The sequence below is a fragment of the Maricaulis sp. genome, assembly GCF_039978735.1.
Lineage (GTDB): Bacteria > Pseudomonadota > Alphaproteobacteria > Caulobacterales > Maricaulaceae > Maricaulis.
Genome location: NZ_JBDWAS010000014.1, coordinates 1 through 55995, shown reverse-complemented (window position 1 = coordinate 55995; position 55995 = coordinate 1). Strand labels below are relative to the sequence as shown.

General features: G+C 66.2%; 51 protein-coding genes, 2 tRNA genes and 2 rRNA genes (1 of these 55 only partly in view). 27 read left to right on the top strand and 28 right to left on the bottom strand.

The window, feature by feature from the left end:
• From ABJO18_RS03920 to ABJO18_RS03900, 5 genes are all read right to left on the bottom strand, one after another.
• On the bottom strand, nt 1-198 hold the 5' portion of the coding sequence (locus ABJO18_RS03920) for a low molecular weight phosphatase family protein (RefSeq protein WP_348335645.1). Its footprint begins 237 nt before the window's first position; 198 of the gene's 435 nt are visible here — the first part of the coding sequence; it begins with the start codon at nt 196-198; its stop codon lies beyond the left edge, outside the window.
• Nucleotides 195-677, bottom strand: a complete 483-nt coding sequence (locus tag ABJO18_RS03915; RefSeq protein ID WP_348335643.1) for a UPF0262 family protein — start codon at nt 675-677, stop codon at nt 195-197. Before ABJO18_RS03915 ends, ABJO18_RS03920 begins: the two co-directional genes overlap by 4 nt.
• Nucleotides 674-1135, bottom strand: a complete 462-nt coding sequence (locus tag ABJO18_RS03910) for a DUF2948 family protein (RefSeq protein WP_348335641.1) — start codon at nt 1133-1135, stop codon at nt 674-676. Before ABJO18_RS03910 ends, ABJO18_RS03915 begins: the two co-directional genes overlap by 4 nt.
• A gap of 4 nt (nt 1136-1139) precedes the next feature.
• Complete coding sequence (gene murA, locus ABJO18_RS03905; protein WP_348335639.1) at nt 1140-2417, bottom strand: UDP-N-acetylglucosamine 1-carboxyvinyltransferase; 1278 nt, start codon at nt 2415-2417, stop codon at nt 1140-1142.
• 67 nt (nt 2418-2484) lie between these two features.
• On the bottom strand, nt 2485-2706 hold the full coding sequence (locus ABJO18_RS03900) for a hypothetical protein (protein WP_348515738.1): 222 nt from the start codon (nt 2704-2706) through the stop codon (nt 2485-2487).
• A 95-nt stretch (nt 2707-2801) separates the two neighbouring features.
• Here ABJO18_RS03900 and ABJO18_RS03895 point away from each other — a divergent pair.
• The 3 genes from ABJO18_RS03895 (at nt 2802) to pip (ending at nt 4662) form a co-directional block, all read left to right on the top strand.
• Nucleotides 2802-2876: transfer RNA gene (locus ABJO18_RS03895), tRNA-Thr, on the top strand.
• A gap of 127 nt (nt 2877-3003) precedes the next feature.
• Complete coding sequence (locus tag ABJO18_RS03890) at nt 3004-3492, top strand: hypothetical protein (RefSeq protein WP_348335635.1); 489 nt, start codon at nt 3004-3006, stop codon at nt 3490-3492.
• 150 nt (nt 3493-3642) lie between these two features.
• Nucleotides 3643-4662, top strand: a complete 1020-nt coding sequence (pip, locus tag ABJO18_RS03885; RefSeq protein ID WP_348335633.1) for a prolyl aminopeptidase — start codon at nt 3643-3645, stop codon at nt 4660-4662.
• 7 nt (nt 4663-4669) lie between these two features.
• On the opposite strand, the gene ABJO18_RS03880 is transcribed toward pip, so the two are convergent.
• Nucleotides 4670-5401 carry a DUF2793 domain-containing protein gene (locus ABJO18_RS03880; protein ID WP_348335631.1) on the bottom strand — a complete coding sequence of 244 codons (732 nt, stop codon included), beginning with the start codon at nt 5399-5401 and terminating at the stop codon, nt 4670-4672.
• A gap of 160 nt (nt 5402-5561) precedes the next feature.
• Between ABJO18_RS03880 and ABJO18_RS03875 the strand changes: the two genes are divergently transcribed.
• Complete coding sequence (locus ABJO18_RS03875) at nt 5562-6995, top strand: methylmalonyl-CoA mutase family protein (protein ID WP_348335629.1); 1434 nt, start codon at nt 5562-5564, stop codon at nt 6993-6995.
• The gene (scpA, locus tag ABJO18_RS03870; protein WP_348335627.1) at nt 6992-9136 is read left to right on the top strand and encodes a methylmalonyl-CoA mutase; all 2145 of its coding nucleotides are present in this window, start codon (nt 6992-6994) and stop codon (nt 9134-9136) included. Before ABJO18_RS03875 ends, scpA begins: the two co-directional genes overlap by 4 nt.
• Nucleotides 9137-9297: 161 nt before the next feature.
• Here scpA and ABJO18_RS03865 read toward each other — a convergent pair whose 3' ends face one another.
• The 3 genes from ABJO18_RS03865 to ABJO18_RS03855 form a co-directional block, all read right to left on the bottom strand.
• A complete protein-coding gene (locus ABJO18_RS03865) occupies nt 9298-9966 on the bottom strand; it encodes a hypothetical protein (protein ID WP_348335625.1) in 669 nt (222 codons plus the stop codon).
• 121 nt (nt 9967-10087) lie between these two features.
• The gene (locus tag ABJO18_RS03860; protein ID WP_271186059.1) at nt 10088-10486 is read right to left on the bottom strand and encodes a hypothetical protein; all 399 of its coding nucleotides are present in this window, start codon (nt 10484-10486) and stop codon (nt 10088-10090) included.
• Nucleotides 10487-10507: 21 nt separating this feature from the next.
• Nucleotides 10508-10840, bottom strand: a complete 333-nt coding sequence (locus tag ABJO18_RS03855; RefSeq protein WP_348515737.1) for a hypothetical protein — start codon at nt 10838-10840, stop codon at nt 10508-10510.
• 221 nt (nt 10841-11061) lie between these two features.
• On the opposite strand from ABJO18_RS03855, the gene ABJO18_RS03850 reads away from it, so the two are divergent.
• The gene (locus ABJO18_RS03850; RefSeq protein WP_348507247.1) at nt 11062-11334 is read left to right on the top strand and encodes a hypothetical protein; all 273 of its coding nucleotides are present in this window, start codon (nt 11062-11064) and stop codon (nt 11332-11334) included.
• A gap of 76 nt (nt 11335-11410) precedes the next feature.
• Here the strand turns inward: ABJO18_RS03850 and ABJO18_RS03845 are convergent, their stop codons facing one another.
• Nucleotides 11411-11857, bottom strand: a complete 447-nt coding sequence (locus ABJO18_RS03845; RefSeq protein ID WP_348507246.1) for a hypothetical protein — start codon at nt 11855-11857, stop codon at nt 11411-11413.
• 163 nt (nt 11858-12020) lie between these two features.
• Here ABJO18_RS03845 and ABJO18_RS03840 point away from each other — a divergent pair, with 163 nt between their 5' ends.
• Complete coding sequence (locus ABJO18_RS03840; protein ID WP_348507245.1) at nt 12021-12494, top strand: hypothetical protein; 474 nt, start codon at nt 12021-12023, stop codon at nt 12492-12494.
• Between the two features lie 8 nt (nt 12495-12502).
• Here the strand turns inward: ABJO18_RS03840 and ABJO18_RS03835 are convergent, their stop codons facing one another.
• From ABJO18_RS03835 to ABJO18_RS03820, 4 genes are all read right to left on the bottom strand, one after another.
• A complete protein-coding gene (locus ABJO18_RS03835; RefSeq protein WP_348507244.1) occupies nt 12503-12868 on the bottom strand; it encodes an MmcQ/YjbR family DNA-binding protein in 366 nt (121 codons plus the stop codon).
• A 9-nt stretch (nt 12869-12877) separates the two neighbouring features.
• Complete coding sequence (locus ABJO18_RS03830) at nt 12878-13474, bottom strand: proton-conducting membrane transporter (protein WP_348507243.1); 597 nt, start codon at nt 13472-13474, stop codon at nt 12878-12880.
• Between the two features lie 3 nt (nt 13475-13477).
• Entirely contained in the window at nt 13478-14527 is a 1050-nt protein-coding gene (locus ABJO18_RS03825; protein ID WP_348507242.1) for a hypothetical protein, read from the bottom strand.
• 212 nt (nt 14528-14739) lie between these two features.
• The gene (locus ABJO18_RS03820) at nt 14740-17289 is read right to left on the bottom strand and encodes a TonB-dependent receptor (protein ID WP_348507241.1); all 2550 of its coding nucleotides are present in this window, start codon (nt 17287-17289) and stop codon (nt 14740-14742) included.
• A gap of 273 nt (nt 17290-17562) precedes the next feature.
• On the opposite strand from ABJO18_RS03820, the gene ABJO18_RS03815 reads away from it, so the two are divergent.
• Entirely contained in the window at nt 17563-19635 is a 2073-nt protein-coding gene (locus ABJO18_RS03815; protein ID WP_348507240.1) for a S9 family peptidase, read from the top strand.
• A 196-nt stretch (nt 19636-19831) separates the two neighbouring features.
• Here ABJO18_RS03815 and ABJO18_RS03810 read toward each other — a convergent pair whose 3' ends face one another.
• Nucleotides 19832-20461 carry a glutathione S-transferase family protein gene (locus ABJO18_RS03810; protein WP_348507239.1) on the bottom strand — a complete coding sequence of 210 codons (630 nt, stop codon included), beginning with the start codon at nt 20459-20461 and terminating at the stop codon, nt 19832-19834.
• 24 nt (nt 20462-20485) lie between these two features.
• On the bottom strand, nt 20486-22240 hold the full coding sequence (locus tag ABJO18_RS03805; protein WP_348507238.1) for an amidase: 1755 nt from the start codon (nt 22238-22240) through the stop codon (nt 20486-20488).
• Between the two features lie 182 nt (nt 22241-22422).
• Here ABJO18_RS03805 and ABJO18_RS03800 point away from each other — a divergent pair, with 182 nt between their 5' ends.
• From ABJO18_RS03800 to ABJO18_RS03785, 4 genes are all read left to right on the top strand, one after another.
• Nucleotides 22423-23367 (top strand): hypothetical protein, encoded by a 945-nt coding sequence (locus tag ABJO18_RS03800; protein WP_348507237.1) that lies wholly within the window; start codon nt 22423-22425, stop codon nt 23365-23367.
• A gap of 53 nt (nt 23368-23420) precedes the next feature.
• A complete protein-coding gene (locus ABJO18_RS03795; RefSeq protein WP_348507236.1) occupies nt 23421-24209 on the top strand; it encodes a hypothetical protein in 789 nt (262 codons plus the stop codon).
• 139 nt (nt 24210-24348) lie between these two features.
• Nucleotides 24349-24675 (top strand): hypothetical protein, encoded by a 327-nt coding sequence (locus ABJO18_RS03790; protein ID WP_348507235.1) that lies wholly within the window; start codon nt 24349-24351, stop codon nt 24673-24675.
• Between the two features lie 71 nt (nt 24676-24746).
• Nucleotides 24747-25418 (top strand): glutathione S-transferase, encoded by a 672-nt coding sequence (locus tag ABJO18_RS03785; protein WP_348507234.1) that lies wholly within the window; start codon nt 24747-24749, stop codon nt 25416-25418.
• Nucleotides 25419-25481: 63 nt separating this feature from the next.
• Here the strand turns inward: ABJO18_RS03785 and ABJO18_RS03780 are convergent, their stop codons facing one another.
• The gene (locus tag ABJO18_RS03780; protein ID WP_348507233.1) at nt 25482-26894 is read right to left on the bottom strand and encodes a M20/M25/M40 family metallo-hydrolase; all 1413 of its coding nucleotides are present in this window, start codon (nt 26892-26894) and stop codon (nt 25482-25484) included.
• 101 nt (nt 26895-26995) lie between these two features.
• On the opposite strand from ABJO18_RS03780, the gene ABJO18_RS03775 reads away from it, so the two are divergent.
• Nucleotides 26996-27940: a pirin family protein gene (locus ABJO18_RS03775; protein WP_348507232.1), complete on the top strand. Its 945-nt coding sequence runs from the start codon at nt 26996-26998 to the stop codon at nt 27938-27940.
• 2 nt (nt 27941-27942) lie between these two features.
• Here the strand turns inward: ABJO18_RS03775 and ABJO18_RS03770 are convergent, their stop codons facing one another.
• On the bottom strand, nt 27943-28974 hold the full coding sequence (locus ABJO18_RS03770; protein WP_348507231.1) for a DUF2891 domain-containing protein: 1032 nt from the start codon (nt 28972-28974) through the stop codon (nt 27943-27945).
• Nucleotides 28975-29351: 377 nt separating this feature from the next.
• Between ABJO18_RS03770 and ABJO18_RS03765 the strand changes: the two genes are divergently transcribed.
• From ABJO18_RS03765 to thrC, 5 genes are all read left to right on the top strand, one after another.
• Complete coding sequence (locus ABJO18_RS03765) at nt 29352-30977, top strand: phosphoenolpyruvate carboxykinase (protein ID WP_348507230.1); 1626 nt, start codon at nt 29352-29354, stop codon at nt 30975-30977.
• Nucleotides 30978-31316: 339 nt separating this feature from the next.
• Nucleotides 31317-31469: a hypothetical protein gene (locus ABJO18_RS03760; protein WP_271186038.1), complete on the top strand. Its 153-nt coding sequence runs from the start codon at nt 31317-31319 to the stop codon at nt 31467-31469.
• A 122-nt stretch (nt 31470-31591) separates the two neighbouring features.
• Nucleotides 31592-33382: a homoserine dehydrogenase gene (locus ABJO18_RS03755; protein ID WP_348507229.1), complete on the top strand. Its 1791-nt coding sequence runs from the start codon at nt 31592-31594 to the stop codon at nt 33380-33382.
• On the top strand, nt 33379-34326 hold the full coding sequence (locus tag ABJO18_RS03750) for a homoserine kinase (protein ID WP_348507228.1): 948 nt from the start codon (nt 33379-33381) through the stop codon (nt 34324-34326). Before ABJO18_RS03755 ends, ABJO18_RS03750 begins: the two co-directional genes overlap by 4 nt.
• Before the next feature lie 8 nt (nt 34327-34334).
• Nucleotides 34335-35627, top strand: coding sequence for a threonine synthase (thrC, locus tag ABJO18_RS03745; RefSeq protein WP_348507227.1), 1293 nt, complete (start codon nt 34335-34337; stop codon nt 35625-35627).
• 10 nt (nt 35628-35637) lie between these two features.
• Here thrC and ABJO18_RS03740 read toward each other — a convergent pair whose 3' ends face one another.
• A complete protein-coding gene (locus ABJO18_RS03740; protein ID WP_348507226.1) occupies nt 35638-35997 on the bottom strand; it encodes a hypothetical protein in 360 nt (119 codons plus the stop codon).
• A 177-nt stretch (nt 35998-36174) separates the two neighbouring features.
• Between ABJO18_RS03740 and ABJO18_RS03735 the strand changes: the two genes are divergently transcribed.
• Both ABJO18_RS03735 and ABJO18_RS03730 read left to right on the top strand, forming a co-directional pair.
• Nucleotides 36175-38061, top strand: a complete 1887-nt coding sequence (locus ABJO18_RS03735; RefSeq protein ID WP_348507225.1) for an ATP-binding protein — start codon at nt 36175-36177, stop codon at nt 38059-38061.
• Nucleotides 38058-38723: a response regulator transcription factor gene (locus tag ABJO18_RS03730; RefSeq protein ID WP_348507224.1), complete on the top strand. Its 666-nt coding sequence runs from the start codon at nt 38058-38060 to the stop codon at nt 38721-38723. The genes ABJO18_RS03735 and ABJO18_RS03730 overlap by 4 nt, the downstream gene beginning before the upstream one ends.
• A 5-nt stretch (nt 38724-38728) precedes the next feature.
• On the opposite strand, the gene ABJO18_RS03725 is transcribed toward ABJO18_RS03730, so the two are convergent.
• The gene (locus ABJO18_RS03725; RefSeq protein WP_348507223.1) at nt 38729-39247 is read right to left on the bottom strand and encodes a curlin-associated protein; all 519 of its coding nucleotides are present in this window, start codon (nt 39245-39247) and stop codon (nt 38729-38731) included.
• A 206-nt stretch (nt 39248-39453) separates the two neighbouring features.
• On the opposite strand from ABJO18_RS03725, the gene ABJO18_RS03720 reads away from it, so the two are divergent.
• Nucleotides 39454-40770, top strand: coding sequence for a S41 family peptidase (locus ABJO18_RS03720; RefSeq protein ID WP_348507222.1), 1317 nt, complete (start codon nt 39454-39456; stop codon nt 40768-40770).
• Here ABJO18_RS03720 and ABJO18_RS03715 read toward each other — a convergent pair.
• On the bottom strand, nt 40752-40934 hold the full coding sequence (locus ABJO18_RS03715) for a hypothetical protein (protein ID WP_348507221.1): 183 nt from the start codon (nt 40932-40934) through the stop codon (nt 40752-40754). The two genes, ABJO18_RS03720 and ABJO18_RS03715, sit on opposite strands and share 19 nt — an antisense overlap.
• A gap of 16 nt (nt 40935-40950) precedes the next feature.
• Nucleotides 40951-41496 carry a methylated-DNA--[protein]-cysteine S-methyltransferase gene (locus tag ABJO18_RS03710; RefSeq protein ID WP_348507249.1) on the bottom strand — a complete coding sequence of 182 codons (546 nt, stop codon included), beginning with the start codon at nt 41494-41496 and terminating at the stop codon, nt 40951-40953.
• Nucleotides 41497-41666: 170 nt separating this feature from the next.
• Here ABJO18_RS03710 and ABJO18_RS03705 point away from each other — a divergent pair, with 170 nt between their 5' ends.
• Together ABJO18_RS03705 and ABJO18_RS03700 are read left to right on the top strand one after the other, a co-directional pair.
• Nucleotides 41667-43133, top strand: coding sequence for an AlkA N-terminal domain-containing protein (locus tag ABJO18_RS03705; RefSeq protein ID WP_348507220.1), 1467 nt, complete (start codon nt 41667-41669; stop codon nt 43131-43133).
• Nucleotides 43134-43509: 376 nt separating this feature from the next.
• Nucleotides 43510-46182 carry a zinc-dependent metalloprotease gene (locus tag ABJO18_RS03700; protein ID WP_348507219.1) on the top strand — a complete coding sequence of 891 codons (2673 nt, stop codon included), beginning with the start codon at nt 43510-43512 and terminating at the stop codon, nt 46180-46182.
• Between the two features lie 85 nt (nt 46183-46267).
• Here ABJO18_RS03700 and ABJO18_RS03695 read toward each other — a convergent pair whose 3' ends face one another.
• A complete protein-coding gene (locus ABJO18_RS03695; RefSeq protein ID WP_348515736.1) occupies nt 46268-49462 on the bottom strand; it encodes a multidrug efflux RND transporter permease subunit in 3195 nt (1064 codons plus the stop codon).
• Between the two features lie 35 nt (nt 49463-49497).
• Entirely contained in the window at nt 49498-50688 is a 1191-nt protein-coding gene (locus ABJO18_RS03690; protein WP_348507217.1) for an efflux RND transporter periplasmic adaptor subunit, read from the bottom strand.
• Between the two features lie 133 nt (nt 50689-50821).
• On the opposite strand from ABJO18_RS03690, the gene ABJO18_RS03685 reads away from it, so the two are divergent.
• The gene (locus ABJO18_RS03685; protein WP_348507216.1) at nt 50822-51403 is read left to right on the top strand and encodes a TetR family transcriptional regulator; all 582 of its coding nucleotides are present in this window, start codon (nt 50822-50824) and stop codon (nt 51401-51403) included.
• Nucleotides 51404-51596: 193 nt separating this feature from the next.
• Nucleotides 51597-51842, top strand: a complete 246-nt coding sequence (locus tag ABJO18_RS03680) for a hypothetical protein (protein ID WP_348507215.1) — start codon at nt 51597-51599, stop codon at nt 51840-51842.
• Nucleotides 51843-51930: 88 nt separating this feature from the next.
• Here ABJO18_RS03680 and ABJO18_RS03675 read toward each other — a convergent pair.
• A tRNA-Met gene (locus ABJO18_RS03675) sits at nt 51931-52007 on the bottom strand.
• Nucleotides 52008-52128: 121 nt separating this feature from the next.
• On the opposite strand from ABJO18_RS03675, the gene ABJO18_RS03670 reads away from it, so the two are divergent.
• The gene (locus ABJO18_RS03670) at nt 52129-53364 is read left to right on the top strand and encodes a 2OG-Fe(II) oxygenase (protein WP_348507214.1); all 1236 of its coding nucleotides are present in this window, start codon (nt 52129-52131) and stop codon (nt 53362-53364) included.
• Nucleotides 53365-53384: 20 nt separating this feature from the next.
• Here the strand turns inward: ABJO18_RS03670 and ABJO18_RS03665 are convergent, their stop codons facing one another.
• Nucleotides 53385-54500, bottom strand: coding sequence for an alpha/beta hydrolase (locus ABJO18_RS03665; RefSeq protein ID WP_348507213.1), 1116 nt, complete (start codon nt 54498-54500; stop codon nt 53385-53387).
• Nucleotides 54501-54696: 196 nt separating this feature from the next.
• Between ABJO18_RS03665 and ABJO18_RS03660 the strand changes: the two genes are divergently transcribed.
• Nucleotides 54697-55140 (top strand): GNAT family N-acetyltransferase, encoded by a 444-nt coding sequence (locus ABJO18_RS03660; RefSeq protein WP_348507212.1) that lies wholly within the window; start codon nt 54697-54699, stop codon nt 55138-55140.
• Nucleotides 55141-55318: 178 nt separating this feature from the next.
• On the opposite strand, the gene rrf is transcribed toward ABJO18_RS03660, so the two are convergent.
• Both rrf and ABJO18_RS03650 read right to left on the bottom strand, forming a co-directional pair.
• A 5S ribosomal RNA gene (rrf, locus tag ABJO18_RS03655) occupies nt 55319-55433 on the bottom strand.
• Nucleotides 55434-55529: 96 nt separating this feature from the next.
• Nucleotides 55530-55995: ribosomal RNA gene (locus tag ABJO18_RS03650) — 23S ribosomal RNA — on the bottom strand; the annotation flags it as partial.

Here is a 55995-nt window from a genome sequence, read left to right as displayed (position 1 = left end):
GATCGGCGAAAAGTCCTCCAGGTCGACGCCTTCCTCCAGCATCACTGCCACCATGAACGGGTCGGCAAAGGCCGCCGGGATCACGCCACAGGAGCGCGCCGAGACATCGTCGCCGAAACGTTTGCGCCACAGCGCCTCGCCCATCGGCGAACGGATGGCATTGCGTCCGCAGACGAACAGAACCGAAGGCGTCGTCATGAGGCGGCCCGCCGGTGCAGGGCGCAGATCAGGGTGAAGAGCCGCCGGGCGGTGTCGAAGTCCACCTCGATCTTGCCGCTCAGCCGCTCGCGCAGCAGCGTCGAGCCTTCGTTGTGCACACCGCGGCGGCCCATGTCGATCGCCTCGATCTGGGCCAAAGGCGCATCGCGTACGGCCTCGTAATAGCTCTCGCAGATCAGGAAATAGTCCTTGATGATGCGGCGCAGCGGCCCCAGTGCGAAGACAAAGGCTCGCACGGGCGTATCGTCATCCTGGCGCACATCGAAGACCAGACGGTCATCCTCGATTGCCAGGCGCAGAGCGAAAGGGCCGTCGGCATCGCCGGACGGGCGAAAGCTGTTGGCTTCGAGAAGATCGGCAATGGCGACACGCCGCTCATGATCGGCATTGACATCGCCCGGCCCCATGCTGGCGGCATCGAGATCGATCCTGACAATCCGGTCCGGCGCTTCACTCATTGCCTGCTCGCCCCTTCTTCCGGCCCGTCTTCATGCACCGGCCGGCCGCCGGTTGCGCGCCAGGGCGCGGTCAGGTCGGCCATCACCACATCCAGGCATTCCACATCAAGCCGCACCTCGCCGCCACCGGAAAACACCAGCACGACGGTGCCAGCCGGCGTTTCGGCCGGTTCGAAGGCGATGGAGAGCAGATTGACCACGGCGTCACTGGCGCCCTGGCGGATATTCTGCGAGCGCGCCGCAGCGACGCGGCCGATCTGCAGACCGCTGCGTACACGGCGATCGCGCCGGCCCGCTTCCCAGCAGAAACGGTTGAAGGCAATAGTGAATGCCTTCTCGCGGCGCGAGAACTGGAAATCGCCCAGCTGCGCCACGGCATCCTGCAAGGCTGCCGATATCGGTTCGAGATCCGCCGCGTCGAATGCCACCAGACGCAGGGGCCGGTCGTCTCGCTTCAAGGTCTCAGGACTCCGCCGGTTCAGACTGACGTTCGATCCGCGCGCCACAGCCGGACAGCTTGGCCTCCAGGCGCTCGAACCCACGATCAAGGTGATAGACCCGATTGACCACGGTTTCACCCTCGGCGGCAAGTCCGGCAATGACCAGGCTGACCGAAGCGCGCAGGTCCGTCGCCATGACGGGAGCGCCTTTCAGGCGTGGCACACCGCGCACGACGGCCTCATTTCCGTTGACGCTGATATCCGCACCGAGACGGGTAAGCTCCGGGGCGTGCATGAAACGGTTCTCGAAAATCGTCTCGCGGATCACCGATGTGCCCTCGGCCGTCGTCATCAGCGCCATGAATTGCGCCTGGGCGTCCGTCGGGAAGCCCGGATAGGGCTGGGTCTCGATATCGACGCCCTTCACGCGGGCGCCATTGCGCTCGACCCGCACGCCGCCTTCGACCGGCTGGACCGTCACGCCGGCCTCGTTCATCGCATTCCACAGCGCCTTGTTGTGCGCCCACACAGCGCCGTCGAGCACGACATCGCCACCGGCCGCGGCAACCGCCAGCGCATAGGTCGCGGTCTCGATCCGGTCGCCGACAACAGCGTGGGTGACACCGTTCAGGCGTTCGCGGCCCTGGATGCGGATGGTCGATGTACCCGCGCCCTCGACCTCGGCCCCCATCGCGGTGAGACAGGCCGCCAGATCGGCGATTTCCGGCTCGCGCGCGGCATTCTCGATCACGGTCTCGCCGCGGGCCAAGGCTGCCGCAAGCATGGTGTGTTCGGTCGCACCGACCGAGGCAAAGGGCAGATCCACCTCGCCGCCGACCAGGCCGCCCGCAGGCGCCTTGGCGTCGACATAGCCTTCTTCCAGCGTGATCTGTGCCCCCAGCGTCTCCAGCGCTTTCAGGTGCAGATCGACCGGACGCGCCCCAATGGCACAGCCGCCGGGCAGCGAGACGCGGGCCCGGCCTTCACGCGCGACCAGCGGTCCGAGCACGTTGAAAGTGGCGCGCATTTTCCGCACCAGATCATAAGGCGCGAATGTGTCGGTGATCTCGGCCGCGTGCAGCTGCATCTGGGCGCCGGGCCCCTCCTCCACACGCAGTCCCAGGCGCGCCAGCAAATGTCCCATGAAGCGGGAATCGGCCAGGCGCGGCATATTGGTGAGAATCAGCGGCTCGTCGGTCAGCAGCGCGGCGGCCATGAGTTTGAGGGCGGAATTCTTGGCGCCGCTGATGGCGATTCGGCCGTTGAGCCGGGCGCCACCCTGGATGACGATACGGTCCATGCTTACTCCCCGGTACAGATTGAGCGGATAGTGCGAGCCGGCATGCAGCCCGGCGAAGCGGGCGGCATTATGACGGCTTTCCGGGCTTTTCCGGGGCCGTTTCCGCAGCTGTAGGTGTTTCCGGTGCAGTCACGTCTTCCGCCGGCTTCGCCGCAGCCTTGCGGCGGCGCAGATTGGCCCGCAGGGCCTCGGCCAGACGGGCCTCGCGGGACCCCGGTTCGGGCTTGCCGGACTTGCGCGGGGCGGACGGACCGCCGTTCTGGGATGGTGTCTTCATGTAATTGGTCATGTCGAACGCTGCACATCGCGTCAAGACACTCTTGGCCTCGCTCCTCCCTTGGGTTATACGCCCGTCTCTCGATCGCCGACAGGCGAACCCGGTGCGCCGCTATAGCTCAGGGGTAGAGCGTTCCCTTGGTAAGGGAGAGGTCGAGTGTTCAATTCACTCTAGCGGCACCATTTCTTTCATTTCCATCCGACACGCCCGCTCAGGGGCAGCGTTCTGTGTTGTCCGGTACCGCGATATGGACGCCGCGCGGCCACGGCGATAACGTCCGCCGCCGAATATCGGGGGACGGTCCGGGGAATGCTGGGTTCAGATCTTTTTCGTGCTGCGGGCCTGCTGGCCGCAACAGCAGCCGGCGCGGCTGCGCTGGCGGGATTTGCGCCGGAACTGCGTGCGGCCGGCGTGCTGCCCGCGCCGGCCGAACGCGAGGCGCTGGTCTACACGGTGATCGAGATGACCGAGCGCTTCGACACGCGGCGCGCCTGCCCGCTCGATCTGGACATTGCGCGGCAGAAGATCGAGCGGCAGATCGGCCGGCTGGGCTTCCAGCCCGTCTACAGCCCGATCGCCGGCGGGCCGGACGTGCTGACCCATGAATTCCTGGCAGAGCGCGACGTCAGCCCCCAGGCCGGTGCACAAGCCTGCGCCTGGCAGGTCGCCGCCTTGCTGAACGGCCGCGTGACCCCCGCCAGCCGCGATATCGACGGTCAGCCCCTGTCGGCGGTCGACCGGCTGACGCCGCAGCTGGCGCAACTACTTGCCGATGACGGCCCGGCGCCGTCATCCTGACTGCAGCGCCCATTGGAACCCATTGCGATCTGGCCGGTTACTGCTCACGCGCGGGCGGAGCCGGTGCCGTCCCGGATCGCCCTCCGGCCCCGCTCCGGCTTCGCCCGCCATGCGCTTGACGTCAGCCCGGCATAACGCACCATTGAGGCGATGACCGAATATTTTCCCTCGCTCCCGCCCCGCCGCGCAGACGACCTGCCCGTCTCCGATGGTCACACGCTCTATTTCGAGGAATGCGGAAACCCGGACGGGCTGCCGCTTGTCTTCCTGCACGGCGGGCCGGGGTCTGGCGCATCGGCCAAATACCGGCGCATGTTCGATCCGGACGTGTTCAACCTCATCCTGTTCGACCAGCGCGGCTGCGGGCGCTCGACGCCGCATCTGTCGATCGAGGCGAACACGACGGCGCACCTGATCGAGGATATCGAGCGGCTGCGCGAGCATCTCGGCTTCGAACGCTGGATGGTGTTCGGCCCCTCCTGGGGGTCCACCCTCGCCTTGGCCTATGCCGAAGCCTTCCCGGAGCGGGTGAGCGGACTGGTGGTGGAGGGTATTTTCCTCGCCCAGCCATCCGATCTCGACTGGATGCACGGCCCCGACGGCGCCCGTAATGTCTTCCCCGATGCCTGGGCAGATTTCGCCGCGCCGGCTCCGGAGCGGGCCCGCAAGTCGCCGCGCGCCATGATGGAATGGTGTTTCGAACAGATGCAGGCCGAGATCGCCAACGGTCTGACGCTGCTGCGCCGACTGGACGACACGAGTGTCAGCCTGGAGGAGATTCGCCAGTCCACACTGTACCGCTGGACCGAGTATGAGGACCGCCTCTCCTATCTCGACAATCCGCCCGAAGCGGTGCTGTCGGGCCTGCGGGCCCGCGGCGCAGAATTCGTGGCCGCCCACTCGCTGATCGAGGTCCACTACTTCCGCAATGGATGTTTCCTCGAGCCGGACCAGCTGATCCGCAATGCGCGGCAGCTCTCCAACATCCCCATGCACATCCTGCATTCGCGCTATGACATGGTGTGTCCGGCCAGCGCCGCCTTCCGACTGGCCCGCGCCTGCCCCCATGCCGGCTTCGACCTGGTCACCGTCAACGGCCACGCCATGACCGAGACCACTCAGCCCATCCTCAACCGCATCATGGCGCGCATGGCATCCGTGGTAGAATAGCGGCACGTCAAACCGCAGGCGCCACCGGCCGCCAGGCGTGGATGGCGATGGCGACGCTGCCGCCGGTGAAGTCGCCGCCATTCGCGGTCAGCTCGACCGGCGTGTCGGCATAGAAGGCTGTGGGCCCGATCACACCGATATTGCTGGCGCCGGGCGACACCCCCAGCGAACCGCCGAATTTCGACGCCTCGCCCGCTATCCCGCAATCGAAGGAGGCCGCGCCGGTGATCGCGCTGCGCGTGGTCACCGAGACCGCGAACACGACGGAACGCGCCGGGATGACCACGCTGCTGGCAACGCTGGCACCGGAAAGCCCGGTCAATATGTCCTCGATCAGTACGGCCTCGGTGGCCGCGCCGCCCTCGCCGGCCGTCAGGATGGTGTTCGCCGCCGCGGCGATCCAGGTTTCGCGGCCGGCATCGAACGCCACGCTGCGTGCCTCGTCGCGCACATGCACCCGCCAGCCGTCCGCCGGCACAATCCCTGTCCAGAAACCGTCACGCCAGATTGCCAGCGTGCCTGCTGCCATCGCCGCCCAGTCATCGCCGCTGGCGCCGGCCGGCACGATCCAGACATCGCCCTCGCCGGGCGCTTCGGGCTGGACGGTCAGTGTGCGGCTTTCCACACAGGCCTGGGTCAGGGCATCGAGCCGCAGCAGCGCCTCGTTCACGGTGACATGTTTTTGCGCCTGGGCCGGCATGACCAGCGGCAGGGACAGGTTGGGGGTGGTTTCGCTCATACGGATGCTCTCCCGGTTTGCCCCGTCATTGTGCAGCCCGTTTGGCGTGCGGGGATTTCCCCATGCACTGTCCACGCACCGCACCGCCTCTTGACGCACGGGCCGTGCGCGCCTTTTCTCCGCGCCAGAACAAAAACACACGCTTCGAGGACAATCGCGCATGACCGACGATATCCGCGCCCTGGCCGGGGGATTTCCGGCCTTGAGCCCACAGGATTGGCGGCCCCTCGCCGAGAAGGCGTTGCGGGGCGCGGACTTCGAGGAGACGCTGTCGCGCACCACGGTCGACGGCATCGATCGCGGACCGGTCTTCTTCGACCGGCCGGCGGGCGCACACGCTGTCGACACGGCCCCACGCGATATCCATCTGCCCTGGGGCATGCGCCAGACCCTGGTCGAGGCCACGCCGGAAGCGGCCAATGCCGCAGCGCTGTCCGATCTGATGGGCGGTGTGTCCGAGCTGGAATTGCGGCTCGATCCGGAAGGCCGCTTCGGTCTCAAGGCCAATGATGTCGACCTGATGGATGCGGCCCTGAAAGGCGTCGACCTTACCCTCGCCCCGGTCCATCTGGACAGTCTGGGCGGTCAGGGCCACCACGCCCATGTATTCCTGACCCTGATGGCCCGCCGCCGGGTGGATGGCGAGCAGATCGAGGGCGGGCTGGGCATCTCCCCGGTGGAACGCGCTGCACGCCAGGGCGTGGTGCTGGACGATCAGTGCTTTCCCAAGGCGATCGAGATCGCACAGCTGGCCCATGCCGCCTTCCCCAATCTGAAGATCTTCCGCGCCGATGCCGCGCTGGCCTTCGAAGCCGGCGGCAGCGAGGTACAGGAACTGGCGATGATGGCCGCCTCGGCCGCGGCCTATATCCGCCTTGCACTCAAGGCCGGGCTGGATGCCGATGCTGCCGCACGTTCGGTCGAGGCGCGCCTGGTGGCCGATACCGATATCCACCTCACCATCGCCAAGCTGCGCGCGGCGCGGCGCCTCTTTGCCCGCATCGCGGAGAGCTTCGGCGCGTCGGACAATGCCCGCCGTCTCAGTCTGCATGCCACCACGGCGCGCCGCATGCTGTCGGCCAGGGATCCCTGGACCAATCTCATCCGCAATGCTTGCGCCGGCTTTGCCGCAGCCGCCGGCGGTGCCGACGCGATCACCGTGCGTCCGCTGACCGAGGCGATCGGCCGGCCGACGCCCTTTGCCCGCCGCGTCGCGCGCAATCTGCACATCCTGCTGGCTGAGGAGAGCCATCTGGGCAAGGTCAGCGATCCGGCCGCCGGGTCCTATCTGCACGAAAGCCTCGCCGACGCGCTGGCGCAGAAGGCCTGGGCCCTGTTCCAGGAGATCGAGGGCAAGGGCGGGCTCGCCTCGGCGCTGTCCTCGGAATGGCTCCAGTCGGAAGTCGCCAAATCCCGCCGGGCCCATCTCAACCGCTATGAAGCCGGCAGCGACCAGATCCTGGGCGTGACGCAATATGTCGACCCGGACCCGCGCGCGGTCGAGACCGACGGCGACTGGCCCGATGACGACCTGCCCGCCCGCGCCCTCGCCCCGATCCGCTTTGCCGCCCAGTTCGAGGAGGCCGCCCAATGACCCGTCCCGGCCCCGACTTCACCCGGATCGATCTTGGCGACGCGCAGAATCCCGGCAGCGGATCGCGCGAACCCTGGGAAACCGCCGAAGGCATTGCCGTTAAGTCGCAATACCGGGCGGAGGATGCCGCCGGGATCGATTTCACCGGCTCCATCCCGGGTGCAGCGCCCTTTGTGCGCGGTCCCTATCCGACCATGTTCCTGCAGCGCCCCTGGACGATCCGGCAATATGCCGGCTTCTCCACGGCCGAGGATTCCAACGCCTTCTACCGCCGCAATCTGGCCGCCGGCCAGAAAGGCCTCTCCGTCGCCTTCGATCTGGCTACCCACCGCGGCTATGACAGCGACCATCCGCGCGTCTCCGGCGATGTCGGCATGGCCGGCGTGGCGATCGACTCGATCTACGACACGCGCACCCTGTTCGACGGCATCCCGCTGGACGAGATGTCGGTCTCGATGACGATGAATGGCGCGGTGCTGCCGGTGATGGCGCTCTACATCGTCGCCGCCGAGGAACAGGGCGTGAGCCCGGACAAGCTCTCGGGGACGATCCAGAACGACATCCTCAAGGAGTTCATGGTCCGCAACACCTATATCTACCCGCCGCGCCCCTCGATGCGGATCATCTCCGACATCTTCGAATACACCTCGACCCACATGCCGCGCTTCAACTCGATCTCCATCTCCGGCTATCACATGCAGGAGGCCGGGGCGCCGGCGGATCTGGAACTGGCCTACACGATCGCCGACGGTCTGGAATACATCGCCACCGGTATCGAGGCCGGCCTCGACGTCGACGCCTTCGCGCCGCGCCTCTCCTTCTTCTTCGGCATCGGAATGAATGTCTTCATGGAGATCGCCAAGCTGCGCGCCGCGCGCCTCCTGTGGGCCAGGCTGGTGAAGGAGCGTTTCTCGCCCAAGTCCGACAAGTCGATCTGCCTGCGCACGCACTGCCAGACCTCGGGCTGGTCGCTGGCTGCCCAGGATGTGTTCAACAATGTCGGCCGCACGGCACTGGAAGCCATTGCCGCCGTCGACGGTCACACCCAGTCGCTGCACACCAATTCGCTGGACGAGGCGCTGGCCCTGCCGACCGATTTCTCGGCCCGCATCGCCCGCAACACCCAGCTTCTGATGGCCGGCGAGGCCCACCTCTGTGACGCTATCGATCCCTGGGGCGGCAGCCATTACATCGAACGGCTCACCCACGATCTCGCCGCACGCGCACTGGACCATATCGCCGAAGTCGACGAACTGGGCGGCATGGCCAAGGCGATCGAGGCCGGCATTCCCAAACTGCGGATCGAGGAAGCCGCCGCGCGCACCCAGGCGCTGATCGACAGCGGCCGCCAGACCATCACCGGCGTCAACAAGTTCCGCCTGGACGAGGAAGAGGACGTGCCCGTCCTCAAGGTCGACAACTACATGGTCCGCAAGCAGCAGATCGAGAAGCTGGAGCGCCTGCGCGCCGAACGCGATCCGGCCGCCGTCGAGGCCGCCCTCACCGCGCTGGCCGAGGGCGCCCGCACCGGCGAGGGCAATCTGCTCGCCCTCTCGGTCGATGCCGCCCGCGCCAAAGCCACGGTCGGCGAGATCTCCGACGCGATGGAGACCGCCTTCAACCGCCATGTCGCCAAGATCAAGGGCGTGACCGGCGTCTATGGCGCAGCGGCGGGTGAAGACGACAAGGTGAAGCGCGCCCTCGCCCTCGCCGAAGCCTTTGCCAAACGCCATGGCAGGAAGCCGAAAATCCTGATCGCCAAGCTCGGCCAAGACGGCCATGACCGCGGCCAGAAAGTCGTCGCCTCGGCCTATGCCGATCTGGGCTGGGACGTGGTGATCGGCCCGCTCTTCCAGACACCGGACGAAGCTGCCGAACTCGCCGTGTCGGAAAATGTCGACGCCGCCGCCGCTTCATCGCTCGCCGCCGGCCACCTCACCCTGGTGCCGGAACTGCGCGACGCGCTGCGTGACAAGGGCCGCGAGGACATCCTGGTCATCGTCGGCGGCGTCATCCCGCCGGATGACGAACCCGTGCTGCGCCAGATGGGCGCCGCCGCCGTCTTCCCCCCCGGCACCGTGATCGCGGACTCGGCCCTCGTCATGCTGGAACGCATGGGGATGGAGGAGGAAGAGGCTTAGCGCGCACCTTCATCCTTCCCCTTGATGGGGAAGGTGTCCGGCGAAGCCGGACGGAAGGGGTGAAACCCGGTGGTGGCACGTTGTCAGAGACCTCGCCCCCACCCACTCCACCGCGCATTCGCGCGGTCCCCCTCGCCCATCAAGGGCGAGGATGGCGCGTTTCAGATCACCAGCCCGTGCAGGGCCAGCCAGGCGAAGCCGAAATAGAGAGCAGACAAGACGGCGGTCATGCCGGCGCCGGTGAGGAAATAGGGTTTCAGGGTCGGCCAGGAGAGCCCGTGGGCGATAGCCGCGACCTCGCGCGCGATCTCCTCGACCAGCCGGTCGCGCTTCTGGCCGGCCAGCGCCAGCAGGAGATCGTCATGCCAGAGCTGCGGCTGCTGGGCGCTTTCCGCCAGCACTTCGTCGAAGGTCTGGGCGGCGATGATCTCGGCGACGGTCAGGCGCGGCCGCCAGCCATGCTTGCGCAGCTCGCTGGCGGCAAAGCTCAGCGTCGGCCAGAGCATGTAGAGATCGCGGATCAGATAGGCCGTCAGCAGCGCCAGCAACATCGCGCCATAGAGCCAGCCCTGCAGCACGCCGAACCGTTCCAGCGCCAGCACCAGCAGTAACAGGCCGGCCTTGACGACCAGCGCGATGGAAAAACGGCGCAGATGGTCGATCACGAAGCTGCGCGCCTGGGTGCGGATGCGTTCGCGCACCTCCGCACCGGCGCGCTGGACCAGCGCCGCCTTCTTCTTCTCGACCTGGCCGGCCAGCAGTTTGCGCCCGATGAAGACGCCACCGGACACCGCCGACACGACCAGCGTGGCGATCCTGAATACGCTCATCGTCCCTACCGTCTGCGGGCCGCGCATGGGCGGCCCTGTCATGCCCTGATCGCGTGATTCTGGCGCCAACTGGCGGCGAAATCACGGCAAGGCCTGACGAGTAGATAGAAATTGCGGCCGTTCAGAGCAAACCGGCGATGACACGCTGCACACCCCGGGAGGCGTTTTCCGGATCCCGTGCCACGACATAGCCGGCAGCCAGCGCGATCGCGACAGCGCTGAGCGGGTGTTTCTTGACGATGTGCTGGACGGTGTCGAAGGGCAGGTCGGCCAGGGTTTCCGCCGCCAGGCTTTCGGCCTGTTGCGCTTCGGCCTCTGCCGGCTTGTAGGGCAAAAGGAAGAAATAGAGGCACAGGCAGGACAGGCCGATCAACACAGCCCCGACGCTCACCGTCGCCCAGGCCAGTCCGAGGACCGGCGTCAGCACGACGACCAGCGCGTAGGCCATGGACAGTGCCCCGGCAAAGCCGAACAGGGCGCCGCCCACGGCGGCCAGCAATCTGAGCTTGGCCTTTTCCATGACGCGCTCCCTCTCGCAGCCCTAGCGGCGCGACGAGACGTAGGAGAGGAGCGCGCCGACGCCCATCGCGATACCGATGGCGGCCAGCGGGTTCTCGCGCACCTTGTCCTCGACCGTGGTGCGCGCCTCGTCGACGCCCTGCTGGGCGCGGTCGGACCATTCCTTCGAGCGCTCGATACCCTCGCGCGACTTTGCGGAGGCATAGCTGCCCGTATCCGAAAGCAGTTTCGACAGATCGCCGCGCAGCGCCTTCAGGTCATTGCGCAGTTCGTCGATATCGGAATCCACGGACTTGGCGGCATCCTTGGCGTTCTGCTGGCCCGCCGCGATCTTGGCCTCGGTCTTGGTCGGCATTGTGCATGCTCCTTCGGCTGCTTCCGGTTCGGGTTCCCCTTTGCAACACCTGCCGCGGACAATCGTTCCATCATTCCGCGCATTCATGCAGATCGCCGCTCCCCGGTCGCAAACGGGCGGGTCCGGGCGGAACACTTGCCCGGTTTCACACGTTGTCCTTGCAGTTGGCCGGCTGTGTACCGCCTCTCCGCGTGTCGAGCCGGCGCCCCCGGGAGCCGCCCATGCCGCTAAAGCGAATATTCAGGACTGCCCATCGCCCCGCCAAACGCGCGGCCGGCTATGCCCTGATCGGGCTTGGCGGCATCCTCGCGGTCACTCCCCTGCCCGCCGGCATCCTGCTGGCCGGTGCCGGGGCGGCAATCCTGATGCCGCTCGATTCCGGATTTCGCCGCTGCGTCCGCGAACGCCGGCGGAACTGGAAATGGCTCGACGGCACGCTCAACCGGATCGGACATGCCGTACCCGGTTCCCTGGGCCGCTATCTCATCCGGTGAGCCTGCCATGCGCCGCCAATCCGAAGCGAAGCGGGCGGTCCGGAACCGCCCGCCCCGATGTGGCAGCCGGACCGGTCTAGCTTTCGATCAGGCAGTTGGTGGTGTCGTCGAGCGTGGTCATCACGCGCGATTCAGGATGGTCGTAGCCCATCGAGATCTGGAACAGGACGCGGAAGACATGCGCCTCTTCCAGCGCCGGCGGCACGCCGTCGGACATGAAGGCGTAGATGCCCTGGATACCGAGCGGATAAAGATCGACCTCAGAGCCCTGCACGGTCGATGTTGCCGACATCATCATCGATTGTGGATTGATCCGGTATTCGGTGGTGACGCTCTGGCCGATCCAGTCGCCATAGGCGGACTGGCAATCGGCGTCGCGCGACGGGTCCGGCTGGCCCGTCTGGTTCATCGCCGAGATCGACTGCAATTCCAGCGTGACATCACCGCTATGGTCGTCCGCCATCGCCGGCCCGGCGAACAGCGCCGCGGCAAGACCTGCACTCGCAATCAAGTGTCGTTTCATCGTCAGCCCCTTTTCCATTTACGGGAGAATCCCCGCCTGAAATATCTACAGGTTGTACAGTCGCTCGACAATCCGCCCGGAGCGAAATTGCCGTCGGTTCATCGCAGCGTCAGCCTGGATGTGTCACAGTGAGAACCGGAACAGCAAAACGAGGTTATCCGACATGCGCTCCCTCATCTGCCTGATTGCGCTTGCATCCGTGGCAGCCTGCGCCTCGACGCCGACCGCCTATCAGCCGATGGCCGGGGGTGATCGCGGCTATTCGGAAATGCGCATCGAACAGGACCGCTATCGCATCCGCTTTGCCGCCGGCAGCGATGCCTCCTTCCAGCTGGCCGAAGACTATGCCCTGCGCCGGGCGGCCGAGATCACCCTGCGCGATGGTGGCGACTGGTTCCTCGTGGTCGGACGCGCCCGCGACGGCAATGACCGTGATCCGGTCGGTGTCGGCGGCTCGGTCGGCCAGACCTGGGGATCCGGCGGTTTCCGCGCCTCCGGCGTCGGCATAGGCCTGCGCTTTGACGGCAGCGCCGGCGAGAAGGAAGTGATGCTGGAAATCGTCGTGCGCTCTGGCGAACGGCCGCAGGATCCGCAGGCCTATGATGCCCGCGCAATCCTGGACTTCGCACCACGCTAGTCGCGCGCCTATTCCGTCAGCAGGCCCAGCTCGCGCTGTTTCTTCTTGCTCAGACCGGACGCGACCAGCTCGTGCGACTTGGCGATATAGGCCTGAAGATCGCTGTCCGGCAGGCCGGGCGTGTCATAGTGCTGGATCCAGCTCATCCCGCGCGAGGCGAGATAGGGCGCCGGGCGCAAGCCAGGCTGTTCCTGCAGGATTTCGAAGGAGAGCGGTGTGACCTTGAAGGTGATGCCCGGATAATCCCGCTGGCCCCAGCCACCGATGGCGAACACCTTGCCGCCGACCTTCCAGACATTCGCATTGCCCCACTGCACGACATGCGTCGTGGCAGGCAGTGAGGCGCAATAGGCGTTGAACTCGTCTTCGGTCATGGCCGGGCCTCAGCCGGCAAGATCGCGCGCCTGGCCGACCCAGCTGTCGCGCTCGATCCGGCCGCGGCCATTGATACGGTCATCCCAGACTTCCACATCGGTTTCGCTCCAGGCGGCGATCTGGGCAAAGGTGGTGACGCCGCCAGCCTTGAGCGCAGCTTCGGCCTTGGGGCCCAGCCCCTTGATCCGGGTCAGATCATCCTCACCGGATGCCGTGGCCGGCTTCGCCGGAGCGTCTGCTGCCGCTGCAGGTTTTGCGGCCGCCGCCGATTTCGGAGCAGCTGCCGGCTTGGCTTTCGCCTTGGGCTTGGTCTTCGGCTTCGGCGCAGCTTCTGCGGCCGGCTCGGGCTCGGCGACCTCGGGCGTCGCGGGCGCCGCCGGTGCGACCTGGGGCGCGGCCTCGGCAGACGGTGCGCTGCGGGCCGACGCCTCGCCGAGACGGCGGGCGAGATTCTCGTTCTCCTGACGCAGGCGGGCATTGTCGGCCTGGGCCTTGTCGGCGTCGATGCTGCGCGCATCGCCGCTCCAGACCAGATAGCCCACCAGGAGGCCCAGTCCGGAGAAGATCACCAGCAGAACACCCATTTGCCAGATCAGCCAGAACATGCGTCAGTCCTCATGCGTCGAGATGGTGAATGATATCGCCGCATCCTGGTCCTGCACCAGTTCGACGGAAATGCGCGGGGTCTCGGCGCCGCCGGCATCGACCAGCCGGCTCACCTCGGCCATGCGTGCCTGGTCCAGGCCGGCCTGCACGGCTTCGCGCAGCACGCCGACGGTCAGGACCGCATCGGCCGGACAGGCGGCAAAGGCCCGGGCCACCCGGCGCAACGCAACGACCGTCAGCGGGCTCGGCGCCGCACCGGCCCGGTCGAAACGCAAATTCTCGGTACCCTGGGCCGCGCGGACGATGGCGGCACAGCCGTTGACATCGGCAATGCGGCTCACGGTCGGTGCGCCCGCCGGCATGACGATCCAGGCAGCCTCATAGGGTTCGGGCATGCTGGACAGCGCAGAGGCGACCGATTGCGCGATCTGCGGATTGGCGGCCTCGCCGACCAGCGCACCGGTTTCCGACTGCAGCACGACTGCACCGCGATCAAGGCGGGCCAGCTGTCCGAGCAGACGCTGGGCCGCGGCTTCCCAGTCCGGCGCGGCACCGCCACCCGGAACCAGGGTGAGATCGGTGTCGGCGCCATTGGCAAAGGTCGTTTCGGCGAAGGATGCGATAGCCTCGCGGGCCGCCGCGTCGGTGGCATCGCCGCGAATCAGCACCCGGCCATTCACCGCCATGTCGGCGCGGAAAACGAAACCGTGCCGCAGGCGCGCCTCGACCGTCTCGTCCGTCACAGTGGTGACCCCGCCGGCCACTCGGCCGCCGGACCAGGTCGACGCCATCACAGTCGCCAGGGCATCGTCACGCGCCGTACCGCTGGGCGCAGCGCCGCTCAGAATGGCGTGCTGTCCATCGAAGCGGACCGACGCCCAGTCGTGCCCACGCAGGCTCAAAGCCTGCTCTGCATTGGCCGTCAGCCGGTCCTCGAGCGCACGGATCGAAAACGGACCGACGCTCATTGCGAGGGCCGACACGGCAACCAGCCCGGCGATCGCTCCGAGGAGGATCCGGCGCTGTCTCGGTGTCGTGGCGAAATTCGTCATTGCGTGAAAAACCGTCCCGCGGAGCATACAACCGACAGATATCGGCGGTTTCAGGGCAAGCCTGCACCGGAATTACCATTAAAAATTCGGCATCTCCAGAGGGCAAACCCCAGATTGGGCACTCGATTGCCGCAACGCACAAACGCAGCGGCGAAAAAGAAGAGGGCCGCAGCACCGGCTGCGGCCCTCCCCTGTTCGGATTGCGCAGCCTGTTAGCGGCGGACGCGCAGGGTCACGCCATAGGTCCGCGGACGGCCCAGGAAGGCGTTGAAGGAACCGGACTGGAACGGCGCATCGAAGCCGACCTGGATGTAGTCCTCGTCGGTGATGTTCTGGCTCCACAGTTCCAGGTTCCAGCTGTCGTCGACCGCGCCGATACCGACACGGGCGTTGAACAGGGCATAACCGTCCTGGATCTTTTCCGGGTCGAGGTCGGAACCGGTATTCTGCTCCGACATCCAGCGGCCGTCGAGGTGGGCCAGCCAGCCCATGCCGTTCTCGAACGTGCCTTCATAGGTGATCGCGCCGGAGGCATACCATTCCGGAGCGAGCGAGAAATTCTGGCCCGACAGACGGTCCACGTCCGGCGTACCGGTGGCCGGGAACTCGTCATAGGTGGCGTCGGCATAGGTGACACCGCCCTGCAGGGTCAGACCGTCGATCTCGCGCGGCAACCACATGAGTTCCAGCTCGGCCCCCTGGGTGGAGGCACCCGGGATCGACGTCACGAAGAAGCCGATGCCGTTGAACGTGTTCAGCTGGTAGTTCTCGAACTCGGAAGAGAAGAGGTAGAAGTTGGCCAGCACGCTGTCATTGGCCCACTCGGTCTTGATACCGATTTCGAAGCTGTCGACCGTCTCCGCGTCGAAGGAAGCCGGATAGAGCTCCGGATTGGCCAAGACTGCGGTGAAGTTGACCGGATCGCTGCCCGCCTGGGTGAAGCGGTCGAGGTTGAAACCGCCCGCCTTGTAGCCGCGCGAATACGTGCCGTACATCAGCAGGTCTTCGTTGAAGCGGTGCGACAGCGAGATCAGGCCGGACATTTCCTCTTCCTCGAGCGACTGCGTGTGGTCGATCATGGAGTAGACGTCACGGCTCTGCGGCAAGCACGAGAAGGTGCCGAACTGGGCCAGTGTCGCAGCCGGCGTGTTGGTCGCACCGGACAGGGCCCCCAGCATTGCCTGGGCGGTCGGCGTGGAGAAGTCGAGCGCCGGGCCGAAAGCGTGTTCCCAGACCGCGCAGGCCGGGCTGTCGCTGTCGCTCCAGTCAAACGTCGCCGTCTTCTCGGTCGAGGTGTAACGCAGACCGAAGGTCAGGTCCGTCGCGTCCGTCATGTGCCACGTATTGTGGGTGAAGAAGGACAGGGCCTCGGCTTCCTGGTTGTAGTAGTCGCCGCCGGAATTCCACGCACCGGCCGGAATGGCCTGGCCCGGAGCCAGCGGGGTGAAGCCCGGGATCGGGTTGTTGAAGGCCGCCGAAATCGCCGCCACGCCGTTGGCGAGGTCAGCCACGGTCGTTGCCGAAGCACCGCCGGAGGCCAGCAGCGACAGGAAGGGCTCGAAGGCCGCGCCGACGACGATGCTGTCGCGGCGTTCCAGGGTCTCGTCGGAGAAATAGGTGCCGACCATCCAGTCGAAATTCTCGGTCGCACCGGACAGGCGCGCCTCAAAGGTCGTCACGCCGACGTCGACCGTATTGTCTTCCGGCAGGCGGTAGACGATATCGGCGCCGGTGAAGTCGACGTCCTGGCCGCTGGTGATACCGAAGGAACGATCAGAGGCGATCACGGTCAGGTCGAAATTCTCGAACGCCCAGTTCAGCTCGCCGGAGAAACCATAGTCCTCGATCTGCTGCAGCGTGGTGCGGTTCGCCTGGACGACGCGGCTGAACGGATCTTCCTGGCCCGGCAGCGGACGGCCGCCCGGCTGCAGGGCATTGATGATGCCGGCCGTCGGACCGGAAACGATCGCCGCACCGACACAGCAATCCTCGTCACGGTCGGTATAGTCGGCGCTGAGCAGCAGGTTCACATCGTCGGAGATGTCGAACAGGAGCTGGCCGTTGATCGTGTAGAAATCCTGGTTGGCATCCTCGGTCTCGCTGCGCGGACCGTTGAAGGTCTGGACCGACTGGAAGCCGTCGCGCGCGCGGCGGGCGACATAGATGCGGCCGGCCACATTCTCGGAGAGGCCGCCGGTCATGCCGCCGGCAATGCCCCAGCCATCGGCTTCGCCGCCGGACAGGGTGGCTTCGGCATGAGCACCGAACTCGTATTCCGGACGCTTGGTGACGACGTTGATGATACCGGCGGAGGTGTTGGCGCCGAACAGCGTGCCCTGCGGGCCGCGCAGCACTTCGATCCGCTCGATTTCGCCGAGATCACCGAAGCCGACACCGTTACGGGCGCGCGGTACGCCGTTGATGACGACACCGACGGAGGATTCCAGACCGGGGTTGTCACCCACGGTACCGATGCCGCGGATACGGGCGGTCGTCTGGAACTCGTTCGAGGTCGAGGTGACGTTCAGGCCCGGCGCGATTACGGCGAGGTCTTTCAGGTCGCGAACGCCGGCATTGGAAAGGAGTTCCTCGCTGTACGCCGTAACGGCGACCGGAACGTCCTGGATGCCTTCTTCGCGTTTCTGGGCCGTGACGGTGATGACGTCGACCGTGCGGCCTTCATTCTGGGCCGCGGCGTGACCGGCCGTCAGCGCAGCCGCCGAGGCGGCGGCGAACAGAATCGTGCGCTTGGTGAGTGACATGCTTTAACTACCTCCCGTATCGGCGGTCATTGCCGCCGTTTTGTTTTGAACGCGGACGAGCCGACGCCATCCGGTTCTTCTCCGAACACTTTTCGATATACCGGGTCGGCCCGGGCTGAAAAGGCGCGAAGGCCGCCTGCTGACCGGCAGGACGCTTTGCGTGTCGGTTTTCCACCGCCATGTTGCAGGACTGTCACATCACAACCCGCAGCGGCGCCATTGCTGGCGCCTCGAAGGCGGGTTTAGATGGCCGGGTATCCGAGGAGACTGCGTGTGATCAAAACGACAAGCTGTGTTCTGGCCCTCATGGCCATTTCCCTTCCCGCCTCAGCCCAGGCCATCCGGCCCCTGTCCCAGGAAGACGTGTTCCGCCTGGAAGCCGCCGCCGACCCGCAGATCGCTCCGGATGGCGGTATGGTCGCCTATGTCCGCCGCAGCAATGACATCGCCACCGACCGCACCCGCAGCGCGATCTGGGTCGTCAACGCCGATGGCAGTGGTCACCGCCAGCTCCTGCCCGGCGAAGGCGAGACCGGCAGTCCGCGCTGGTCGCCGGACGGCGCGCAGCTGGCCTATGTCCGCACGCACGACGAGACCACGACGCTGGAAGTCCTGACACTCGCTGACGGCGCCTCGCGCACCCTGACGACACTCCCTGCCGGTCAGTCCGGCCTGGCCTGGTCGCCGGACGGCACACAGCTGGCCTGGGCCGCCTTCCGGCCCGCTGCAGGCCCTGCCGCCGCAGACCTGCCCGAACGCACCGAAGACATGGACTGGGCAGCCGGCGCGCAGGTCGAGGAACGCCTCTCCTTCCGCTTCGACGGGGCCGGCGAACTGCCCATGGGCCGTCAGCAGCTCTTCGTCATCGATCTGGCCGGCGGCGAGCCGCGGCAGCTGACCGATGACGAAGCCGGCGCCGGCGGCGATTTCGCCTGGTCGGCCGATGGCCGCGCGCTCTATTTCTCCGCCGACCGCCGCCCCGACAATGGCGCCCTCGCCCCGGACAGCGAACTGCACCGGATCGACCTGGCCACCGGCGAGATCGAGACGCTGACCGGACGCACCGGTCCGGACACCACGCCGCGCCCCTCGCCCGACGGCACGCAGCTGGCCTGGCTGGGCTATGACGATCACCGGATGGGCTATCACAATGTCGAGCTATACGTCGCCGGTCCGGACGGAACCGGGCCGCGTTCAGTGACTGCAGAGCTCGACCGGTCGGTCTCGGCGCCGCAATGGAGCGCCGACGGCCGCATGATCTATTTCCTGTACGATGATTCCGGCCAGACTCGCCTTGCGCGGACCAATCTGGAGGGCCATATCGAGGTCGGGCTCGACGACCTCACCCCGCCGACCTTCGGCCGCCCCTACACCGGCGGCAGTTTCACTGTGTCGGCGAATGGGCGTGTGGCCGCGACCGTTGGGTCATCCATACGTCCCCCGGACGTCATCCTTATGTCACCGCTAGGTGATACGAGCGTGCTCACTTCACTCAACGAAGATGTCCTTGCGGAAATCGATCTCGCCCCGGCCGAGGAAATCCACTGGGCCTCGCCGCATAACGGTCTCGATATCGAGGGATGGGTGCTCTACCCGCCCGGTTTCGACCCGGCACGCGAATGGCCGATGATCCTGGAAATCCATGGCGGCCCCTTCTCCGCCTACGGCCCCACCTTCTCGGCAGAATTGCGGCTGATGGCGGCGGCGGGCTATGTCGTGGTCTACACAAATCCGCGCGGCTCAACGAGCTATGGCTACGACTTCGCCAACCTGATCCACCACGACTATCCCGGTCATGATTATGACGACCTGATGGGCGCGGTGGACCACATGATCGGCCGCGGCTTCATCGACGAGGACCGGCTGTTCGTGACCGGCGGTTCCGGCGGCGGCGTGCTGACGGCCTGGATCATCGGCAATACCGACCGCTTCGCTGCGGCCGCCGTCGTGAAGCCGGTGATCAACTGGACCAGCTTCGTGCTCTATTCCGACCTGCCGCAATTCTTCTACCGCTACTGGTTCGCCAGCGCGCCGTGGGAGGATCCGGAGGAATACTGGCGCCGCTCGCCGCTCTCGCTCGTCGGCAATGTCGAGACGCCGACGCTGATGATGGTCGGCGGTGCCGATCTGCGCACACCGCGGGCCGAGACGGAACAATACTATTCCGCCCTCCACCTCAACGGCGTGCCGACCCGGCTGGTGGTGATCCCGGACAGCTATCACGGCATCTCGAACTCGCGCCCCAGCCGCCTGCTCACCAAGGTCGCGGAAATCCTGCGCTGGTTCGAGGAGTACGATCCGGCGACACAGTCTGGCGGTGCACAGCCGGAAGCCGCCGGAGAATAGGCTTCCGGCATTTGTCATCCCGGATGGATGCCCGGCCTTGGGCCGGGCGGAAGTCCGGGACCCATAGTCACGGTCTTCATCCGGTTGGCACGAACAGCGAGCCTGCTTTCGGCCGACATCGGTGCGTATGGGTCCCGGCTCTGCGCCCCGCCTGCGCGGGGCATTCGGCCGGGATGACAGTGCTGGATGACGAAAGCTAAGCCTCCGCGCTTGGCCGGGCGCCGACGATGGCACGCCACTGGGCGAGATGGGTGAGCGTGTCGGCCGGCTTCAGCTTGATCCAGCCGGCAAAGTCCACGAACACAAAGGCCGCGATATCCGCCGCACTGAAACGCTCGCCGGCGAGATAGGGCACCTCCGCCAGACGCGCGTCCAGCACCTGGAAGAAGGCTTCGGCGCGGGCCCTGCCGCGCTCGACCAGTTCGGGCACCTGGGCATAGCGGTCCGGGCCGGTGATCGAGGAATCCTTGAAGAATTCCGAGCGGTTGCGCAGGGCCTCGGCAACGCCGAGCAGCCCCTCGCCCTCGGCCCGCGACATCCATTCGGCCACCAGAGCCTTCTCGACCGGTGTCGTGCCCATAAGCGGCGGATCGGGAAAGACTTCTTCCAGATAGCGCGCGATCGAGGTGTTATCGCTGAGCACCGTGCCGTCATCGAGGACCAGGGCCGGTACCGTGCAGCGTGGATTGACGGCCCGGTAGGCGGGTTCGAACTGGGCCTTCACACCCAGATCGACCTGCTCGGTTTCGATCTCGACGCCCTTTTCAGCCATGAAGATGCGGGCGCGGCGCGGACTGGGCGCCGCGCGATAATCATAGAATTTCATCGGTTTATCCTGACTGCCTGCTCGCTATGCAAACCCGGACGGGCGTTCGCTGGCGACACCCAGCCGCGCCTCGATCGCACGCCCCAGCGCAATGATATTGCCTTCCTCGAAGAGGGGCGCCCACAGGCTGGTGGTCTGGGGCACACGGAACTCGGCCGCGCCGGCATCCTCCTGCGCGCCGCCGAAAATCGTCCGGGTGCGCTGCTGGGAATAACCGGAGCGGAAAGCCAGCTGCGGATGGCCGGTATAATTGGTGATCAGCAGCATTCCGCCGGCAAAGTTCGGACCGATCACCGCGTCCAGCCCGTCGAAGGCCGCATGGACGTCCTGCATCACCTGACGCCGGAAGCGGTCGATATTCACATAGTCGACGGCCGAGATGAAACGGGCCCGCCGCCAGGTATTCGGCCAGGCCTGCGGCGCCTGCCAGACGAGGCTGTCATCGCTGTTGTCCAGGGTGAGATGTTCGAAGGCCGCAGCCGACTCCACCTCGACACTCGCCAGCAGCGCATCATAGGGCCGGTCCGGCAGCGCGAATTCGACAAGCTCGACACCCGCATCGCGGGCGGCCTGCAGCGCCGCCCGGTCGGCATCGGTGCCGTTTTCGAACCAGGCCGGGTTCCAGCCGACCCGCATGCCGCGCACATCGCGGGCAGCGTCCGCCTCGAACCCCGCCTCCAGCGAGCCGGGGTCCAGCGGGTCGGCGCCGTTGATCACCGACAGGATCAGCGCGGTGTCTTCCACGGAGCGCGCAATCGGTCCGATCTTGTCGAGCGACCAGCACAGCGCCATGGCGCCGGAACGCGATACCCGGCCGAAGGACGGGCGCAGTCCCGTCGTGCCGCATCGATGCGAGGGCGAAACGATCGAGCCGAGCGTTTCCGTGCCGATACCGAAAGCCACCAGTCCCGCCGCCGTCGCCGAGGCCGATCCGGCACTGGAGCCGGAAGACCCTTCCTGCGGGTTCCACGGATTGCGGGTCTGCCCGCCGAACCAGCGGTCGCCATAGGCCAGCGCACCATTGGTCGTCTTGCCCAGCAGGACGGCCCCCGCCTCGCGCAGCATTACGGCGATACGGGCATCCTGTTCGGCGACACGCTCGCGATAGGGCGTGGCGCCCCAGGTCGCCGCCACACCGGCCACATCGATGATATCCTTCATGCCGTAGGGGATGCCGTGCAACGGCCCCAGAAGACGCCCGTCCGCAAGTGCGCGATCGCACTGATCGGCCTCGGCGCGCGCGATCTCCGGCGTCACGGTGACGAAACAGTGCAGCGTGCCGTTATAGCGGGCGATCCGGTCGAGATAGATCTCGGTCAGCCGGCGCGCGGACAGCGCCCCGGAGCGTATCCACCCGGCCTGCTGCCAGACCGGTGCGAAGGCGATATCGGCATCATTGGCCGGCAATGGCCCGGCCCCATGCCCGGACAGGCTGACCGCGTTTGACTGGGAACGGTAGGCAACACCCGGCAGACGCGGATCGAACATGCAGGACGGCGCCAGCGTGTTCGGTTTTTCGACAGCCCGCTGCTGCGAGGTTCTCGCGATCCAGTCGTCGAGACCGGCCACAACCTGCTCACGCTCGGCGTCCGTATAGCGGATATCGAACAACGCCTCGGCGCAGTGCAGCGTATCGGTCGAGACGGCCGGCGCGGCAGCATCTGCTGCGGCGGAGGCCGCGTCCTGGCGCGCCAGTGCCGGACCGGCGGCCCCGGCGGCAACGACGGCGACCGCCCCTCCCTTGAGCAGCTCGCGCCGCGTCGAAACCTTGTCGGACATTGCTCCCTCCCCGGATTTTCTGACGAAGAGCGTGGGCGCCAACCCACCGGAATTCAATACACAAGCGGCAGAGAAAGACCGGACGACCCACAAATCGCCGCATTCCGCCCCATTTCGGTTCACAATTGGCCGTTAACCATGGTTGAAACGCCAATGCGGCGCGCGCCAACCGGGGGGAGGCCATGCCCTTAGACCAGATGGAAAACACCGTGCTCGACCGAAGCGATTTCGGCAGTAGCCAGGACTATTCAACCGAAGCGACCGAGATGCGCGAGACCCGCGCACCGGCCGCGATGATCCAGTTGTCGCGTGCCCGGGCCATCGCCCGCGCCCGTCATGCCGACCTGTTGAAATTCCGCCGCACCTGGGGCGGCGCGATCAACGACCCGGCCGAGGACGGCAAGGCTGACGAGGCCCGTCCGGCGGTGAAGCCGATCGACCGGGCGGCGGTCTATCCCAAATCCCACATCCTGCACTTCTCCGTGCTGGCAACCCTGGTGCTGTTTGAAGGCCTGGCGAATGCCTATTTCTTCTCGAAGGGCTCGGACCTCGGTCTGCTGGGCGGCTGGCTGCAGGCCATCACCGTCTCCTTCACCAATGTGATCGCGGCCTTCTTCCTGATCGGCTTCATCGGCCTGCGTCACATGTCGAACCGCAACAAGCCGATTATCGCCGCGCTCGCCGCGGTCGGTGTCGGTGTCACGGTTGCCGCGCTGGGCCTTTTGAACCTCACCGCAGCCCATTTCCGCGACCTGCTGGAACTGAATGCGGCCACGCTTGCGCTGGGCGGTGCCGAAACCACGGGCACGGTGCTGACGCCGGTTCTGGATGCGCGGGCCAACCCGTTCAACCTGCAGACCCTGGAAGCCCTGCTGCTGTTCATTCTCGGCTCCACCTTCGCCGCCATCGCGGCCTACAAGGGCCGCACCTTCGACGATGCCATCCCCGGCTATGGCGGGGTTTCCCGCCGGCTGGATGCAGCGTCGCGCGATCTGGAAAAGGCACTGGAAACAGGCTGGAAGGACGCGAAGAAGCTGTCGGCTCCCGAGCTGGAAGAGCTTGTCGAGGCCAAGGCCCTCCTGGATGAAATCTGCCAGGATCTGGCCGGACCGGGCCACCAGCGTTAAGACAGACGGGCCGGTGCGGGGCTGCACCGGTTCGACCTGCGACGGGAGGGGGCATGTCCGGACGCGATCTCATCGGGCTTTTCAACCTGATCATCATCGCCGGCGTTGTCGGCGCCATCAGCTATGCCGCCTTCGTTCTGAAGCCGGCGGAGTATGACAGCCAGACACTGTGCCTGGTCGACGAGACGCCGCCTCACCGCGTTGTCGTGATCGACAAGACCGATCTTTATTCAACCGCCCAGGCGGACGCGATCGGCGCTGTGATCCTGGGCGAGCGCAATGCGCTGGCGGTCGGCGAACGCTTCTCGCTCTACGAGCTCAACGAAAGCGGCGAGCTTCGCAACACCAACCGCTTCTCCCTGTGCAATCCGGGCGCCGGCGAGCAGGTCAATCCGCTCTATCGCAATCCCGAACGCGTGCAGGCCCGCTACAATGCGCTGTTCGCCGAACCGCTGCAGCGAGCGCTGGCCGATCTCGTCCTGCCCAAGGACGCCCCCTCAAGCCCGATCATCGAAGCACTCGCCCGCCTCGGCCAGGATCCGGCCTTCGACCGGACCGTGCCCCAGCGGCGCATCGTGCTCGTCTCCGACATGCTGCAGAATTCGGACGTTTTCTCGGTCTATGGCCGGCGCCGGGGCAGTTTCGAACAGCGCGTTCCGCCGGCCCGCGCCGTCGCGGATATCATCCGCGAGACCTATGGCGACAGCCTGCGCGGCACCGAGCTGGAAATCCGCCTGATCCCGCGCGAGACGTGGGAAGCCGAACAGCGCGGCGAGCTGCAGGCCTATTGGAGCGAGATTTTCCGACAGCTCGGCGTTCGCGCCTACTGGCTGGACATCTAGCGCCGCCCATCCTCTCCCTGACCGCAGTTTTCCACATCCCCGAACCGGGATGCATAGGATATGCATTTCCCTGACTCGCGACGCGCACCACAATATCTGGTATCGAAAATGACACGATGCGCTAGAGATGGGGCTCACCATGTCCATTCAGCCCGCCCGCAACGCGACCGGAACACGCGCTCTGGACCGTGAGGCGCGCCGCCTGCTCGATCGCGACATGCTCACCTTCTGCGCCCGCCAGCCGCAGCTTGCGGAGCTGGCCTTCACACTCGCCGACCATGGTCACACCCATGTCGGCCATGTGGCCAGCCTGACCTTCTTCACAATTCTCGATCTTGCCGGCGGCGACCGTGCGCTGGCTGAAGAATTGCAGCACCGGCTTCGCCATGCCGGTCTCGATACCGGTCTTTCCCTGCCCGACTGGCAGCCGCCGACGGGCGATGTGATCGAACCGATGCTCGATTAAGGTTTTGCATTGCCGCACCGCACAGGCGCTCTATCTTCGCGGGAAGTGACGAAACCCGCGGGACGATAGCCATGATCACGGTGCACCACCTCAACAATTCGCGCTCGCAGCGCATTCTCTGGCTGCTGGAGGAAATCGGGCAGACCTATGAAATCCGCAAGTATGAGCGCGACGCGCAGACCATGCGCGCGCCGGCGCCCCTCAAGGAGGTTCACCCGCTGGGCAAGTCGCCGGTGATTTCCGATGGCGACCGCGTCATCGCCGAGTCCGGTGCGATCACGGAGTATCTGGTCGATACATACGGTGCCGCCCTCAAGCCGGAAGCCGGCAGCGACGATCACCGGCGCTATGTCTACTGGCTGCACTTCGCCGAAGGCTCGGCCATGCCGCCCCTGCTGGTGAAACTCGTGGTCGACCAGATCGCCAAGGCGAAAATGCCCTTCTTCGCCAAACTGATCGCGCGCTCGATCGTGACCCGGCTCAATGACGGTTTCGTCCAGCCCGAGATCGACAATATCTTCGGCTATATCGAGACCGAACTGTCCGGGCGTGACTGGTTCGCCGGCGACATTTTCTCGGCCGCCGACATCCAGATGAGTTTCCCGCTGGAAGCGGCGGCAGCCCGTGGCGGTATCGGCAAGGCCTATCCAGCCATCCAGGCCTGGCTGGAACGCATCCACAATCGCCCCGCCTATGTGCGCGCTCTGGAACGCGGCGGCGAATACGGGATCGTCGGGCGCTGATGTCATGAAAAGGCGGGAGCCACGCTCCCGCCTTTTCCCTGTCAGACTGCTTGCGGTCAGAGCCTACTGGCTTGCCGTTTCGTCCGGCGTTTCGCGAAAATCGACATCCGTCTCCGCCGCCAGGTAAACCAGAGCGGCATAGGCGGCGACATTCTGGGCCAGCTCGTCCGGATCGATCTTGTCCAGCGTGTCGTCCGGCGTGTGGTGCAGGTCGAAATAATCCTCGCCATTCTGCTCAAGGCGCACGGTCGGCACGCCTTGCATGGCCAGCGGGATGATGTCCGGGCCGCCGCCGGGCTCGTTCGAGCCGCCGCGGATAATCCCCAGCGGTGCGATAACCCGGCCCACCTCGTCGATCACCGGCGTGCCGGCGTCCGAGACGTTCGAGGACAGGCGCCAGATGGTCCGGGCACCGAAATCCGACTCGGTTGCCAGCACGTGGTTGGCCACCTCATCGGCATGCTGTTCGGCATAAGCACGCGCGCCCAGCAGACCGACTTCCTCGGCCCCGAACATCACCACGCGGATCGTGCGGCGCGGCCGTTGCGGCAGGTCGGCGATCAGCTTGGCGGCCGCGACAGTGATCGCGACACCGGCCCCGTCGTCGACAGCCCCCGTGCCCAGATCCCAGCTGTCGAGGTGACCGCCGATCAGCACGATCTCTTCCGGGTTTTCGCGCCCGACAATGTCCAGCACCACATTGCCGCTGGTCACTTCACCGTGCCAGCCGGCAACGGAATTCACCGTCAGGCTGATGGCCTCGCCATTATTGTGGAGGCGGCGCAGATGGTCGGCATCGGGATTGGAGACCGCGATCACCGGGATGTCGGCCCAGCTGCCGTCCAGATCGCTCATCATGCCGGTGTGCGGGAAGCGGTGGCTGTCCGAGCCGACCGAGCGGACGACCAGGGCCGAGGCGCCGGCGCGCTCGGCATGCTGCCAGCCGATGCGGCGGCGCTGATTGGCCGGGCCATAGCCGGCCCCGACCTGGCTGCGGACCATGATGTCGCCATCGATGAAGGCAATGCGGCCTTCCAGCGAACCGTCTTCGGCGGCCACCAGGTCGTCGACGGTGCGGAAATACACGATCTCGGACTGAACGGAGCCAGCCCCCGAACCACCCAGCGCCGTACCGTGCAGCTCCATCTCGTAGGGCGCGGTCATGGTGATGGACAGGCTGTCGCGATCCCAGAAGGGCATGGTGAAGCCTTCGACCTCGACGCGGTCGAAACCCAGTTCCTGCCCCAGCGCCGCGCCCCAGGCACGTGCACGCTCCTCGGCTTCGGAGCCCGCAAGGCGCGGCCCGATTTCCGTCGTCAGCGACTCGACAATGTCATAGGCCAGATCGCTTTCGAGCGCGGTCTCCATCAGCGTGCGCGCCGTGGCGGCCGCTTCCGGTGAAATGTCCTGGCGCTCCTGACCGATTGTTTCCGCTGTGAGAAACATGGTCATTCCAAGGGCGACAATTGCTTTCATCCTTACCTCCCCACACATTCGGTGCGTCACTATGAAACGCTTTGCCCCCGGCGCAAGGGCCGGGGCTGTGAAAGCCGTCACCAACAGATGGGAGCGAAACGATGGACAACAAGATCGAACGAACCATTCAGGGCCGCACGCGCGACCTGGGCGGGTTTGAAGTCCGCCGTGTCCTGCCCTATGCGCGCCGCCGCATGGTGGGGCCCTTCATCTTTTTCGACCAGATGGGCCCGGCCGACTTCGCGCCGGGCCAGGGCATCGATGTGCGCCCTCACCCCCACATCGCCCTGGCCACCGTGACCTATCTGTTCGACGGCGCCATGCAGCACAAGGACAGTCTCGGCGTCGACCTGACGATCCGCCCCGGCGATGTGAACTGGATGACGGCCGGCCGCGGCGTGGTGCATTCCGAACGCACACCGGACGAGGAACGGGCTGCCGGGCACCGCCTCTACGGCATCCAGACCTGGGTCGCCCTGCCCTCGGACAAGGAAGGGATCGAGCCGGCCTTCCATCACCACAAGGCCGAGACCCTGCCGCGCTTCGAGCGCGACGGCGGCGATTTCCGGCTGATCCTCGGCACGGCGTGGGGGCACCGGTCTCCCGTCGAGGTGTTCTCGCCCATCGTCTACCTGCACGGCGAATTGCGGGCGGGCGCCTCGACCAAGCTCAATCTCGAGCATGACGACGTGGCAGTCTATCTCGTGGAAGGCGCTGTGACCGTCGACGGCCAGGCGCTCGAACCGGGTGAAATGGCCGTGATCGAACCGGGCACGGCGCCGGAGCTGGGCGCGCAATCGCCCAGCCGCATCATGATCTGTGGCGGCGCCCCCCTGGGCGGCCGGCACATCTACTGGAATTTCGTTGCCAGCGACGAAGCCGATATCGACGCGGCCAAGCGTGACTGGGTCGCGGCGGCCGAAGCCGGTTTCCCGGCCGGGGGACGCTTCATCCTGCCGCCGGACGAACAGGAACACATCCCCCTGCCCGACGACATCAAGCGCGAAGAGCCGGTCAAACCGACCCCGGACTGCCCGACCAGCTGATCTCAGCCATCCTCGCCGGCGGACGGCACGGCGCGCCATCCCGGTGCGTCGAGCGCGCGGCCCGTCACGTAGTAGGTCGCAAAGCTCGCGAGCCAGTGTCCGCCGGCATAATCCTCACCCGTCACCGAGGCGATACCCGCCTCGCCATGGCGCTGCGCGCTGGCCCGCAGGGCTGCGATACGCGGATCGCCCGGCGGCAGGGCATGGGCGATCGCATCGAGATTCCAGGCGCGCGACAGGTTCACGCCGTCCAGGTGGACCAGCTTGCCATCGGTCGGATCGACGACCCGTCCGGGTTCCAGCCAGTCGGCGGACCCGTCCTCCGGGATGCCCGGCAGGAAACTGCCCAGCCAGTTCGCGAACTCGGCCTGCGGCATCACGCGCCGCATGAGATCCGCCTCCATCAGGCAGGGAGACAGGAAGTCCTCGCCGGACGGTTCATAGGCGATCGGACAGTCGCGGTCCTCGATATGGAATTCGCGCGCCTTGTCGACGATCAGCCTTTCCAGCGCGACATCACCGGTCGCCCGCGCCCAGTCCAGCGCCAGCGCGAAGCCGAAGGCCGACTGGTTGTGCGTGCCGATCCGGATCGGATAGAGCAGATTGGGCAGCCAGGCCTTGTACCGGTCGGCCACCGCCGTCTCGAGCGGCGCCAGCGCCGCCAGCCAGCGTTCGGCCCGCGGATCGTCCCATTCGCGCAGTTCCAGACCAAGCTGCAGCAGCCAGGCCAGACCATAGGGCCGCTCGAACGAGCCGCGCCCCTCGCCGCCGAAATAGGCCACTTCGCCGGCAATATTCCCCGGCGTCAGATTGGCATCGAGTGCCGCTGTCGCGCGGTCGGCCAGCTCACCGTCTCCGGCCTCGCGCAACAGCCGGACCAGCAGCCAGTGGCCGTGGACTGCCGAATGCCAGTCATAGCAACCATAGAAAGCCGGATAGAGTTGCCGCGGGGTCAGCGCGTCCTCGCCGGATTGCAGCACATGCGAGATCTTGTTGGGATATTCGCGCTGCACGCAATCCAGCGCCAGTTGCATGAAGCGGACATTGCGCTCAGACGACGCAGGCGTTTCCTGTGCAAAAGCAGACGAGGCAGAAAAAACCGAAGCAATTGCGGCACATGCCAGGAGTTTTTGCGATACCATTTCGTTCCCCATCCTTCACTTTCAATTTCCGGCGTGACCGAAGGGCTTTTCTGCCCCCGGACGATCTGCTACCGCCGGAATACCAAAACCGTTCGACCCGTGTGGCAAGCGTCTTGCTCCCGGGATCGGCGATAACAGGGTGCGCGAACAGTCCCGTTTCACACAAGCGCCCGCAAACAGGTGAGTGGCTCACCGGCGCCCGGCCCGACACGGTCCGGACCGGAACCATGAAGAGCGAGCAGACTGACCACACTGGGGAAGCAGGAAACATGTCGAACTCCGATACGCGTGATGGCGGGCTCAAAGCCCTTGGCGTCAATGCCGGCCGCGTAAATCTGAACTGGAACGAGGCCCGTCTCTATGAGGAGGCTGTGCGCCGTGGCGAGGGTGAAGTCGCCGAGGGCGGCCCGCTGGTCGTGAAGACCGGCACCCATACCGGCCGCTCCGCCAAGGACAAGTTCACCGTCCGCGATGCGGAGACCGAGAACCAGGTCTGGTGGGATACCAATGCGTCCATCACGCCCGAACAGTTCGACACGCTGTGGCAGGACTTCAAGGCGCACATGGACGGCAAGGAAGTCTTCGTCCAGCAATTGTTCGGCGGCGCCGATCTCGATCACCGCCTGCCGGTGCGCGTCGTCAACGAGCTGGCCTGGCACTCCCTCTTCATCCGCCACCTGCTGCGCCGTCCGGAACCGGCCGAGCTGGACGGGTTCGAAGCCGAGTTCACCATCGTCAACCTGCCCAGCTTCCAGGCCGACCCCGCGCGCCATGGCTGCCGCTCGGAAACGGTGATCGCGGTCGATTTCGCGCGCAAGCTGGTCCTGATCGGCGGCACGTCCTATGCCGGCGAGACGAAGAAATCGGTCTTCACCATCCTCAACTACCTGCTGCCCAAGAAGAAGATCATGCCGATGCACTGCTCGGTGAATGTCGGCAGCCAGGACGATGCCGCGATCTTCTTCGGCCTGTCCGGCACCGGCAAGACCACGCTGTCGGCCGATGCCAGCCGCACGCTGATCGGCGATGACGAGCACGGCTGGTCGGAGAACGGCCTCTTCAATTTCGAGGGCGGCTGCTACGCCAAGATGATCCGCCTGTCGGCCGAAGCCGAGCCGGAGATCCATGCCACCACGAAGATGTGGGGCACGGTGCTGGAAAACGTCGTGATGGATCCGGAAACGCGCCAGCTCGATCTGGACGATGACAGCCTGGCCGAGAACAGCCGCGGCGCCTATCCGATGCACGCCATTCCGAACGCGTCGGCGACCGGCCGCTGCGGACATCCGAAAAACCTGGTCATGCTGACCTGCGACGCGTTCGGCGTGCTGCCGCCGATCGCCAAGCTGACCCCGGCCCAGGCGATGTATCACTTCCTGTCCGGCTATACCGCCAAGGTGGCCGGCACGGAAAAGGGCGTCACCGAGCCGACCGCGACCTTCTCGGCCTGTTTCGGCGCGCCCTTCATGCCGCGCCACCCGGCCGATTACGGCGCCCTGCTGCGCGAGCTGATCGCCGAACACGATGTCGATTGCTGGCTGGTCAATACCGGCTGGACCGGCGGCGCCTATGGCACCGGCCACCGCATGCCTATCAGGGCGACGCGCGGCCTGCTCAATGCCGCACTGGACGGCTCGCTGAACAATGCCGCCTTCCGTGAGGACAAGCTGTTCGGCTTCATGGTGCCGATCGCGGTTCCCGGTGTCGATGAGGCCATCCTTGACCCACGCGCGACCTGGTCCGACCCGGCCGCCTATGACGCCCAGGCCGCCAAGCTGGTGACCATGTTCGTCGAGAACTTCACCAAGTTCGAGGACAATGTGGCGGCCTATGTCCGCGCCGCCGCGCCCAAGCTGCCGGCGCGTGAAAAGACGCTGGAAACCGCGGCCGAATAGGTCTTCCGCCTTCCGGATTGAAGGACCCCGGCTGCCATCAGCCGGGGTCTTTTTGTGTCTGCCCCCCGGAAGAACCGGCACAGGCCTGCCGATTGATGACGTTCACATTCCGATACCCAGAACGGGATTTTTCAGGACAATCTTCGGCAAAGCTGTCGGTGCAGAAATTTTATTCCGGATTTCACCAGGGCTGGCGCACCAGGTTTCAGCCAAAAAATTGCGTCAGTTCGGTGAAAAAGCACCTCCAGAGCAAAATTTGTTTGACCCGCCGGAGCAAATGAGCCTTCCTAGGGTGACTTCGCAAGCGCAGCACGCCGCTGCCGCAGGGATGGACCCGTCATGACGCTCGACGCCATGAACATCGCCGGCCTTCAGACCCAGACCGTCACCGGTCTGTCCGGTCGCGGCGGCGCCATGCCCGGCGGCCTCGGTACCACCACGACCACCATTATGACCACCTCCTGGACACGGGGGGCGGCCGGCGTGCGTTAGCGGACCAGAAAACCGCAACACACCGACCCCGCTCCCCGGCCCCGGCGAGCGGGTTTTTTTGTGCCCGAAATTCACTCTTCACCCATCAGCCAGACCCGAAAAGACCCAAAGGACCCAGACCCATGCCCCTCGACCTCGATGCCCGAAAACCGCTGAAGCTTTGCGTTCTCAAATTCGGAAGCTCCGTCCTCCAGAAGCCCGACGACTATGTCCGCGCCGCTCACGAAATCTATCGCCACACGCGTGCCGGCGAGAAGGTTGTCGCGGTCGTGTCGGCCCTGGAAGGTGAAACCGACGCCCTGTTTGCCGTCGGTGGCGATGTCGGTCAGGGGTCCAGCGACGGCCTGATGGCCCGGCTGGTCCGGTGCGGCGAGCTGAAGTCTGCAGCGCTGATGGGTCTGGCGCTGGAGCGAACCGGCATTCCCTCTGCCGTGCTCGATCCGCATGAAATGGGTCTGATGGCCGATGGCGAACCGCTCGACGCGAATCTCACGGGTCTCGATTCCGACCGCGTCCTGGCGCATTTCGAAAGCGCCGACGTGATCGTCGCGCCGGGCTTCTTCGGGGAAGGTGTTGCAGGGCCGGTCACGCTGGGTCGTGGCGGGACGGATCTGACGGCGGTCGAGTTCGCGCACTGGCTCGATGCCGACCGGGTCCGGCTGATCAAGGATGTCGACGGGGTCTACACGGATGATCCGGCCAGGGTTGCCGATGCCGAACGCCTCGACCAGCTGGACTATGACGAGGCGGTCCGCGTGAGCCGGGGTCTCGTTCAGGAAAAGGCGATCTTCCGGGCGCGCGACAACCAGGTCGTGATCGAGGTCGCCGCTCTGGGGCGTCCCTATGCGACGCGCATTGCCGGACGCGTGCAGCAACGCCCGGGCCCGGTTCCGGCCGCGCGCAAGCTGAAAGTCGCCGTGCTGGGCCATGGCGCCGTCGGTGCCGGCGTGTGCTCCCATCTGCTTGCCCATCCCGGCCGGTTCGAGCTCGCTCCGGTTCTCGTACGCGACCCGGCCAAGCATGCAGCCGCCTGCGATCGGCCGCTCGAATTCACCGACGACCCGGCCGTCGCCCTCGCCGGAACGCCGGACATTGTGGTGGAAACGCTGGGCGGTACGGATACGGCCCGCGCGCTGAGCCAGACCGTGCTGCGCGACGGCAGCCATCTTGTCACCGCCAACAAGGCCGTGGTGGCCCTCGATATCGACCGCCTCAACGACCTCGCCCGCCAGCAGGGACGGCAGCTGCGCTATTCGGCGGCTATCGGCGGCGGCGTTCCGATCCTGGAACTGGTCGACCTGCTCGGCCGCAATGGCGAAATCCTCGCCGTGGAAGGCGTGATGAACGGCACGTGCAATTTCATCTTCGACCAGCTCAAACAGGGCACACGTCTCGCCGACGCCGTCAGCGAAGCCCAGCGACTGGGCTTTGCCGAGGCCGACCCCAGCACCGATCTCGACGGTCATGATGCCGCCGACAAGCTGGTCCTGCTGGCCCACCACGCCTTCGGCGTCACGCTGCACCCCAGCCAGATCGAGAAGGAAAGCCTGAACGATCTCGACGGCAACCGGATCCGCGCCGTCAACGAGAAGGGCATGGTGTTCAAACAGATCGCCCGCTGCGAAGCGACCCCGGACGGACGCGTCGAGGCACGCGTCGAAATCGTCGCCCTGGAGCCGGATCACCCGCTGGCCGGACTGGTCAATGAAGGCAATGGCTTCCTCGTGAAGCTGCCGCAGAAGACGGTTTCCCTGCGCGGCAAGGGCGCCGGCCGCTGGCCGACGGCGGAAGCGGTCTTTGCCGATATCATGGACATCCAGCGCTCCTATCTCACCGGCGAGGCCGAGGCGTCGCCCGTACCGGAGAATCCGCTTAGCCATATCCGCCGAATGTCGACGGGACAGGTGGCATGACGACAGCAAATCCGGCGGCCCGCGCCAGCGCGCCCGCCAGTGTGGGGAATGTCGGGGTCGGCTTCGACGTGCTCGGCCTCGCCTTCGACGCCGTGCGTGACGAAGTCTGCGCGACACGGGAAGACCAGCCCGGTGTGCGGCTCGGCTCGGTTTCGGGCCTGGTCGACAGCCTGCCGGCCGAACCGGAGCGCAATTGTGCCCTCGCCGCAGCCGCGGCCGTGCTTGATGCCGCGAAGGCCGATTTCGGCCTGCGGATCGATGTGCACAAGGGCGTGCCGCTGAGTGCCGGCATGGGCGGTTCCGCCGCCTCGGCCGTCGCGGCTGCCGGCGCCGCCAATGCACTGCTCGACAAGCCCTTTTCCGACATCGAACTCCTGCCCCTGGCCATGGAAGGCGAGAAGGTCTCCGCCGACCCGCCGCCCTGGGACAATGTCATGGCGGCGCTGCTGGGCGGCCTCGTCCTGGCGGCCCGTCTCGACCCGCCCCTGATCCGGCGCCTGCCCCTGCCCGAGGGGATCGCCTGCGTGGTCTTCCACCCCCAGCGCAAGATCGAGACCCAGGCTGCACGCGAACTCCTCTCGCCGCAGATCTCCAAGGACATTGCCGTCGAGCATTCGCGCAACATGGCCAGCTTCGTGGCCGGTTGCGCCAGCGGCGATCTCGACCTCGTGGCCAGCGGCCTGCGCGATATCTTCATCGAACCGCAACGGGCCAGCCTGCTGCCCGAACTGGCACCGGTCCAGGCCGCCGCGCTTGAAGCCGGCGCGCTGGGCTGCTCCTTCTCCGGCTCCGGCCCGTCCGTCTTCGCCTGGACCCGGGTGGCCGACCTCGACGCCACGCGTACAGCCATGGCCGCAGCCTTTGCTGCAGCCGGATGTCCGGCAACCGCCTATGATGCCCCGCTGAATTCCCCCGGGCTCCGGATCGAACCCCAAAAGGGATAGTGCCGCTCATGCTGTTTCACTCCACCCGCGGCAACGCGCCTGCCGTCACCGCCGACATCGCGCTCAAGGCCGGCGCGGCACCCGATGGCGGCCTCTACCTGCCTGAAAGCCTGCCTGCCTTCGCCACCGGCGACTTCGCCGACACGCCGGGGCTCGGCGATCTGGGCGCACGCCTGCTCGCCCCCTTCTTCGAGGGCTCGCCGCTGGCGGGCGCCATACCGGACATCTGCCGCGATGCGTTCGACTTTCCGGCGCCCTGCGTCACCCCGCAATCGAGCGATAATGGGCCGGCCGTGCTCGAACTGTTTCATGGCCCGACCGGCGCCTTCAAGGATTTCGGTGCCCGTTTTCTGTTCCGCAGTTTCAGCGCCCTGGGCCAGAATACCGACGCTCCGGTCACGGTTCTGGTCGCCACCTCGGGCGATACAGGCGGGGCCGTCGGCTGTGCGGCCGAAGGCGTGCCCGGCGTGCGTGCCGTCATCCTGTTTCCAAAAGGCCGCATCTCGGCCTTCCAGGAACACCAGCTGTGCTGCTGGAAGCCGCCCGTATCGGCACTCCGCGCGGCCGGCGATTTCGACGCCTGCCAGGCCCTGGTCAAGGCGGCCTTTGCCGATGCCGGCCTGACCGCAAAGCATGCCCTGACCTCGGCCAACTCGATCAGCATCGGCCGCCTGCTGCCGCAAATGGTCTACTGGTCCCGCGCCGCGCTCGACATGGAAGCCGAGACCGGGATGAAGCCCGGCCTCGTCATCCCCACAGGCAATCTGGGCAATGCCTTTGCTGCCATCCTGGCACGGGCCTGCGGCCTGCCGATCGGTCCGATCGTGCTGGCCACCAACGCCAACACCACCCTGTCCGACTGGTTCTCCTCGGGCCGCTATTCAGCGCGCGCATCGATTGCGACCATTGCCAATGCGATGGACGTCGGCGCGCCGAGCAATTTCGAGCGCCTGGACGGGTTCGACGGTGGCCAGATCGCCGGCGTGGAATGCATCGGCGACGACACGATCCGTGCCCGCCTGCGGACGACGTTCAAGGACAGCGGCTATATTGCCTGCCCGCACACGGCGACCGGTCTGGAAGCCCATGCACGCCTGCCCGAAGCCGAGCGCAAGGCCCGGCCCTGGATTGTCGCCGCAACCGCCCACCCCGGAAAATTCGCCGATATCGTCGAACCGGTCATCGGCCGGAAGGTCGACCTGCCGCCGGCCCTGTCCGGGGTTCTCGAGCGCGAGGTGCGGGTCAGCGATATCGTACCGGAACTGGCGGCTCTCACCGCAAGTCTGGACGCCGGAAGCTGATTGTCGTCGGCTAGCGCCCGTCGACAACGGTGTGGCGGACCAGCCGGCCGGCAGGAACCCGCGTGCGGAAGCGGGCTTCATTATAGGCCAGCCCCGCATCCACATCCCAGCAACCGGCCGAAACCGTGAAGCGGTAGGAGCGTCCCGGCGGCACCGTTACACCGGACGGCAGACGGTTGAGGCCATAGCTTGCGGCCGAACAGTTGGAGATGAGGATTGCGGTAAAGGTCCGGCTCGACCCGTTGACGATCTCCAGAACGCCGGTCGGCTCGCCCGGACGCACCAGCGGACCGCCGGTAACGAGCGAGGCGCAAGCGGTCAGGCTCGCGGCGACACCGATGGTCGCAATGATTTGCAGAATGCGTTTCATGTCCCCTCCTGTGCCCCGCCGCCAGACCTGGCAGAGCGTTTGCCGGTGGATTTCACGAAGTTATCGAAGTGTAATCGGCAGCGGCCATCCCCTGATCGGGGGAGCGGCCAAGGGGCGGCCTGCCGTTATAAGCGTGAGACGACACGCCGGAGGAAGCCGGGGGAAGACGTTAGACGCATGCCTACGAGCCGCACTCGCCTGACACCGAATACGCGACTGGCCGCATTGCTTGTGGCCGGGCTCGCGGCGAGCCTCGTTGTGATCTGGGCCGCCATGAGACCGGCGATTCCCGGCGATCCGCTCCGGCCGGTGACCGATCTTTCCCATGTGTTCTGGATCCAGATCGTGATCGGATTCGGATCGCTCGCCGTGTCGGGCTGGGTCTGGGCCCTGAGACCCCGGGACACCGCAACGCGGCTCTTCGTGCTCAGCGGCATCGCGACCATGTGTTTCACATACGCACCGGCGCCGTTGCGCGAGTCGATGGCGCCCGTGCCCGACACGGTTTTCCTGGCGCTGATCGGCCTGAACGGCGTTGGCGCCTCGATGTTCGGCATCGCCATGACGGCACTGTTCATCTGCTATCCCGGCCGCCTGCCCTACCGGCGCGTTCTCGCCGTCGGCAGTGCGTCATTCTTCGGTCTGTGGACCGTGATCGGCATAGCTGGCGCGCTGCAGGGCCGGACGGAGCCGATCTACAACATCCATCTTCTCACAACGGTCGAGATGCTGACGATCTGCCTCGCCGTCGCGGCCCAGATCGCCGTGACCGGCCGCGATCCCAAGGCGCGCGCCGTGGCAATCTGGTTCGGTCTCGCCGTGCTGTTCGGTGCCGGCGGCTTCATCACGTTGACCGCAATCCCCGGCGTGCTGGGGATCCCGGCGCCCATGGATTCACACTACTCCTTCGCCTTCTTTCTTCTGATCTATATCGGCGTCGCCGCGGGGCTGCAGCGCTTCCGCCTGTTCGAACTGGGCGACTGGGCCTATCGCATCCTGTTCTACGCGGCCGGTGCCATTGTGCTGGTCGCCATCGACGCCGTTCTGGTCTCGCTGATCGCGATCGACCCCGGCCCGGCCTTCGGCGTGTCGCTACTGGCGACAGCACTGATCTACCTGCCGCTGCGCGATGTGATCGGCCGCCGCATCCTGCCCCGGCCCGGCCTGAAGCAGGACGAGCTTTTCCTCGCCGTGGTCGACACGGCCTTCGGCGCATCGGGACGCAGCCGGCACCACCGCTGGCGCAGCCTGCTCGACCGGCTGTTTGCCCCGCTGGAGATCGCCGAGGCCGACAGCGGGGTCGACCAGCCCGAAATCCGCGAGGACGGCGTTGAAATGCGGCTGCCGTCAACGCCGGGACATCCCGCCCTCATCCTGCGCCATCCCTGGCGGGGCCGCGCCCTGTTCTCGCCCGCGCATCTCGCCACCGCACGCCAGCTGATCGAGCTGATGGCCTATGCCGAAGAAAGCCGCCGGTCATACGACCGGGGCGTCGCCGAGGAGCGCAGCCGCATTGCGCGCGACATGCACGACAATATCGGCGCCCAGCTGCTCGGCGCGTTGCACTCCAGCGATCATGACCGCAAGGATCTGATGATCCGCGAAACGCTGACCGACCTGCGCGACATCATCAACAATGCCGCCACTCCTGGGCTCGACCTCGACGAAACCCTCGCAGACCTGCGTGTTGAAACAGCCGAACGCCTCGGCGCCGTCGGGATCGAGCTCATCTGGGAAAACGACATCGGCGAAACGCCGGATCTGTCGACCTCGGCCACCCATGCGCTGCGGTCCATCATCCGCGAGGCCGTCAGCAACACGATCCGCCATTCAGGCGCCTCGCGCCTGTCGGTTCAACTGGGCCGCGAAACCGGCAGGGCGCACCTCGTTATTGCCGACAATGGCCACGGCTTTGACCGCAAGAGCGTCCGCGCCGGCAATGGTCTCTCCAACATTGAAAGCCGGAGCGAGACTCTGGGAGGACGAATGACATGCGACAGCTCGCCCGACGGGACACGGATCGAGATCCGCTTTCCGCTGAAACAGCCCGGAGTGCCGGCATGAAACGTATCCTGATCGTCGAGGATGTCGCCCAGACCCGGCGCTGGCTGTGCGAGATAGCCGAGAACGCCTTTCCCGGCTGCTCCATCGAGGAGGCGGCCAGCATGCGCGGCGGCCTGGCCGCAGCGGCTGCCAGTGCGGATTTCGACCTCGCCCTGATCGATCTCGGCCTGCCCGACGGTTCGGGACTGGAGGTGCTGCGCAGCCTGAAACTTGTCTGCCCCGACGCCGTGCCCATCGTCACGACCGTGATGGGCGATGACGCGCATATCGTCGCTGCGCTGTCGGCCGGCGCGGAAGGCTATCTGCTCAAGGAAAATCCGGCCGATCTGCTCACCGCGCAGCTGAAACGCCTGGCCGACGGGACGCCGGCGCTGTCGCCCTCGATCGCCCGGCGCATCATGGAACATTTCCGCTATACCGGCCCGGCGGCCGATCCGGAGGAAGAGCTCACGGCGCGGGAAAAGGAAGTGCTCGGACTGATCGGACGCGGTCATCGCAATGTCGATGTGGCGGCCAGTCTCGATCTCGCCGAGAGCACGGTGGCCAGCCACATCAAGTCGATCTATCGCAAGCTGGGCATCTCTTCACGCGCCGAGGCGTCCTGGCACGCGACCCGGATGGGGCTCACCCTCAACAAGCCGGGCGAGCCCTCGGGCCGCTGATCCGGTCAGTCCCAGCCGAACTGCACGACGATGTCGGCATTTCCGTCACCGATCTGGTGATAGGTCGTGTGCTGGCCGCTGCCGATCTGAAGCACGCCGAGGATATTGCCATTGCCCTCTTGCACGGTGTGCGCGGTGTGACCTTCGCCCACCTGTGCGACACCGACCAGATTGCCATTGCCGGACTGATAGACCGACCCGGTCAGGTTGTCGCCGAACTGGCGGGTCAGCGCGCGATTGGCGAGGCCCGCCTGCAGCACATCCTGCCAGTTGTCATAACCCTGCTGGCGGATATCGAGCCGGTTGCGATAGCCGTCCTGGCGGGCTGCGGCCGCGTTCTGGTCGCCACGCTGGGCGATCCGGGCCCGGTTGCGCCAGCCGTCGAAGCGGCCCTCCACCATATTCCCATAGCCGGACTGTTCCACGCTGACGCGCGAGCGCGATTGGGCATCGACCTCGCCTGCGGCGAAAGCGATCGAGGCCAGAGCGGCCCCGGCGAGCATCATCTTCGAGAAGGTCATCATCCTGTCTCCCTGTCGGGGGCCGGCTCCATGCGGCGGCCTTTCATGCACACCGGTCTAGCAAGCCGAGGCTGAGCGCAGTCTGAGGCGATGGTTCATCTCAAAGTCACCCTGCGTGACACCGGGCTTACCCTCGTGTGACCCCGAATTAAGTTGTCCGGGAAGGATCGGCGCCCCCTATTTGGCCGCAACAAACAGGGAGGGATTTCATGAAGACATTTGCGCTTGCCGGCACGGCTCTGATGCTGGCCAGTCTCGGCAACGGGCTGGCCGAGGCGCGTGACGAGGACGCGATCAACGCGCTCGCGGATGTTATCGAAGCGAATTATTACGACGAGGCCCGCGCCCGCGAGATCGCCGAAGCCCTGCGCAGCGAAGCGGCTGCAGGCGCCTTCGGTGAAGATACATCCCCTGACGCGCTCGCGTCTGCGCTTACCGGCCGGCTGCACGCCGAGGACCGGCACTTCTCCGTCCGCTATATCGGTCCGGAACGGGCTGCGGAAATCATCGCACGCCGCGAAGCTGCCGAGGCCGGTGAGGCCCCGGAACGTCCTGCCGACCCCTGGGCCGGCCTGCGGCGCGAGAATTTCGGCTTTGCCGATATCGACATCCTGCCGGGCAATATCGGCTATATCGACCTGCGCCAGTTTGCGCCGATCCAGCCGGCGGAAAGCACGGCCCGCGCCGCACTCGAATTCATCGCCAATACCGATGCCGTGATCTTCGACCTGCGCCAGAATGTCGGCGGCGCGCCCTCGATGGTGCAATACCTGATCAGCCACTTCCTCGACCCCGAGGAGCCGGTGGTGATCAACACCTTCGTCGCGCGCGACCTGCCCTATCCCGACCAGTTGTGGTCGCTGCCGGTCCATCCGGCCGGCAACCGCCCCGACGTGCCCCTGATCGTCCTGACCTCGGGCAATACCGGATCGGCCGGCGAGGCCTTCCCCTACCACCTGAAAGCCATGGAGCGCGCCACCATTATCGGTGAGACCACCCACGGCGCCGGCAATCCGGGTTCGACCTTCTTCACGCCGGAAGGCTATGCGGTTTTCATCTCCACCGGCTCGGCCCGAAACCCGATCACCGGGACCAATTGGGAAGGCACCGGCGTCACGCCGGACATAGCCGTTCCGGCCGGTGACGCACTGGAGACAGCGCTCGACCGTCTCTATGAGACGCTGCTGGCCTCCCATGACGCCGACAGTGCGGGGCATCAGGACGTGGAATGGGCGCGCGAACTGCTGGCCGCTCAGCGCGAACCCGTTGCCGTCGCGTCGCGCCAGCTGCGCCGCTATGCGGGCACTTACGGCAATCGCCACTTCGACACCGCTGACGGCACGCTCGTCTATACGCGTGAAGGCGGCTCGCCGGTGGAATTGCTGCCCGTCGGGAACCATCGCTTCGCCATCCCCGGCAATAACAGCTATCGCTTCGTCTTCACGCCGGACGAGGCCGGAAATGTCGGCCAGCTGGAAATGCAGATCGCCGGTTCGGGCAGCCGCAACTACCCGCGTTCCCGGTAGAGCGTGATCAGGTGAAGTGGGGACCGGTTCACCGGTTCGATCACGCGACCGCTCAAATCGAGCGCGATCAGGTGAAGTGGGAACCGGTTCAGCGGTTCGATCGCGCGACCGCTCAAATCGAGCGTGATCAGGTGAAGTGAGGACCGGTTCACCGCTTCGATCACGCGACCACTCAAGATTCTAAAACAGTGCGGCCTGCCGGGGTTCGCCCCAGCGGGCCGCATCCACACCTTCATGCGCCAGCAGCCAGCGCTTGCGATCCAGACCGCCCCCGAACCCGGTCAATGAGGCATTGGCGCCGATGACCCGGTGACAGGGCACGACAATCGGAATGGGATTGGCGCCATTGGCCAGGCCGACGGCCCGCACCGCCTTCGGCCGGTCGATACGCCGGGCCAGCTCGCCATAGCTGATCGTCTGCCCGACCGGTATGTCACGCAGGGCCCGCCAGACATCCCGCTGGAAATCGGTGCCCGCTCCTTCGACAGAAATCCCGTCCAGGGCTGTGAGGTCGCCCGCGAAATAGGCCTCGAGCGCCCGGCGCGCTGCGCTAGGCGTATCCGCCTCGCTCAGTGACAGATCCGCGCCATAACGCCGCTCCAGCTGCCGGTGCAGCCGTTCGACGTGATCGTCCCAGTCAACGGCGTGCAAAGTGCCCGACCGGTCTGACACCAGAAAGGTCAGGCCGATCGGCGTGTCGATCTGCTCGATCAGAAAATCCGGCAGAATGTCCGATGCTGGCATGCTGTTCTCCGATAGGGCTCGCAGCGTACATTGTACCAGACCGGCGTTCTCGACTGGCGGTTTCCGGACATGATGCCCGGCGTCCGCCAGACCTGCACATCCATGTCCGAAAACCGCTAGACAGTCCGGCCGGCCCGGGCAAGCCTTGAGGCATGGATCTCGACCACGACGCCTGCTACCGCGCCATTTCCCAGCGCGATGTCCGTTTCGACGGCCGCATCTTCACCGGGGTGAAGACGACGGGCATCTATTGCCGTCCCGTCTGCCCGGCGACAACGCCGAAATCGCAAAACGTCGTCTTCTACCCGTCTGCCGCAGCTGCGCGCGAGGCCGGCTTCCGGCCCTGCCTGCGCTGCCGGCCGGAGACGGCGCCGGATATGGGAGCCTGGCGCGGCACATCAAACACGGTCTCCCGCGCCCTGCGCCTGATCGAGCAGGGCGCGCTGGACACGGCCTCGGTGGATGAGCTCGCGGGACGCCTCGGCGTCGGCGAACGGCAATTGCGCCGCCTGTTTCACCAGCATCTGGGCGCCTCGCCCGTCGCCGTCGCCCAGACCCGGCGGATCCATCTGGCCAAACAGCTGATCCACGAGACGCACATGCCGATGGCCGAGATCGCCTTTGCCTCGGGCTTCTCGAGCATACGGCGTTTCAACGAGACTTTCCGCGACATGTTCGGGCGGCCGCCGGGCGAATTGCGCCGGGCGAGCGCCAAAGCTGTACCGGCCGACACGGCCGGCGGGTTGAGCCTGCTGCTGCGCTATCAGCCGCCCTATGACTGGGACGCCATGCTGGACTTCCTGCGTCTGCGTGCCATCGCCGGTATCGAGCATGTCGGCGGGAACGCGTACGCGCGCACGATCGAGATCGACGGGGCCCAGGGCCATGTGCGCATCGAGCCCGCCAGCGGCGATGCCCTGCGGGCGACCATCGTCTTCCCGGTCCTCTCCGCCCTGCCCGGTATCATCGGACGCATCCGCCGGGTCTTCGACCTTGCCGCAGACCCCGCCGCCATCGCCGCCCATCTGAGCGAAGACCCGGATCTGGCCCGCCGTGTCGCGCGCCGGCCCGGCCTGCGGGTTCCCGGAGCCTGGGACGGGTTCGAGCTGGCGATCCGGGCCGTGCTCGGCCAGCAGATCACGGTCACTGCAGCGGCGCGCCTCGCCGGACAGCTGGTCGCCCGTCACGGAACGCCGCTGGTGGAGCCTGCCGGCCCCTTGACCCACACTTTTCCGCAGGCCTCGGCCCTTGCCGATGCAGACCTTGCGAGCCTGGGCATGCCCCGCAGCCGGTCTGCAACGCTGAGCGCGGTGGCCGCGGCCAGCCTGGCGAACCCCAACCTGTTCGATGCCCATCGCGGGCTCGACGAGGCCATTCACGATCTGCGGAAGATCCGCGGCGTCGGCGAATGGACGGCGCAATACATCGCCCTGCGGCAATTGCGCGAGCCTGACGCCTTTCCGGCGGCGGATATCGGACTGATGCGAGCGCTCGCGGCACCGGACGGGACGCGCCCCTCTGCCGAGGCCATGGCCCGGCGCGCCGAACGCTGGCGTCCCTGGCGGGCCTATGCCGCCCAACATCTCTGGGCCGCCGATCCCGGATTGCACGTTTCCTGACACAACCCCCTGAAGCACAACCGGATTCTGACGCTTTTCATGCGAAATGACTGGCCTCGCGGCGCCCGGTCGCGTTATGCCTCCAATCAACCAGGGTAAATGCCCGGTCCAGCGGCCCTGAAAGGGTCATGAAACCGACAAGCTGGCGTACGGCTCCGCATGCAAGCGTGCGAGGAGGCGGAAAAGCCAGCCGGACCGGAGTGTGTTTCCCGCCAGAATGTGTCCCGTACGGGTATCAGCAAGGCAGAGCCTTGCCGCGGCCGCTTGTGGGCACCGGCGGAGTGGATGGCGGTTTTTTCGCGGACAGGAGACGGGCCGGAAGCGCACGGGAGTCGTGCGTCCGGCGATATGTGACCCGGAGAGAGGAGCACCCCGGATGGCGAACACGATACGGATGGCCGGCCTGGCAGTTGCGGCCATCATTCTGGGACTGACCGGCGGCCCCGCAGCCGCATTGATCCAGACCGAGGACCCGGATGGACGGTCCGATGCCCGCCCCGCGGTCCAGGTCGTTGAATCCCTCGCTTGTACGCTGGAAGACCGGACCCAGTGCGTCGGCGAGACCCAGATCGTGGAAGACGTCGAGGAATGGAACGACTTCCTCGAGCGCAAACGCCCCTTCCCCGGCCTCCTGAAATTCTACCGCGACATCCAGACCGGCGAGCTCTTCCTGGAGCTGACCGAAGACGAGCTCGGCGAAGAGTACATCTATTTCAGCTATGTCCATGACGGTTCGCGCCGGGACGGCATGCGCATGGCCGGCCTGATGGGCGAGAACGCGGTGGTCTCCTTCCGCCGGCGGTTCCGCCATGTCGATGTTGTTCGCCGCAATACCGACTATGTCATGGATCCGGATTCGCCCCTCACCCGCGCGGAAGGCACCAATGTGCCCTTCACCGTGCTGGCCAGTCTGGAAGTCGTCTCCGAAAGCCGCCGCTCCAACCGGGTCATCGTCCGCGCCAACGACCTCTTCATGACAAACTCCCTGGTCCGCATCGGCCAGGCCTCGGCCATGGGCCGCGCCCTCGGCGTACGGCCGGGCACGCTGAACGCCCGCAAGACCAATATCCGCTCGATCCGCAATTACGAGGACAATACCGAGATCGTCACCGAGTTCGTGTTCGACTGGAGCGGGGCGAGCACGCCGGAAAGCTCGTCGGACACGACCGTGGTGCAGCACACATTTGTGCGTATGCCAGACGATGGCTTCACGCCCCGCCGCGCCGATCCGCGCGTCGGCTTCTTCACGGAACGCCGCACCAATCTGACGCGGGTCGATGGCAGCCCGGTCGACGATCTGATCCAGCGCTGGCGGCTGGAGAAAACCGATCCGGACGCCGAGGTTTCCGATGTCGTCCAGCCGATTACATTCTGGATCGAGAACACCACACCGCTGGAATACCGCGACGTGATCCGCGATGCCGTCCTGGCCTGGAATCCGGTCTTCGAAGCCGCCGGCTTCCGCAATGCGATCCAGGTCGATATCCAGCCGGACGACGCGGCCTGGGATGCAGGCGATGTGCGCTACAATGTGATCCGCTGGATCGCATCGCCCCACCCGATCTTCGGTGGCTATGGCCCCCGCTTCACCAATCCTCTGACCGGCGAGATCCTGGGCGCGGACATCGTCATCGAGCACGCCGCGGTCCAGCGCTGGGTGCAGACGGCCGATCTCTTTCCGCCAGTCGGCGACGGCAGTGCCGCCGCAGCGTCCGAAGCCGCCCTCGACAGCGACGCGCTGGCCGCGATCAGCGCCGCCGATATCGACGAGGCCTGCGAGGCCGGCATGCACATGGCCCGCTCGACCGCCTTTGCACGCCTGGCCGCCGTCGCCGCCGCTCGCGCCGGCCATCGCCCGGATATCGACCCCAATACGATCATCGAACAGGGGCTGAGCTGGATGGTGGCGCACGAGGTCGGCCATACGCTGGGCCTGACCCACAACATGATGGCCTCCTATTTCGGCGATCTGGAGACCCTGGCCAGCGGCGATCCGCGCGCCGAGCGCCGCCTGTCGGCGTCGGTGATGGACTATCCCGGCGTCAATCTGGCCGCGGCCGGCGAGAGCCAGGGCCCGTTCTTCCCGGGCCTGCCGGGACCCTATGACAGCTGGGCGATCCGTTTCGGCTATGCGCCTGAGATCGGTGAGACCGGGGCGCGCAATGCCCTGCTAGCCCTGTCGAGCCTGCCCGAGCACGTCTTCGGCAATGATGCCGACGCCGTGCGGGTGCCGGGCCGCGGTATCGATCCCCGGGTGAACACCTACTCCCTGTCCAACGACCCGATCGGCTTCGCCGCGCGGCAGGTCGATGTCGCCCGGACCACCATGGCCGGACTGGTCGAGACCGTCCCGCAGGACGGTGAAAGCTGGGCCGAGACCCGCGCGGCCTTCGGTGTGCTGATGGGGATGTGGAAACAGGCCGGCGGGATCGTGTCGCGCTATGTCGGCGGGGTCTATGTCGACCGCTCGGTCGTCGGCCAGCCCGGCGCCGCCGAGGCGCCCTTCGTCCCGGTCTCAGCAGCAGAACAACGCCGCGCCCTGCGCACGCTGGGCGAGACCGTGTTCGGACCGGATGCCTTCGACTTTCCGCCGGAACTGATTGCCCGGCTGCAGCCGGAACGGCGGGGGTTCGACGCCCTGCGCCGGGCCGAGGAGCCGCGTGTCCAGGCCTATGTCCGCGATGCCCAGAATTCGGTGCTCGCGCACCTTCTGCATCCGCGCGTGCTGAACCGGCTGACCGACAGCCTGGCCTATGGCGGCGACTATTCCACCCACGCCATGCTGAACGATCTCACACGGGAGATATTCAAGGGCGATCCCTGGGGCCGCCCCAATGTCTACCGGCGCAATCTGCAGATCCAGTATATCGACCGGCTGATCGCCGTCGAAGAGGCGTCCTCGCTGCAGCATGTTCCGGCGGTTGCCGTGCGTGACACGCTGCGCCGGATCGCCGGCATGAATCACGGCTGGGATGTCTGGCTGGATGCCGAGACACGGGCGCATCGCCGCTATATCCGCGAGCGGATCGCGGCAGCGCTCGACGCCTGACCGGCTCTATCGGAGCACCGCACGAAAGAAAGGCCCGCCGGTCGAACCGGCGGGCCTTTCCCGTGTCACCTTCCTGTCGCCCCGGTCACGCCTGGTCCGTGCTCTCCGCGTCCATGGCCGCATGGTCGCGCCTGGGCAGGAAACGCGAGATCCAGCGGCCGACCACGTAGAAGACCGGCGTGAAGATCAGGCCGAAGAAGGTCACCCCGATCATCCCGGCGAACACCGCAATCCCCAGGGCCTGGCGCATTTCCGCACCGGGACCGTGAGCGAAAGCCAGAGGCGTCACGCCGAGAATGAAGGCAAAGGACGTCATCAGGATCGGCCGCAGGCGGATCCGGGCGGCCTGGGCCGCAGCCTTGAAGCGGTCGCTGCCGGCCTCGTCCTCGGCCTGGCGGGCGAACTCGACCAGCAGGATCGCGTTCTTGGCCGCCAGGGCGATCAGCACGATCAGCCCGACCTGGGTGAGGATATTGTTGTCCAGACCCGTCAGGTTGATGCCGACCATCGCTGCCAGGATACACATCGGCACGATGAAGATCACCGCCCAGGGCAAGGTGAAGGCCTCGTACTGAGCGGCCAGCACCAGGAAGACGAACACCACCGCGAAGGCGAAGATCATCAGGCCGGAGTCGCCGGCCGCCTTTTCCTGATAGGCGATCTCGGTCCACTCATAGCCGAAGCCCGGCGGCAGGTTGGCTTCGAGGATGTCCTCCATCGCGTCCAGCGCCGTGCCCGAGGCTACGCCCGGCATGGCCTGGCCCTGGATTTCCACGGCCGTGAAGTTGTTGTGCCGCACGACACGGACCGGTCCGGATTCGGTGGTGATCGATGCCACCGAGGCGATCGGTACCAGTTCGCCATCCCGGCCGCTGACCCGCAGCCGGCCGATATCGGCGATATCGTCCCGGGCTTCGGCTTCGGCCTGGGCGGTCACGCGATAGGTGCGGCCCTGATAGTTGAAGTCGTTCACATAGGTCGAGCCGAGATAGGTGCCGAGTGCGGAATAGACCGACGCCGGATCGACACCCAGGCGCTGGGCCCGGTCGCGATCGACATCGACGCGGACGCGCGGCGAGTCGGTCGAGAAGTCGGTGAAGACCTGGGTCAGGCGCGGGTCCTGGTTGGCGGCGCCGATGATCTGCCAGGCCACCTGGCCCAGCGTGTTCAGCCCCTGGCCCGTGCGGTCCTGGACGATCACCTTGAAACCGCCGCCATTGCCCAGCCCCTGTACCGGAGGCGGTGCGATGATGAAGGCCCGGCCTTCCGGCACGATCTGGGCCAGCATGCCGGTCAGCTGCATGGACAATTCCTGCGCCGACATGCCCGGATGCCCCTGGCGTTCCTCGATCGGATCGAGCCGGATGAACATGGTCGAGCCGGACGAGTTGAGCGAGAAGGTTGCCCCGTCGAGGCCGACAATCGCCGCCATGCCGTCCACGCCCTCGGTCTCGGCGACCGCGCTCTGGACACGGGCCATGACTTCGTCGGTGCGTTCCAGGGATGCGCCGGGCGGCAATTGCACAATACCGATCAGGAAGCCCTGGTCCTGGTCCGGGATGAAGCCGGTCGGGGTCTCCGACAGGCGCCAGCCGGTGAGCGCCAGAAGGCCCGCATAGGCAATCAGGACGATGACAATCATGCGCACAAGGCGTGACACAACGGCCCCATAACTGTCCGATAGCCATGCAAAACCGTTATTGAACTGTCGCGCCGCAAAGCGCAGCGGGGCCAGCGGACCCGGCCGGGCGTCATGGGCGTCGGACTTGTGCGGCTTCAGCAGCAGGGCGCAGAGCGCCGGGCTGAGTGTCAGCGACACGACCAGCGAGATGATCGCGGCGGTCGCGATGGCAACGGCGAACTGGCGATAGAAAATCCCCGGAATGCCGCCCATGAAAGCGGTCGGAATGAAGACCGAGATCAGCACCAGCGACATGGCGATCAGCGCGCCGCCGACCTCCGTCATCGACTTGCGGGCTGCGATACGCGGCGAATTCCCCTCGCGGATCAGACGTTCGACGTTTTCCACCACCACGATCGCGTCGTCGACGACGATGCCGACGGCCAGCACCATGGCGAAGAGGGAGAGCGAGTTGATCGAGAAGCCCAGCGCCAGCTGCACGGCGAAGACGCCGACAATGGAGACCGGGATGGCGATGATCGGGATCAGGGCCGCCCGCCAGGTCTGCAGGAAGACGATGATCACCAGCACGACCAGGAAGACCGCCTCGATCAGCGTGCGCTGCACGGCGTGCACCGAGGCCTCGACGAATTCGGTCGGGTTGTAGGGGATGATGTAGTCCATGCCCTCGGGGAATTCGGCCTCGGCGGCCTCGATTTCCCGGAGCACGGCCGAGGCCGTGTTCAGCGCATTGGCGCCGGGCTGCTGGATGATCGCCATGGCGACGCCGGGCCGCTGGTCGAAATAACCGCGCACGAGATAGGTCTCGGTGCCCAGTTCGACCCGCGCGACATCCTCCAGCCGCGTGACGGCGCCGTCTTCGTTCCGGCGCACCACGACATTGCCGAACTCCTCGGCCTCGATCAGGCGGCCACGCACCTGCACAGGCACCTGGAAGGAGGGCGCATCGCCGGCGCCATAGGGCGGCTGGCCGAGAATGCCGCCGGTCGCCTGGATGTTCTGCTCGCGCAGGGCGGCGACGACATCGCTGGCCGTCAGGCCGTGGGCAGCGGCGCGGTCGGGATCGATCCAGACCCGCATGGAATAATTGCCGGCACCGAAAACCTGCACATCGCCGACACCGTCCAGGCGCAGCAGGCGGTCGCGCACCCGGGTATTGGCGTAATTGCCGATATAATCGGTATCCAGCGTGCCGTCCGTCGAGCGCAGCGACAGGATCAGCAGGAAGCCGGTGGACTGGGCCTCCACCGACACACCGGTCTGGCGGACGATTTCAGGCAGACGCGGCTCGGCCCGGTTGACCCGGTTCTGCACCTTCACCTGGGCGGTATCGATATCGGTGCCCGGCTGGAAGGTGACGGAGATCTGCACCATGCCGTCCGCCGTCGAGGAGGAGGTCATGTAGAGCATGCCCTCGACGCCGTTGATCTCCTGCTCCAGCGGTGCAGCGACCTGTTCGGCGACGTCCTCGGCGGTGGCGCCGGGATAGGCAGCCGTGATCGCCACCGTCGGCGGGGCGATCTCGGGATATTGCGAAAGCGGCAGCTGCGGATAGGCGAAAATACCCAGCAGCGTGACGATGACCGAGATCACCAGGGCGAAGATCGGTCGGTCGATAAAGAAATGGGACAGGCGCATGAGGGAGGCTTTCTTCCGCGCAGCTGTGGACGGGATCAGTCGACGGGCTGGGCGCTCGTGGCCGGCTGGGATTCAATGAAGGCGGCACCGCCCCGGGCCGGAGCGGCACGGGAAATCTCGGTGTCCTGGGGCACGACTTCGGCGCCCGGACGGGCCCGCAGGAGACCGTTCACGATCACCCGGTCGCCCGGTTCCAGACCGTCGCGGATGACGCGCAGACTGCCGCTCAGCGGCCCCTGGACGATATTGCGGGTCTCCACGATATTCTGGTCGTTCACGACATAGACGATCCGGCGCGAGCCGTCGGACAGGATCGCCGTCTGCGGCAACAGCATCGCCTCATAGGGCGCGCTGCCGCGCACCCGGGCCGTGCCCAGCATGCCCGGACGGATGAGACCGTCCGGATTGGGCACGCTGGCGCGCATGTGGATCGTGCCGGTATTGGGGTTGATGGCATTGTCGGCAAAGACGATCACGCCGCGGCGTTCGAAGCCGGTCTCGTCCTGCAGGCGCACCTCGACCGGCGCCCCCTCATCCGTCGCCGGAAGGCGCTGATAACGCAGATAGACGGCTTCGGAGGCATCGAACTCGAAATGGATCGGGTCGGAGCTGACGATCGTGGTCAGCACATCGCCGGCTGAATTGCCGCCGGAAACCAGATTGCCCGGATCGACCTGGCGGGCCGAGGCATGACCGGAGATCGGCGCGGTAACCTCGGTGAATTCCAGGTTCAGCTGCTGCACCTCGACCTGGGCCCGGGCAGAGGCCACCGCGGCTTCCGCCGTGCTGACGGCCGTGCGGCGCTGCTCCACCGCCTCCTGGGAGATGGTGCGCGATTCGATCAGGCGTTCGGCGCGTTCCAGATCGGTGCGCACCTGGGACAATTCGGCGCGCGCCTGGGTCAGACGGCCTTGTGCAGCAGCCAGTTCCGCCTGGAAGGGACGTGCGTCGATGGTGAACAGGCGTTGCCCTGCCTCCACCTCGGCCCCATCTTCAAAATGGACGGCTTCAAGATAGCCGCTGACACGGGCCCGCACATCGACATGCTCCGGCGACTCGAAACGGCCGGTAAACTCGTCCCAGTCGGCGACCCGTTCGACGAGCGGTGTTGCGACATCGACCTGGGGCGCCGGCATCTGGCCCTGCTGCTGCCCGCCGCCGCAGGCCGTCAGGAGAATGGCCGAAACAAGGAGGACACCGGTGGTGTTGGAAAATAGGCGCGCCATGGATCAATCCTGCAGACGAAAACGGACGCGCATGCCGCCGGGCCGGCGGTGCCACGTCCTCCAAGTGTAAAATCTGGCCGGAATGTAGTAAGTCAACAGGTGATGACAACCCGGCAGTGTGAGAAAAATTCGCATGGTAGCTATTTATCCACCCCGGCCTCGCAATGCCGAAGCCACCAAGGCCGCAATCCTGGCCGCCGCACGCGGCCGCTTTGCCCGGGCCAGCTACGACACGGTGGGAATCCGGGAGATCGCATCGGATGCCGGCGTCGACCCTGCCCTGGTCTCGCGTTATTTCGGTTCGAAGGAAGACCTGTTCGCCGCCGTACTGAACCGGCCGGAGAAGATCGAGCGCATCGGCGATCTCTTCACCGGCGATATCGCAACGCTTTCAACGCGCATTGCCGACATGATCGTGGAGGAACCGGACGACGAGAACACCGTCGAGGACTTCCTGATCATGCTCAACTCGATCGCCTCGGCGACCGCGGCCGACATGGTCCGCGCCGTGATTTTCGAGCGCTGCGACCGCCCCGTCGCCGCCGCGCTGACCGGGCCCCACACGGAGCTGCGCGCCCGCATGCTCGGCGCCCTCATCGTCGGTCACATCATGAACCGCACCATGTGGGGCGACCTCGCCAAGGACCCCGACCTGCGCACCCGCGTCCGCCAGCGGATCATGGAACAGGTGGAATTGAGCCTGGCGGAGTTGTAGGCGGGGCGGCGTTGACGCCCCAGCTGCACGCGTGCCGTCAACGGCGCGACACCCGCATTGCAGCCAACTTCGCCGACGTCGGACTTGCGTGGAAGCAAAGTCGCCACCTATGATCGCAATGCGACTCAGTCGCCATTTTAAATTACAAGCATCGTGGCGCATACAAACGCGCCCTTACAATCGGGGTACATGCATGAAAAAGATACCTTTCCTGAAGTCGGTCACACTGGGCGCGGCCGCCGCGCTTGCGTTTTCAACACTGCCCGGTGTGGCTCAGGCCCAGGTCCCGGACACCTTCACCGAGTGTGAAGCGCACAATTCGATTCAGGACATCTGCTACGTCTACGAATACGATCCGCTCCTCGGCCAGTACCTGTTGATCCAGGTCTATTTTGTTCCCCGGGGTGGCGAGACTCCGCCGCCGGACACGATCGACTAACCAGATCGAGAGCCGGGTGGGCCTCCCAGTTCACCCCTGCGGTTTGACGAAACAAAAAGCCCCGGTCGCAAGACCGGGGCTTTCTTTTTGGGTGCGGGGGTAGGATTTGAACCTACGACCTTCAGGTTATGAGCCTGACGAGCTACCGGACTGCTCCACCCCGCATCAGGATGGCCCGCGGAACCGGAGTGCCGTGGGGAGGCGCGTATGTAGGATGACACTGATGTGTCGTCAACCAGCCAGCTGCGCTTTACCTGCGTCCGCGATCATGGCCTAACATCCTGCCATGACTGCGACCTCCCCTCCGGCCGGCGATGCCGTTGCCGGCGCCCTCGATGCCTGGCGCCGGGGCGAGCCTGCGGCCGCGATCGACACGCTGGCGGCGGCGGTGCGGAACGGCGATGCGCGCGCCCTGGGAGCCCTGCTGCAGCTGTCCGGCCAGCCCGATGCACCCGAGGGGATCGAACAGGCGGTGTACAGGGCTGTGGAGGCGGCACCGGCGAGCCCGGCGCGCAACCGGCACCTGGCCTTCCTGATCGCCGCCGGGCGCGGCTGTGAGGCCGCTCCGGAGGCTGCGCTGGCGTTGCGGCGCCAGGACAGGGAGGCCGGCGATGCCGGCGCGACGACAGAGCTGGCCCTGCTGGCGCTGATCGCCGGGCACAGGGAGCCTGCCGAAGCACTGCTGGCAGAGGCCGCCCGGGCCGGTTCGGGGCACGCAATCGCGGCGCTTCTGCGCCTGGGCGAGGAGAGCGGCAGGGTCGCTCCGATTGCCCGGCAGCTGGCCCCGGCCCTGGCTCAATCCGGCCACCCGCTGGCGGCGGCCCTGATCCAGGCGACGCACGCCCTGCCCGTCTCGGAGGCCGCGGATGCCGATGCGCCCGCTGTGCTTCCGGACGATCTGATGACGGCCCTGGATCAGGCCCCAGCCGGCGGCGAGACGCTGAGCGAGGCGCCGCGGATCGTACGGCAGGCCGGCTTCCTGCCGGCGGCGGTGTGCGACTATCTCGCGGCCGGCGGTGCGCCCTTCCTGCAGCCGGCGCGGATCTTCGATCCCGGAACCGGCCAGTCGCGGCCCGATCCCTACCGGCGCTCGCTGACGGCCACCCTGCCCGATGCCGCCATGGATCTGGTGCTCTGGGCGATCAAGCTGCGCATGGCGCGCCTGTCCGGGGCCGGTTTCGAGCAGGGCGAGCCCCTCTCGCTGCTGGTCTACCGGCCGGGCGAGGAATACCGGTCGCATTTCGACTTTCTGACCGAGGACGGCGCTCTGGCGAGCGCGGATCTGGCCCGGCGCGGCCAACGGATCGCCACCAGTCTCGTCAAGCTGAATGCGGAATATGAAGGCGGCGCGACGCGCTTTGCGCGCCTCGACATCGCCTGGAGCGGCGGGCGCGGCGATGCGCTGAGTTTCGACAATGTCGATGCAGAAGGCCGCGGCGACAAGCGCACGCTTCATGCCGGCGAGCCGGTGGTCGCCGGCATGAAGGTGCTGGCCAGTCTGTGGCTGAGGGAGCGCCCGTAGACTGGCCGGGGGGACCGGGCTCAAGGCTGGGGCTGTTCCTGCGTCAGCGGCAGCACGTGTTCGACCAGGGCGACGAGCGTGCGGCCCGGTTCCTCGATCGGCGAGAGATGGGCGGAGTGCTCGAACCAGACCAGTTCCTTGGACGGCGCCTCCAAACGTTGATACCAGGCCTCGACCAGATCTGACGGCGTGGTGAGATCGTGCCGGCCGGCGAAGAAGACGACCGGGAAGTCCACCTGCTCCACATCGCCCTGGCGCACCGCCATCAGATCGTCGAGCAGCGCCGTCACGCTCAGAATACCGCCCGGATTGACCGCCTCGCGGTCGGCCTGTTCGTATTCCGGTGCCAGGCGGCGGGCGCGATAATAGAAGCCGGCATTGTCGCGATAGGCGGCCAGCCCGCCATAGTGAACCGCCCATTCCCGCTCGGCACCGATCCGTTCGAAGGTCACCGGCGTGTCGCCCGGATAGGGCGCGATGGCGGTGAGATCGGCGATCGCCTCGGCATTGCCGTCGGCCCGGGCGGCCGCGAGTGTCAGTTCATGGCTGCGGCGTTCATTCTCGTCCATATCGACGATCTGGCCGATGCCGACATAGGCATGCACCCAGTCCGGCCGGGCCATCGCGGCCTGGAAGCCGGCGACCGTGCCCCAGGAATGGCCGACCACGATGATGCGCTCCTGGCCGAGATGCTCGCGCAGCCAGGCCATCAGCTCGACCGTGTCGGCCACGATGCGCTCGCGCGTCGGGCCCTCGCGGCTGGCCGCCTCGCCATTATGGCGGAAGGTCTTGCCGCCGCCGCGCTGATCCCATTGCACGACGGTGAAATAGTCTTCCCAGGGCCGCTGGAAGGCCCAGCCCACCCCCATCTCCGGCGCACCGGGACCACCATGCAGGAAAAGCAGGACGGGATTGTCGCGATCGCTGCCACGGATCGAGATCCACTGCTCCATGCCGCCGAGCTCGACGGTCATCAGCTCCTGGATGCCGTTCGGCGTGACGATCTCGTTGACGCCGGCCATGACGGCCCGGGCATCGGCGTAAGGGTCGGGGGCATCGGTCTGCGCGCCGGTCTGGGCGGTGAACGCCAGGGCCGCCGCGGCGGCGATTGCGTGGGCGAAGGTCGTCAAAGGCATGTCGGTCTCGCATCGGCTGGATCTATGCCCCTTGGATGCGGGCGGTGCCGGTTTTGGATGTTGCGGCAAGCCGGGACGGTGTCGCTGCGCGTCCCCCTTCCCGGATGCGCGCGGCATGCAGCGTGGTTGGAACGGGATACGCCGATGTCTGCCATTTGCGCCCGCTGAGCGCCGCCGGCGATGCTATAGCTCGCTCATGAACACGACAGACATACGCATCCGTTCACTGAACGAAGACGATGCCGCCCGCATGTGCGAGCTGAACCGGCAGCTGGGCTATGAAGCCACTGTGCCGGAGATGAAACAGCGCATGGACCGGCTTGGTAAAACCGGTGGCCACTGGCTGCGGGGCGCGCAGATCGCGAAAACGCTGGCCGGCTTCATCCATTTCTACGAGCGCCCGTCGATCGAGACCGGCTCCGGCCTGGTGGTGCAGTCGCTCGTCGTCGACGAGACCATTCGCGGCCGCGGCCTGGGCCGGATTCTCCTGGGCGAAGCGGAAGCCATGGCACGCGCGCTGGGCCTGGCGTCCGTCGGCCTGGCCTCGCGTGTGGAACGGGAGGGCGCCCACGCCTTCTACATCCGGCAGGGCTATGCGGTGACCGCTACGTCGCGGTATTTCCGGAAGGCGGTCGGTTAGCGGCGGGCCCGGAGCATTTTCAGGAAAAGTGGGCACCGGTTTTGCTGAAAATGCGGTGAAATGGCTCCGGCCGGCGCGGGATCCGCAGGCGCAAATCACCGGAATCCGGGCACAAAAAAACCGCCGCGAAAGCGACGGTTGATTTGTGAATTGTTATGGAGGGGGATCTAACGGGCAGACCGGGCAGCGACCTACTCTCCCACGCCTTGAGACGCAGTACCATCGGCGCTAGGGGTCTTAACGGCCGTGTTCGGGATGGGAACGGGTGCGGTCCCCCTGCAATAACCACCCGGTCAGCGCGTTAGATCCAAAAGAAGAGACATGTCTGATGTATTTTGAGGTGTTGCTTTGCTTTGTCCGACGAAGCGATCGCCGGGCATGAGCATCATAAGATCAAGCCTATCGAGTAATTAGTACCAGTCAGCTTCATGTGTCGCCACACTTCCACACCTGGCCTATCAACGAGGTAGTCTTCCTCGACTCTCAAGGGAAAACTGGTTTTGAGGGGGGCTTCCCGCTTAGATGCCTTCAGCGGTTATCCGTTCCGTATATAGCTACCCTGCTATGCTGCTGGCGCAACAACAGGTCCACCAGAGATACGTCCACCCCGGTCCTCTCGTACTAGGGGCAGCTCCTCTCAATTTTCCGACACCCACGGCAGATAGGGACCGAACTGTCTCACGACGTTCTAAACCCAGCTCACGTACCGCTTTAATTGGCGAACAGCCAAACCCTTGGGACCTGCTCCAGCCCCAGGATGCGATGAGCCGACATCGAGGTGCCAAACAATGCCGTCGATATGGACTCTTGGGCATCATCAGCCTGTTATCCCCGGCGTACCTTTTATCCGTTGAG

What these genes read in the sequence shown, in the direction of transcription:
- ABJO18_RS03860 (WP_271186059.1), bottom strand. Translation starts at nt 10,486, where the DNA reads ATGGAAAAGGCCAAGCTCAGATTGCTGGCCGCCGTGGGCGGCGCCCTG.
- ABJO18_RS03780 (WP_348507233.1), bottom strand. Translation starts at nt 26,894, where the DNA reads ATGAAAGCAATTGTCGCCCTTGGAATGACCATGTTTCTCACAGCGGAA.
- ABJO18_RS03835 (WP_348507244.1), bottom strand. Translation starts at nt 12,868, where the DNA reads ATGACCGAAGACGAGTTCAACGCCTATTGCGCCTCACTGCCTGCCACG.
- ABJO18_RS03670 (WP_348507214.1), top strand. Translation starts at nt 52,129, where the DNA reads ATGACTGCGACCTCCCCTCCGGCCGGCGATGCCGTTGCCGGCGCCCTC.
- ABJO18_RS03805 (WP_348507238.1), bottom strand. Translation starts at nt 22,240, where the DNA reads ATGTCCGACAAGGTTTCGACGCGGCGCGAGCTGCTCAAGGGAGGGGCG.
- pip (WP_348335633.1), top strand. Translation starts at nt 3,643, where the DNA reads ATGACCGAATATTTTCCCTCGCTCCCGCCCCGCCGCGCAGACGACCTG.
- ABJO18_RS03855 (WP_348515737.1), bottom strand. Translation starts at nt 10,840, where the DNA reads ATGCCGACCAAGACCGAGGCCAAGATCGCGGCGGGCCAGCAGAACGCC.
- ABJO18_RS03840 (WP_348507245.1), top strand. Translation starts at nt 12,021, where the DNA reads ATGCGCTCCCTCATCTGCCTGATTGCGCTTGCATCCGTGGCAGCCTGC.
- ABJO18_RS03900 (WP_348515738.1), bottom strand. Translation starts at nt 2,706, where the DNA reads ATGACCAATTACATGAAGACACCATCCCAGAACGGCGGTCCGTCCGCC.
- ABJO18_RS03850 (WP_348507247.1), top strand. Translation starts at nt 11,062, where the DNA reads ATGCCGCTAAAGCGAATATTCAGGACTGCCCATCGCCCCGCCAAACGC.
- ABJO18_RS03700 (WP_348507219.1), top strand. Translation starts at nt 43,510, where the DNA reads ATGGCGAACACGATACGGATGGCCGGCCTGGCAGTTGCGGCCATCATT.
- ABJO18_RS03770 (WP_348507231.1), bottom strand. Translation starts at nt 28,974, where the DNA reads ATGCAACTGGCGCTGGATTGCGTGCAGCGCGAATATCCCAACAAGATC.
- ABJO18_RS03810 (WP_348507239.1), bottom strand. Translation starts at nt 20,461, where the DNA reads ATGAAATTCTATGATTATCGCGCGGCGCCCAGTCCGCGCCGCGCCCGC.
- ABJO18_RS03760 (WP_271186038.1), top strand. Translation starts at nt 31,317, where the DNA reads ATGACGCTCGACGCCATGAACATCGCCGGCCTTCAGACCCAGACCGTC.
- ABJO18_RS03750 (WP_348507228.1), top strand. Translation starts at nt 33,379, where the DNA reads ATGACGACAGCAAATCCGGCGGCCCGCGCCAGCGCGCCCGCCAGTGTG.
- ABJO18_RS03875 (WP_348335629.1), top strand. Translation starts at nt 5,562, where the DNA reads ATGACCGACGATATCCGCGCCCTGGCCGGGGGATTTCCGGCCTTGAGC.
- ABJO18_RS03825 (WP_348507242.1), bottom strand. Translation starts at nt 14,527, where the DNA reads ATGACGAATTTCGCCACGACACCGAGACAGCGCCGGATCCTCCTCGGA.
- ABJO18_RS03775 (WP_348507232.1), top strand. Translation starts at nt 26,996, where the DNA reads ATGGACAACAAGATCGAACGAACCATTCAGGGCCGCACGCGCGACCTG.
- ABJO18_RS03680 (WP_348507215.1), top strand. Translation starts at nt 51,597, where the DNA reads ATGAAAAAGATACCTTTCCTGAAGTCGGTCACACTGGGCGCGGCCGCC.
- ABJO18_RS03845 (WP_348507246.1), bottom strand. Translation starts at nt 11,857, where the DNA reads ATGAAACGACACTTGATTGCGAGTGCAGGTCTTGCCGCGGCGCTGTTC.
- ABJO18_RS03685 (WP_348507216.1), top strand. Translation starts at nt 50,822, where the DNA reads ATGGTAGCTATTTATCCACCCCGGCCTCGCAATGCCGAAGCCACCAAG.
- ABJO18_RS03740 (WP_348507226.1), bottom strand. Translation starts at nt 35,997, where the DNA reads ATGAAACGCATTCTGCAAATCATTGCGACCATCGGTGTCGCCGCGAGC.
- ABJO18_RS03790 (WP_348507235.1), top strand. Translation starts at nt 24,349, where the DNA reads ATGTCCATTCAGCCCGCCCGCAACGCGACCGGAACACGCGCTCTGGAC.
- ABJO18_RS03660 (WP_348507212.1), top strand. Translation starts at nt 54,697, where the DNA reads ATGAACACGACAGACATACGCATCCGTTCACTGAACGAAGACGATGCC.
- ABJO18_RS03755 (WP_348507229.1), top strand. Translation starts at nt 31,592, where the DNA reads ATGCCCCTCGACCTCGATGCCCGAAAACCGCTGAAGCTTTGCGTTCTC.
- scpA (WP_348335627.1), top strand. Translation starts at nt 6,992, where the DNA reads ATGACCCGTCCCGGCCCCGACTTCACCCGGATCGATCTTGGCGACGCG.
- ABJO18_RS03800 (WP_348507237.1), top strand. Translation starts at nt 22,423, where the DNA reads ATGCCCTTAGACCAGATGGAAAACACCGTGCTCGACCGAAGCGATTTC.
- ABJO18_RS03915 (WP_348335643.1), bottom strand. Translation starts at nt 677, where the DNA reads ATGAGTGAAGCGCCGGACCGGATTGTCAGGATCGATCTCGATGCCGCC.
- ABJO18_RS03730 (WP_348507224.1), top strand. Translation starts at nt 38,058, where the DNA reads ATGAAACGTATCCTGATCGTCGAGGATGTCGCCCAGACCCGGCGCTGG.
- ABJO18_RS03725 (WP_348507223.1), bottom strand. Translation starts at nt 39,247, where the DNA reads ATGATGACCTTCTCGAAGATGATGCTCGCCGGGGCCGCTCTGGCCTCG.
- ABJO18_RS03735 (WP_348507225.1), top strand. Translation starts at nt 36,175, where the DNA reads ATGCCTACGAGCCGCACTCGCCTGACACCGAATACGCGACTGGCCGCA.
- ABJO18_RS03765 (WP_348507230.1), top strand. Translation starts at nt 29,352, where the DNA reads ATGTCGAACTCCGATACGCGTGATGGCGGGCTCAAAGCCCTTGGCGTC.
- thrC (WP_348507227.1), top strand. Translation starts at nt 34,335, where the DNA reads ATGCTGTTTCACTCCACCCGCGGCAACGCGCCTGCCGTCACCGCCGAC.
- ABJO18_RS03830 (WP_348507243.1), bottom strand. Translation starts at nt 13,474, where the DNA reads ATGTTCTGGCTGATCTGGCAAATGGGTGTTCTGCTGGTGATCTTCTCC.
- ABJO18_RS03880 (WP_348335631.1), bottom strand. Translation starts at nt 5,401, where the DNA reads ATGAGCGAAACCACCCCCAACCTGTCCCTGCCGCTGGTCATGCCGGCC.
- ABJO18_RS03705 (WP_348507220.1), top strand. Translation starts at nt 41,667, where the DNA reads ATGGATCTCGACCACGACGCCTGCTACCGCGCCATTTCCCAGCGCGAT.
- ABJO18_RS03890 (WP_348335635.1), top strand. Translation starts at nt 3,004, where the DNA reads ATGCTGGGTTCAGATCTTTTTCGTGCTGCGGGCCTGCTGGCCGCAACA.
- ABJO18_RS03820 (WP_348507241.1), bottom strand. Translation starts at nt 17,289, where the DNA reads ATGTCACTCACCAAGCGCACGATTCTGTTCGCCGCCGCCTCGGCGGCT.
- ABJO18_RS03665 (WP_348507213.1), bottom strand. Translation starts at nt 54,500, where the DNA reads ATGCCTTTGACGACCTTCGCCCACGCAATCGCCGCCGCGGCGGCCCTG.
- murA (WP_348335639.1), bottom strand. Translation starts at nt 2,417, where the DNA reads ATGGACCGTATCGTCATCCAGGGTGGCGCCCGGCTCAACGGCCGAATC.
- ABJO18_RS03795 (WP_348507236.1), top strand. Translation starts at nt 23,421, where the DNA reads ATGTCCGGACGCGATCTCATCGGGCTTTTCAACCTGATCATCATCGCC.
- ABJO18_RS03690 (WP_348507217.1), bottom strand. Translation starts at nt 50,688, where the DNA reads ATGGCGCGCCTATTTTCCAACACCACCGGTGTCCTCCTTGTTTCGGCC.
- ABJO18_RS03865 (WP_348335625.1), bottom strand. Translation starts at nt 9,966, where the DNA reads ATGAGCGTATTCAGGATCGCCACGCTGGTCGTGTCGGCGGTGTCCGGT.
- ABJO18_RS03720 (WP_348507222.1), top strand. Translation starts at nt 39,454, where the DNA reads ATGAAGACATTTGCGCTTGCCGGCACGGCTCTGATGCTGGCCAGTCTC.
- ABJO18_RS03785 (WP_348507234.1), top strand. Translation starts at nt 24,747, where the DNA reads ATGATCACGGTGCACCACCTCAACAATTCGCGCTCGCAGCGCATTCTC.
- ABJO18_RS03695 (WP_348515736.1), bottom strand. Translation starts at nt 49,462, where the DNA reads ATGCGCCTGTCCCATTTCTTTATCGACCGACCGATCTTCGCCCTGGTG.